This is a genomic window from Klebsiella sp. EMBS2024 (assembly GCF_036233805.1).
GTDB lineage: Bacteria > Pseudomonadota > Gammaproteobacteria > Enterobacterales > Enterobacteriaceae > Klebsiella > Klebsiella pneumoniae.
In genome coordinates, this window is record NZ_JAZARW010000001.1 from 4,277,384 (window position 1) to 4,333,169 (window position 55,786).

General features: G+C 58.2%; 48 protein-coding genes, 1 tRNA gene, 1 other RNA gene and 2 pseudogenes. 26 read left to right on the forward strand and 26 right to left on the reverse strand.

Annotated elements, in window-relative coordinates; genetic code table 11:
- The 7 genes from VZP09_RS19560 to VZP09_RS19590 all read right to left on the reverse strand — a co-directional run.
- A partial coding sequence (locus VZP09_RS19560; RefSeq protein WP_004171443.1) for a helix-turn-helix domain-containing protein occupies window positions 1-417 on the reverse strand: 417 nt, incomplete at its 3' end.
- A 161-nt stretch (window positions 418-578) separates the two neighbouring features.
- Window positions 579-712: non-coding RNA, RtT sRNA (locus VZP09_RS19565), on the reverse strand.
- A gap of 33 nt (window positions 713-745) precedes the next feature.
- A tRNA-Pro gene (locus tag VZP09_RS19570) sits at window positions 746-822 on the reverse strand.
- A gap of 119 nt (window positions 823-941) precedes the next feature.
- Window positions 942-2,336: an ankyrin repeat domain-containing protein gene (locus VZP09_RS19575; protein WP_048332064.1), complete on the reverse strand. Its 1,395-nt coding sequence runs from the start codon at window positions 2,334-2,336 to the stop codon at window positions 942-944.
- A 191-nt stretch (window positions 2,337-2,527) separates the two neighbouring features.
- The gene (eptB, locus tag VZP09_RS19580) at window positions 2,528-4,201 is read right to left on the reverse strand and encodes a kdo(2)-lipid A phosphoethanolamine 7''-transferase (protein ID WP_004152427.1); all 1,674 of its coding nucleotides are present in this window, start codon (window positions 4,199-4,201) and stop codon (window positions 2,528-2,530) included.
- Window positions 4,202-4,443: 242 nt separating this feature from the next.
- Window positions 4,444-5,649 (reverse strand): L-lactate MFS transporter, encoded by a 1,206-nt coding sequence (locus VZP09_RS19585; protein ID WP_328795358.1) that lies wholly within the window; start codon window positions 5,647-5,649, stop codon window positions 4,444-4,446.
- A gap of 241 nt (window positions 5,650-5,890) precedes the next feature.
- The gene (locus VZP09_RS19590; protein ID WP_072310930.1) at window positions 5,891-6,472 is read right to left on the reverse strand and encodes an autotransporter outer membrane beta-barrel domain-containing protein; all 582 of its coding nucleotides are present in this window, start codon (window positions 6,470-6,472) and stop codon (window positions 5,891-5,893) included.
- 205 nt (window positions 6,473-6,677) lie between these two features.
- On the opposite strand from VZP09_RS19590, the gene tag reads away from it, so the two are divergent.
- Together tag and VZP09_RS19600 are read left to right on the forward strand one after the other, a co-directional pair.
- Window positions 6,678-7,259 carry a DNA-3-methyladenine glycosylase I gene (gene tag / locus VZP09_RS19595; RefSeq protein ID WP_004145213.1) on the forward strand — a complete coding sequence of 194 codons (582 nt, stop codon included), beginning with the start codon at window positions 6,678-6,680 and terminating at the stop codon, window positions 7,257-7,259.
- Window positions 7,237-7,677 carry an N-acetyltransferase gene (locus tag VZP09_RS19600; RefSeq protein WP_004173935.1) on the forward strand — a complete coding sequence of 147 codons (441 nt, stop codon included), beginning with the start codon at window positions 7,237-7,239 and terminating at the stop codon, window positions 7,675-7,677. Before tag ends, VZP09_RS19600 begins: the two co-directional genes overlap by 23 nt.
- Here VZP09_RS19600 and VZP09_RS19605 read toward each other — a convergent pair.
- The gene (locus VZP09_RS19605; RefSeq protein ID WP_004152428.1) at window positions 7,646-9,976 is read right to left on the reverse strand and encodes a molybdopterin guanine dinucleotide-containing S/N-oxide reductase; all 2,331 of its coding nucleotides are present in this window, start codon (window positions 9,974-9,976) and stop codon (window positions 7,646-7,648) included. The genes VZP09_RS19600 and VZP09_RS19605 overlap by 32 nt on opposite strands.
- Window positions 9,977-10,143: 167 nt before the next feature.
- Between VZP09_RS19605 and VZP09_RS19610 the strand changes: the two genes are divergently transcribed.
- From VZP09_RS19610 to ghrB, 6 genes are all read left to right on the forward strand, one after another.
- Window positions 10,144-10,806 (forward strand): OmpA family lipoprotein, encoded by a 663-nt coding sequence (locus tag VZP09_RS19610; RefSeq protein ID WP_002921917.1) that lies wholly within the window; start codon window positions 10,144-10,146, stop codon window positions 10,804-10,806.
- A gap of 103 nt (window positions 10,807-10,909) precedes the next feature.
- A complete protein-coding gene (locus VZP09_RS19615; protein WP_002921918.1) occupies window positions 10,910-11,926 on the forward strand; it encodes a LacI family DNA-binding transcriptional regulator in 1,017 nt (338 codons plus the stop codon).
- 111 nt (window positions 11,927-12,037) lie between these two features.
- Window positions 12,038-12,787 (forward strand): sugar phosphate isomerase/epimerase family protein, encoded by a 750-nt coding sequence (locus VZP09_RS19620; protein WP_002921919.1) that lies wholly within the window; start codon window positions 12,038-12,040, stop codon window positions 12,785-12,787.
- Window positions 12,788-12,790: 3 nt separating this feature from the next.
- Window positions 12,791-13,726 (forward strand): sugar kinase, encoded by a 936-nt coding sequence (locus tag VZP09_RS19625; RefSeq protein WP_002921921.1) that lies wholly within the window; start codon window positions 12,791-12,793, stop codon window positions 13,724-13,726.
- Between the two features lie 104 nt (window positions 13,727-13,830).
- Window positions 13,831-15,111, forward strand: coding sequence for an MFS transporter (locus VZP09_RS19630; protein WP_002921927.1), 1,281 nt, complete (start codon window positions 13,831-13,833; stop codon window positions 15,109-15,111).
- 24 nt (window positions 15,112-15,135) lie between these two features.
- The gene (gene ghrB, locus VZP09_RS19635; protein ID WP_004145219.1) at window positions 15,136-16,107 is read left to right on the forward strand and encodes a glyoxylate/hydroxypyruvate reductase GhrB; all 972 of its coding nucleotides are present in this window, start codon (window positions 15,136-15,138) and stop codon (window positions 16,105-16,107) included.
- A gap of 108 nt (window positions 16,108-16,215) precedes the next feature.
- Here ghrB and VZP09_RS19640 read toward each other — a convergent pair whose 3' ends face one another.
- Complete coding sequence (locus tag VZP09_RS19640; RefSeq protein WP_002921929.1) at window positions 16,216-16,926, reverse strand: DUF3053 domain-containing protein; 711 nt, start codon at window positions 16,924-16,926, stop codon at window positions 16,216-16,218.
- A gap of 440 nt (window positions 16,927-17,366) precedes the next feature.
- Between VZP09_RS19640 and VZP09_RS19645 the strand changes: the two genes are divergently transcribed.
- The 3 genes from VZP09_RS19645 to cspE all read left to right on the forward strand — a co-directional run bounded on the left by VZP09_RS19645 (window position 17,367) and on the right by cspE (window position 19,723).
- Window positions 17,367-18,722: an MFS transporter gene (locus tag VZP09_RS19645; protein WP_032415797.1), complete on the forward strand. Its 1,356-nt coding sequence runs from the start codon at window positions 17,367-17,369 to the stop codon at window positions 18,720-18,722.
- Between the two features lie 245 nt (window positions 18,723-18,967).
- Entirely contained in the window at window positions 18,968-19,258 is a 291-nt protein-coding gene (locus VZP09_RS19650; protein ID WP_002921931.1) for an HTH-type transcriptional regulator, read from the forward strand.
- Between the two features lie 252 nt (window positions 19,259-19,510).
- A complete protein-coding gene (gene cspE / locus VZP09_RS19655; RefSeq protein ID WP_000014594.1) occupies window positions 19,511-19,723 on the forward strand; it encodes a transcription antiterminator/RNA stability regulator CspE in 213 nt (70 codons plus the stop codon).
- 98 nt (window positions 19,724-19,821) lie between these two features.
- On the opposite strand, the gene VZP09_RS19660 is transcribed toward cspE, so the two are convergent.
- From VZP09_RS19660 to VZP09_RS19680, 5 genes are all read right to left on the reverse strand, one after another.
- Complete coding sequence (locus VZP09_RS19660) at window positions 19,822-21,441, reverse strand: ABC-F family ATP-binding cassette domain-containing protein (protein WP_032415799.1); 1,620 nt, start codon at window positions 21,439-21,441, stop codon at window positions 19,822-19,824.
- A 301-nt stretch (window positions 21,442-21,742) separates the two neighbouring features.
- Complete coding sequence (hokA, locus tag VZP09_RS19665; protein WP_002922102.1) at window positions 21,743-21,895, reverse strand: type I toxin-antitoxin system toxin HokA; 153 nt, start codon at window positions 21,893-21,895, stop codon at window positions 21,743-21,745.
- A 326-nt stretch (window positions 21,896-22,221) separates the two neighbouring features.
- A complete protein-coding gene (gene glyS, locus VZP09_RS19670) occupies window positions 22,222-24,291 on the reverse strand; it encodes a glycine--tRNA ligase subunit beta (protein ID WP_002922127.1) in 2,070 nt (689 codons plus the stop codon).
- 9 nt (window positions 24,292-24,300) lie between these two features.
- Complete coding sequence (gene glyQ, locus VZP09_RS19675) at window positions 24,301-25,212, reverse strand: glycine--tRNA ligase subunit alpha (RefSeq protein ID WP_002922128.1); 912 nt, start codon at window positions 25,210-25,212, stop codon at window positions 24,301-24,303.
- A gap of 127 nt (window positions 25,213-25,339) precedes the next feature.
- Window positions 25,340-25,639: a YsaB family lipoprotein gene (locus tag VZP09_RS19680; protein WP_002922129.1), complete on the reverse strand. Its 300-nt coding sequence runs from the start codon at window positions 25,637-25,639 to the stop codon at window positions 25,340-25,342.
- A gap of 179 nt (window positions 25,640-25,818) precedes the next feature.
- Here VZP09_RS19680 and VZP09_RS19685 point away from each other — a divergent pair, with 179 nt between their 5' ends.
- A complete protein-coding gene (locus tag VZP09_RS19685; protein ID WP_004173929.1) occupies window positions 25,819-26,814 on the forward strand; it encodes an acyltransferase in 996 nt (331 codons plus the stop codon).
- A gap of 26 nt (window positions 26,815-26,840) precedes the next feature.
- On the opposite strand, the gene yiaA is transcribed toward VZP09_RS19685, so the two are convergent.
- The 4 genes from yiaA to xylA all read right to left on the reverse strand — a co-directional run bounded on the left by yiaA (window position 26,841) and on the right by xylA (window position 30,728).
- On the reverse strand, window positions 26,841-27,287 hold the full coding sequence (gene yiaA / locus VZP09_RS19690) for an inner membrane protein YiaA (protein WP_004188180.1): 447 nt from the start codon (window positions 27,285-27,287) through the stop codon (window positions 26,841-26,843).
- Between the two features lie 31 nt (window positions 27,288-27,318).
- A complete protein-coding gene (gene yiaB, locus VZP09_RS19695) occupies window positions 27,319-27,690 on the reverse strand; it encodes an inner membrane protein YiaB (RefSeq protein WP_002922133.1) in 372 nt (123 codons plus the stop codon).
- 168 nt (window positions 27,691-27,858) lie between these two features.
- Window positions 27,859-29,313 (reverse strand): xylulokinase, encoded by a 1,455-nt coding sequence (gene xylB / locus VZP09_RS19700; protein ID WP_004150156.1) that lies wholly within the window; start codon window positions 29,311-29,313, stop codon window positions 27,859-27,861.
- A 92-nt stretch (window positions 29,314-29,405) separates the two neighbouring features.
- A complete protein-coding gene (gene xylA, locus VZP09_RS19705; RefSeq protein WP_002922139.1) occupies window positions 29,406-30,728 on the reverse strand; it encodes a xylose isomerase in 1,323 nt (440 codons plus the stop codon).
- 494 nt (window positions 30,729-31,222) lie between these two features.
- Here xylA and xylF point away from each other — a divergent pair, with 494 nt between their 5' ends.
- From xylF to xylR, 4 genes are all read left to right on the forward strand, one after another.
- The gene (xylF, locus tag VZP09_RS19710) at window positions 31,223-32,218 is read left to right on the forward strand and encodes a D-xylose ABC transporter substrate-binding protein (protein ID WP_328795359.1); all 996 of its coding nucleotides are present in this window, start codon (window positions 31,223-31,225) and stop codon (window positions 32,216-32,218) included.
- 64 nt (window positions 32,219-32,282) lie between these two features.
- Window positions 32,283-33,824 carry a xylose ABC transporter ATP-binding protein gene (locus tag VZP09_RS19715; RefSeq protein ID WP_002922346.1) on the forward strand — a complete coding sequence of 514 codons (1,542 nt, stop codon included), beginning with the start codon at window positions 32,283-32,285 and terminating at the stop codon, window positions 33,822-33,824.
- Complete coding sequence (xylH, locus tag VZP09_RS19720; protein WP_096924834.1) at window positions 33,802-34,983, forward strand: xylose ABC transporter permease XylH; 1,182 nt, start codon at window positions 33,802-33,804, stop codon at window positions 34,981-34,983. Before VZP09_RS19715 ends, xylH begins: the two co-directional genes overlap by 23 nt.
- Window positions 34,984-35,215: 232 nt before the next feature.
- Window positions 35,216-36,394 (forward strand): D-xylose utilization transcriptional activator XylR, encoded by a 1,179-nt coding sequence (xylR, locus tag VZP09_RS19725; RefSeq protein ID WP_002922351.1) that lies wholly within the window; start codon window positions 35,216-35,218, stop codon window positions 36,392-36,394.
- Window positions 36,395-36,431: 37 nt separating this feature from the next.
- On the opposite strand, the gene VZP09_RS19730 is transcribed toward xylR, so the two are convergent.
- Window positions 36,432-37,250, reverse strand: coding sequence for a protein bax (locus VZP09_RS19730; RefSeq protein WP_004188166.1), 819 nt, complete (start codon window positions 37,248-37,250; stop codon window positions 36,432-36,434).
- 314 nt (window positions 37,251-37,564) lie between these two features.
- On the opposite strand from VZP09_RS19730, the gene VZP09_RS19735 reads away from it, so the two are divergent.
- Both VZP09_RS19735 and avtA read left to right on the forward strand, forming a co-directional pair.
- Complete coding sequence (locus tag VZP09_RS19735; RefSeq protein ID WP_004145234.1) at window positions 37,565-39,598, forward strand: alpha-amylase; 2,034 nt, start codon at window positions 37,565-37,567, stop codon at window positions 39,596-39,598.
- Between the two features lie 170 nt (window positions 39,599-39,768).
- Window positions 39,769-41,025 (forward strand): valine--pyruvate transaminase, encoded by a 1,257-nt coding sequence (avtA, locus tag VZP09_RS19740; RefSeq protein ID WP_048969393.1) that lies wholly within the window; start codon window positions 39,769-39,771, stop codon window positions 41,023-41,025.
- Between the two features lie 42 nt (window positions 41,026-41,067).
- On the opposite strand, the gene VZP09_RS19745 is transcribed toward avtA, so the two are convergent.
- The 6 genes and pseudogenes from VZP09_RS19745 to VZP09_RS19770 all read right to left on the reverse strand — a co-directional run.
- On the reverse strand, window positions 41,068-41,553 hold the full coding sequence (locus tag VZP09_RS19745) for a 4Fe-4S dicluster domain-containing protein (RefSeq protein ID WP_002922360.1): 486 nt from the start codon (window positions 41,551-41,553) through the stop codon (window positions 41,068-41,070).
- Between the two features lie 109 nt (window positions 41,554-41,662).
- Window positions 41,663-41,755, reverse strand: a pseudogene (locus tag VZP09_RS19750) (IclR family transcriptional regulator); the annotation flags it as partial.
- Between the two features lie 42 nt (window positions 41,756-41,797).
- Window positions 41,798-43,639 carry a selenocysteine-specific translation elongation factor gene (gene selB / locus VZP09_RS19755; protein ID WP_110230021.1) on the reverse strand — a complete coding sequence of 614 codons (1,842 nt, stop codon included), beginning with the start codon at window positions 43,637-43,639 and terminating at the stop codon, window positions 41,798-41,800.
- Window positions 43,636-45,024, reverse strand: coding sequence for an L-seryl-tRNA(Sec) selenium transferase (gene selA / locus VZP09_RS19760; RefSeq protein WP_328795360.1), 1,389 nt, complete (start codon window positions 45,022-45,024; stop codon window positions 43,636-43,638). The genes selB and selA overlap by 4 nt, the downstream gene beginning before the upstream one ends.
- 105 nt (window positions 45,025-45,129) lie before the next feature.
- On the reverse strand, window positions 45,130-45,738 hold the full coding sequence (locus VZP09_RS19765) for a glutathione S-transferase (protein WP_004145238.1): 609 nt from the start codon (window positions 45,736-45,738) through the stop codon (window positions 45,130-45,132).
- Between the two features lie 106 nt (window positions 45,739-45,844).
- A pseudogene (locus tag VZP09_RS19770) lies at window positions 45,845-45,976 on the reverse strand (hypothetical protein); the annotation flags it as partial.
- Window positions 45,977-46,705: 729 nt separating this feature from the next.
- Between VZP09_RS19770 and mtlA the strand changes: the two are divergent.
- The 3 genes from mtlA to mtlR all read left to right on the forward strand — a co-directional run bounded on the left by mtlA (window position 46,706) and on the right by mtlR (window position 50,458).
- Entirely contained in the window at window positions 46,706-48,613 is a 1,908-nt protein-coding gene (gene mtlA / locus VZP09_RS19775; RefSeq protein ID WP_002922397.1) for a PTS mannitol transporter subunit IICBA, read from the forward strand.
- A gap of 100 nt (window positions 48,614-48,713) precedes the next feature.
- On the forward strand, window positions 48,714-49,862 hold the full coding sequence (gene mtlD / locus VZP09_RS19780) for a mannitol-1-phosphate 5-dehydrogenase (RefSeq protein WP_004145239.1): 1,149 nt from the start codon (window positions 48,714-48,716) through the stop codon (window positions 49,860-49,862).
- Window positions 49,862-50,458, forward strand: a complete 597-nt coding sequence (gene mtlR / locus VZP09_RS19785) for a mannitol operon repressor MtlR (protein ID WP_002922401.1) — start codon at window positions 49,862-49,864, stop codon at window positions 50,456-50,458. Before mtlD ends, mtlR begins: the two co-directional genes overlap by 1 nt.
- On the opposite strand, the gene VZP09_RS19790 is transcribed toward mtlR, so the two are convergent.
- Window positions 50,447-50,671 (reverse strand): hypothetical protein, encoded by a 225-nt coding sequence (locus tag VZP09_RS19790; RefSeq protein WP_002922402.1) that lies wholly within the window; start codon window positions 50,669-50,671, stop codon window positions 50,447-50,449. The two genes, mtlR and VZP09_RS19790, sit on opposite strands and share 12 nt — an antisense overlap.
- A 272-nt stretch (window positions 50,672-50,943) precedes the next feature.
- On the opposite strand from VZP09_RS19790, the gene VZP09_RS19795 reads away from it, so the two are divergent.
- From VZP09_RS19795 to trmL, 5 genes are all read left to right on the forward strand, one after another.
- Window positions 50,944-51,306: a YibL family ribosome-associated protein gene (locus VZP09_RS19795; protein WP_002922410.1), complete on the forward strand. Its 363-nt coding sequence runs from the start codon at window positions 50,944-50,946 to the stop codon at window positions 51,304-51,306.
- A gap of 285 nt (window positions 51,307-51,591) precedes the next feature.
- On the forward strand, window positions 51,592-53,247 hold the full coding sequence (gene lldP / locus VZP09_RS19800) for an L-lactate permease (protein ID WP_328795361.1): 1,656 nt from the start codon (window positions 51,592-51,594) through the stop codon (window positions 53,245-53,247).
- Window positions 53,244-54,017 carry a transcriptional regulator LldR gene (gene lldR / locus VZP09_RS19805; protein ID WP_002922415.1) on the forward strand — a complete coding sequence of 258 codons (774 nt, stop codon included), beginning with the start codon at window positions 53,244-53,246 and terminating at the stop codon, window positions 54,015-54,017. The genes lldP and lldR overlap by 4 nt, the downstream gene beginning before the upstream one ends.
- Window positions 54,017-55,201, forward strand: coding sequence for an FMN-dependent L-lactate dehydrogenase LldD (gene lldD, locus VZP09_RS19810; protein ID WP_002922420.1), 1,185 nt, complete (start codon window positions 54,017-54,019; stop codon window positions 55,199-55,201). The genes lldR and lldD overlap by 1 nt, the downstream gene beginning before the upstream one ends.
- A gap of 92 nt (window positions 55,202-55,293) precedes the next feature.
- The gene (gene trmL / locus VZP09_RS19815; RefSeq protein ID WP_002922423.1) at window positions 55,294-55,767 is read left to right on the forward strand and encodes a tRNA (uridine(34)/cytosine(34)/5-carboxymethylaminomethyluridine(34)-2'-O)-methyltransferase TrmL; all 474 of its coding nucleotides are present in this window, start codon (window positions 55,294-55,296) and stop codon (window positions 55,765-55,767) included.
- Window positions 55,768-55,786: the final 19 nt, after the last annotated feature.

Here is a 55,786-nt window from a genome sequence, read left to right on the forward strand (position 1 = left end):
GGAGAGTTTTTCCAGCTCTTTATCTGTCAGTGGTGGGATATTTTTTGGCTTTGTCATTTGTCCGGGCCGTCCGCATTGCATGTTTAAAAGACCTTCCGCTCCGGCATCGTTGTACACGTCGAGCCAGCGCCGGACAAGTATTTCTGCGGAGAGATTAAACCGGGCAGCCGCTTCACGCATCGTCAGGCGGTCACTGATAACCGCCCGGACGACCACGAGTTTAAATTCATCGGAATAATGATTATTTTTTGCAGTCAGGCCTTCTGCACCGTGGAACTGCCATGCCCTGACCCAGCGACGGACAGATGTTCTTTCAATACCAAAAAGGTCGGCTGTACTCTGTTCTCCGTCTTTACCGGACAAATAATGATTAACCACAGCCAGTTTTGTTTCAGGGGAATACTTTGGTTTAGCCATAAAACTGCACCTTACTCAGTTGGGTGTCCAACTTTTGGGGTGCAGTCCATNCGCTTGCGCGGGCCTACGAAACGCGAGTCGAACCTCCTGCCCCCGGAGGTTCTCATCCTCACTGGCCNCAGATGCAAAAAAGCCTGCTCATTGAGCAGGCTTTTCGAATTTGGTCGGTGATAGAGGATGACTCACCACTTCGTGGCTCGCCCTGCGGGCCGTTGCTGACGCAACGTTCTCTCGCTTCGCTCGAGTCGAACCTCCTGCCCCCGGAGGTTCTCATCCTCNCNGGCCNCAGATGCAAAAAAGCCTGCTCATTGAGCAGGCTTTTCGAATTTGGTCGGTGATAGAGGATTCGAACCTCCGACCCCTTCGTCCCGAACGAAGTGCGCTACCAGGCTGCGCCAATCACCGAATGCGGGGCGCATCTTACTGCTGGGATGCCTACCCGTCAATGCCTTATTTTCAAAAAATCGCTCAACCGGCGAGAAACTCAGCAGCCTGAGCAGCGAATCGCCGGTTGCTCAACGTTTTTAGCGGCAGTTAACCTCAAACGTTTTGCGATACTCGGATACCTTACATGTCACCGGCTCGCCGAGATAGGTCGCGCCCGCCGGGGTGAATGTAAACTCTCCCAGTAGCATCGTCAGCTCCCCCAGCTCCGGGCAGGATTGCTGATGACGCATAATATCCGGGCGGGTATCGTTATTCACCGCCCGGGCGATGTCGCTGTATGCCAGCTTGTCGGCAAAGGCATTAGCACAAAACTGCAGTTCGCTTTGCGCCATATGCGCGGCCTGCCCCTTCAGCTCGGCATGCTGTGCCAGCAGCAGCTGGCGAACCTCGCCGGCCCGGCTGTAGCCAATCGCCGTATAGCCGGCCTTATTGCTGAGGTTGACGCTGGCGCCAGCCGCAAGCAGCGCCTCGACATTGGCTTTATTATTCATTTTGACCGCTAGCATCAGCGGGCTGAGATCGTTGGCGGAAAGCTGGTCCACCTTTGCGCCGCGCTGCGCCAGCGCCGCGATCACCGCAGGCGCCCCCTGACCCGCCGCCACCTGCAGCGCCGTGAGTCCTTCACGGTTCGGCTTATCCACTTCCACCCCGGAGGCCGACAGCGCCAGCACCAGATCGGGATCATCCCCCGCCGCCGCCAGCATCAGCGGTGTGGTGCCGGATTTATCCGCCAGGCTGGTGTCCGCCCCGGCGTTGGCCAACGTCGTGATGGTTTCCGCCGATCGCGCGTGATCGACAGCGAGGAAAAAGGCCGATTCCCCGGACGCGTTGACAGCCTTCACGTCCGCGCCGTGCTTGAGGAGCAGCGCCACTATCTCGTCGACGTTCTTCTTAAACGCGCCGGGCGCCAGTTGTAACGCCATGTCTTCGGTCATCAGCGCGCGATTGCCCGTCGCCAGCGATTTCGCCGCCGTTGCGCCAACTATCTTGTCCAGCGTACTCTCCTCTTCGACAGGCGCATCGGGCTTTTTCATCGCCAGAATATGCTGATAGTCGTTTCTGATGTCCCCGCCGTCGGAGATGGCGGACATCAATGCCGTACTCTTGTCGATGGAGGTCTGATTCACCGACGCTCCCGCCTGGAGAAGATCGCCGATAATCGCGGTATCGCTGCCACGCGCCGCCGCCAGCATCAGCGCCGTGACGCCCTGGCGCGTCTGGAGGTTCGGCTTCGCCCGACGCTTAAGCAGCAATTCCACCACATCGCGACGATTTTCCGCAGCAGCGACCATCAGGCCGCTTACGCCGGTTTTATCCTGACCATCCACATCAATGCCGTTATCCAGCATGGCTGCGATCGTCGCTGGCGCATCGTATTTACAGGCCAGCAGGAACTGGCTGGTCTCTTCCTCAGACTGGCAGCCCGCGAGCATCATCAGGCACAGTAGGACCAACCCCTTTATCACCTTCATCCTTTCTCTCCATGAAAAGTTCATGCACAGGGGAAGCGAGGAAACAGGGGTAATCAAAGAAGAAGAGGTCACCTGCCAGACACGTCCACTGTGCGAAAAAAATCCCTCGCGCGGCGTCAGCCGGCGAGGGATTAGCTTATCCTGGGCTCAGGAAAGGAAAACAGACCCGAGAATCTGAAAACTATCGGGCCTTACTTTTTCCACCGGCACCAGTTGTTGTTCTCATTGATCCCGCCATCCGGCGAGGTATAGCCGAGGCAGCCCATAATGGTGTCGTACAGCTCGACGTGACGGCGCGGCACCTTCATCGCAGCCTGCTGCTGCAGATGGGCAAACGCGGCGGCGTGATCGGGATTTTCCAGGTACTTATCCGACATCCACACCATCATCGGCACGCGGAACTGCTCCGGCGGCGCCATCTTGCGCGGCGTACCGTGCAGGTGTTCACGCTCGTTAATCGACTCCCCGTGGTCGGCGGCATAGAACACAATCGCTTTCTTATCCCGCAGCTGGTCGAGGACGCTGACGATAAAGTGATCGACATAGGTCACGCTATTGTCGTAGGAATTGATCAGTTCCGCTTTCGAGCACTTGTTGTCGACGCCGACGCACTCCGGTTTCCACTGGGCGAAGCTGCGCGGGTAGCGTTGGGTGTAGTTAAAGTGGGAGCCTTTGGTGTGGAGAATGATCAGATGCTTACCGGAGGCGTTGCCCTGCGCCATACCGCGCTTCATCTCATCCACCAGCAGCATATCGTCAACGCTCTTACCGCGGTTGCGCGGCTCGGCGCCAATCTGCTCGCGGTAGGCGATATTGTTGGCCATCGTGTTGCTGTAGAACCACATCTCGCTCTGCATGGCGTACAGATTGCCGCTGAAGCCCAGCTGATGCAGCACGGCAAAGACATTCTGCTCTTTGAGCGTCCGCTGGGGGTTATCTTCCGCCCCGCCCTCGCGCACAAACATGCAGCGTAACGACAGTTTGGTAGCGGTATCGCACGAGTAACCGCGGAAGGCGACGAGATTCTTCTCTTTCTCCAGCTCTGGCGTGGTATTGCGGCTATAGCCGAGGATGCCCATATGGTCCCAGCGGGTCGTTTCGCCAATGATAAACACCACGTAGGTATCATCCAGACCTTCCGGCGCGACGTAGGTGAACTTCTTCGCCGGGTTAATCAGCGATTTGTTGTCTGAGGATTCATCCACCTGCGCCCAGGCGTACAGACCCAGCGCCGACAACCAGTTCGACGGCAGGTAAGAGTTGGCGATCACCCCGCCATAGCTCGGCATATCCACTTCCGAATGGCGCTCCACATCATGCTGGCGCAGCTCTAGCAGGCGGATGGGTCCCCAGACAATCAGTCCGGCCAGCACCACGATCAGCACGTTTTTAACCCGCTGGCCCGGGGTGCGCAGCTGGCGCAGCAGCGTATGGCGGCAGCGGTTGCTCCAGATGAACAGCAACGGCGGCGCGCTCACCGCCACCAGCCAGAGGATCAGGTGCCAGCCGATGACCTCTTTCGACAGGTCGATATCGGTGGTCATCACCGAAGCGATGATCCCGTAGCCAATCACCACATTGAGGAACGTCATGTAGTAACTCGCCGCGGCGGAAAACAGGACAATCAGCGTCGCCAGAATGCGCCAGATACGGCGGCCGAACAGCGACAGAAGACGTAACAGGAAGAAGGTGACAAATACCGTGGCAACCAGTTCAACAACACCGGAAAGCCCTTTCCAGAAAGTGAACTCTTGAGCATAACCATCGAAACGCCGGAAAAAAACGGCGACGTTCATAAACCAGCCGATGTACAGCGCCAGCCAAAAACTAAGCTTCTGCTGCGTCATCGTTCTAATATATTTCATGCAAGCAAACCTGGAAAAAGAAGAATAAAACACCGCCTGACGCTGTGGCACGAGTCAGTAGGCTAATAGGGTGCGTTAGGGTTGGTTATCAGAAACCTCTACAAACCGCGATAAGTAGACCACAGGGAACGAGAAAAGTATCAGGAGGGAATGTGATCCAGCCAAACATTTACAAAACATTTGGCTGGATTGGCACTATTTGCTTAGGGAAATAACCAGGGGCACGTTTCACGCTGCAGGTTTCAGGCGTGCGCCTCGTTATATACCGTGCTTTTCGGCTGACGAATGGTGGTGGATAACGCCAGCGAGAGGATCAGCAGGGCGAAGATCACGCAGAAGGTCACGTAGAAACCGCCGAACAGCGAAGCGATGAGAGAGCCGCAGATGCTGCCGATACCGAAGCCCAGATAAATCACGCCATAGTTTTTCGCCAGATTGTTCAGACCAAAGAACTCACTCACCAGCGACGGGAAGACGGTAATGGTGCCGCCGAAGTTAAAGGCGACGCAGGCGATGGCGGCGAAGAAGGTCAAGGCATTCAGCGGGGCGAACAGCAGCGCGGCCATCCCCACCAGCGACACGACCTGACCGATGGTAATCACGCGAATGCGGGAGATTTTATCAGACAGGATACCTAACACCAGGCGACCGCTGAGGTTCGCAATCGAGATAACCGTTACCGCGTTGGCCGCCGTGGCGACATCCAGGTGGACCATTCCCTGGGCAATATCCTTCGCTACGCCAATTACGTACAGACCGCTCATGCAGGCCGTCAGGAACATCACCGCCAGCATCCAGTACTGCGGTTTACGCATCGATTCGGCGAGGGTGAAGTCGTTTTCCACGACGCCGTTGGCCGCGGTGGCTGCCGGGTGATTTGGCGCATCTTTCATCAGGGTCGCGCCAAAGACGATCATCACCAGCACGATAGCGCCCCAGATAACGAAGGTTTTTTCCAGGCCAACGGTGGCCAGCAGGTGGGAATCAATGAATTTGAACCCCAGGCTGCCGAGACCATAGGAGCCAATGGAGAAGGCGGAGATCAGCCCTTTACGTTCCGGGAACCATTTCACGCAGTTCGACAGGGTCAGCAGGTAACCGGCGCCGTCCGCCAGCCCCACCAGCACACCCGCGCTCAGCCACAGCATCATCAGGCTGCTGGAGTGCGCGGTCAGGAAGAAGCCCAGGCCGAGCAGGATCCCGGAGGCCATGGTGACGCGCTTCACGCCAAAGCGCTCCTGCAGNTTGCCGGCGACCGACGAAGAGAGCGCCAGCCCGAGGCTCAGCAGACCAAAGGAAAAAGCCACCTGACTGACCGGCTCGCCCAGTTTGTCAGACAGCGAACTGTTAAACAGGCTCCAGGTATAAACCGAACCGAGAGCGAATTGGGTGATGATGGTGCCGATCAGTGTCAGCCAGCGGGTCGATTGACGGTTTGCAGCGTTCATAGCAGTTGTCCTGATAAATTAACTGCCGCCACAATAGCGAAGGCCCCTCATCCAGTGGGGGAAAAAGGCATGAACTGCCATCAGCGGGGAATGAAATGCATTAATGTTGGAATGAATGGCATTGCATAACATTCATTCCGTAAATTACAGGCAAAAAGTTAGCGTGCGCTATCTCACAGAAATGCGCCATTGCTGAGATTTAACAATAACCACATCGTTTCAAATGCGTAACAATTCCCGATTAAAAATTGGCGCTGACCCCCATCAAATAGAGCGTATTTTCCCCTGACGGCAGGTTATCCGCCTGCGACAGCGTTGCCCATGCCGCCACGTGGGATCCCAACCGCATATCAGCGCCCAGGGTGACATCGCTCCAGCCTCCCCCCCTGGCACGGGTCATCGGCGCCCAGACATCGCTGGCGAGCGACTGGTTATAGCTCACCTGCGCCCAGGGATGCACGCCCCACAGCGCCTGATAATCCATGCGCCAGCCGAGCGTGTTAACGTAGCCCGCCTCGCCTGCGTTTCTCACCGTCGGCGCGGTGACGTCGCTGCGCAGGCTGGCCACCGGCCCGGAGGTTACGCCGTTTGCCAGCGGATAATTCCAGCCAACGCTCAGGCCGCGGCCGCTGTCCGGCGGCGCCAGCCCCTGGTTTAACGCCAGCCCGCCGGGCGTCTCAGAGGACTTCATCCGCTCGGCGAGAATATCTTCATAACGTGGTTGGTGATCGCTATCCCATGTATAGCGTTCCGACGTATTACTTTTTGTATCGATAGCGATATATTCCTGTTGCCAGGCATTCGCTCCAGAGACACATGACACCCAGACGGATACGCTCGCCGGGATCAAGAACCCCCGGAGGCCATTGCATTTCTTTATTATCATTAATGCGACTCCAGAAAAGAGCCGAATCGGCAATATTGCTGTGTTTTTAGTGGGGATACGATTTCCCTGTATTAACTATTATCTTTATCTTTCAGCCGTCAAGGCGGGCGTCCACTTTTTTAGCGCAGAGGGAGAAACAGCTATGCAGCGTTGCGGATGGGTGAGTCAGGATCCGTTATACATCGAGTATCACGATACCGAATGGGGTGTGGCGCAAAAAGAGGGTCGCCAGCTGTTTGAAATGATCTGCCTTGAGGGCCAGCAGGCCGGTTTATCGTGGATCACGGTGTTAAAAAAACGGCAGAACTACCGCCAGGCTTTTCACCAGTTCGATCCGGTGCGCGTGGCGGCGATGGGTGATGACGATATCGAGCGACTCCTGCAGGATACCGGCATCATTCGCCATCGGGGAAAAATCCAGGCCATTATCGGCAACGCCCGCGCCTATCTGGCGATGGAAGAAAATGGCGAGTCGTTCACTGATTTTGTCTGGTCCTTCGTCGACAATGCGCCACAGGTGACCCGCGCTGCGACGCTGGCGGAAATTCCCGCCACGACGCCGGCCTCCGATGCGCTGTCGAAAGCATTGAAAAAACGCGGCTTTAAGTTTGTCGGCTCGACAATCTGTTATTCCTTTATGCAGGCCTGTGGGCTGGTCAACGACCATGTCACCGGCTGCTTCTGTCACCCTGGAGGTCAGGATGATCCGCAAGTGGGACACTGAAGATACCGCGCCGCTGCTGGCGCTGTGGCTGGACAGCACGATTCATGCCCATCCTTTTATCAGCGAAAGCTACTGGCGCGACAGCGTCGCGGTAGTACGGGATGTCTATCTTCCCGCCGCCAGCACCTGGGTCTGGGAGCAGGATGGCGAGTTAAAAGGCTTTGTGAGCGTGCTGGACTCCCGTTTCGTCGGCGCGCTGTTTGTCGCGCCGGGCGCCACCCGCCAGGGTATTGGCCGGGCGCTGCTGGATGAAGTCAAACAGCACTACGCCTGGCTGAGCCTTGAGGTTTATCAGAAGAACGAATCGGCGGTCAGTTTCTACCATGCGCAGGGCTTCCGGATTGAAGACTGCGCATGGCAGGACGATACTCAGCACCCGACGTGGATTATGCGTTGGCCGGCGGATCAAATGCCGTAAGCGGCAGCGCCGGGCCGGTATATTTCTCCAGCCACGCCAGGGCGGTGTTCCCGGCACAGCCGTTGCCCAGCCGGGATGTCGGAATATCTTTGGTTAAGACGTTCACCGCCCCGTTTTTGCAGATGCCGACCTGCGGATCCAGGTCGGGCCACGCTCCTTCATGCAGGCAAATCACCCCCGGGCGGATCCCCTCCGTCACCACGGCGCCGGCCAGCACCTGACCGCGGGCGTTCCATACCCGCACCAAATCGCCATCGACAATCCCGCGCGCCTGCGCATCCTGCGGATGAATAGTCACCGGTTCGCGCCCGGCGACGGCATAGCGCTCGCGCAGCGCGGTGTGGTTCAGTTGACTGTGCAGACGGTGGGCCGGATGGGCCGACAGCAGCTGCAGCTGCCCCGCCTCTGCGTTGCCATGCCACTCGTCGGGCTCCAGCCACATCGGATGCGGCGGACAGTCGGCGTAACCAAAAGCGGCGATGGTCGGCGAGTGGATCTCTATTTTACCGCTCGCCGTTTTCAGCGGGTTGGCCTGGGGATCGGCGCGGAAGGCGGCGAAACGCGCAAAACGGGCATTCTCCGGCTCCTCCGGCATCTCAATCAGCTGGTTAGCCTGCCAGAATTCGGCAAATGGCGGCAGCGTCACCTGCTGCTGGGCGCCGCGCCGGGCGGCCATCTGATAGAAAGTCTCCAGCCACTGCAAATCACTCTTCCCTTCGGTGAAGCGTTCGCGGCCACCCGCCTCCCAGCGTTCGCTGAGGTCGGCAAAGACCGCGAAATCGTCGCGCGCTTCATCTCGCGGGGCAACCACCTGCTTCATCGGCACCAGATGCTGGTTACTGTAGTCCCCGGTCATGGTCAGATCGTTGCGCTCAAACGAGGTGGTCGCCGGCAGGACGATATCGGCATGGCGCGCGGCGGCGGTCCAGAAGCATTCGGAAATGACGATAAGCTCCGGTTTCTGCCACGCCTGAATCAGTCGGTTGGTGTCCTGATGATGAGTAAAGTTGGCGCCGCCGGCCCACCAGATAAAGCGAATATCGGGAAAGCGCCGCGCCATGCCGTTGTGCTGATACTCCGCCCCCGGATTCTCCAGCGCCTCGACAATTCGTGCGACCGGGATCTTCTCCACCGCGTCCACGCCTCCGGCCACGCTCCCCTGCATCGAGCCCAGCACCGCCGCGCGGCGGGTCGGGTTGCCGCCGTTGGCAAAATGATAGGAAAGACCAAACCCGCCACCGGGGGTGCCGATCTGTCCCAGCATGGCGGCCAGAGTGACCAGCATCCAGTGTTTCTGCTCGCCATACTGCTGACGCTGCATGCCCCAGCCGGCCATCAGCATAGTGGTATTTTCGTGGAAAAGTTGCGCCAGTTCGCGGATTTTATCTGCTTTAACGCCGCAGATCGCTGCTGCCCACTCAGCGGTTTTCGCTACGCCGTCGCTTTCGCCGGTCAGATAGCGGGCAAAAATATCGTAGCCGCTGGTGCAGCGGGTAAGAAACGCATCATCCTGCCAGTCATTTTCCACCAGCGTATGGGCGATCCCCAGCATCAGCGCGACGTCGGTGCCCATATGCGGCGCGATCCACTCCATCGAATCGCCAAAGAAATCGACGGTTTCCGATCGCATCGGATCGATGCAGATCAGCCGCTTACCGCTCTGGCGCAGCCGATCAAACCACGGGATCCCTTGCTCGTCGGAGGCATTCCAGGCAATTTTCAGCGTGTTCAGCGGGTTGGCGCTCCACAGCACCACCACTTCGCTGTGCTCGAGCACCAGCGGCCAACTGGTCTGCTGCTGATACACCTCATTGCCGCCAACGACGTAAGGCATGATCGCCTGCGCCGCGCCGGTGGAGTAATCGCCAAGATGGCCGGTATAGCCGCCCGCCAGGCTCATATAGCGCTGCAGCAGCGTCGCCGCCTTATGCAATACGCCGTTAGAGCGCCAGCCGTAGGAGCCGGCAAAAATGGAGGCCGGACCGTAGCTGTCGCGGATCCGCCGATGCTGGGCATCGATCAGATCCAGCGCCTGCTCCCAGCTCACCCGCACGAATTCATCCTGACCGCGGACCCCCTGGGGCTTGTCCGGTGAAGCAAGGAAGCCTTTACGCACCATTGGATAGCGCACGCGGGTTTTGCTGTGCACCTGATCGCGCACTGCCGTTTGCAGCGAGTTGGCAAACGGTGTCGCCAGCGCGCCGCGGGAAGAGAGGACGTTTTCCCCGTCCGTTTCCACCAGCATCGGTCCCCAGTGGGCGGCGGTTAAGATGGTTTTGGTTGCAGATGAGGTTGGCAAGGGCGGCTCCTGGTCAGCGAATGCAGGTGTCATGACGGCGTGATGGGCAACCGTTCAATGTTATTTACAAAAAGAGATGGTATCCGGGGAATTTTCTCCGTAATCGCGCGTCATAATCAACCGTCACGTTCGCTGTGACAAAGAATAAAAAGGATTAAGGACATTAAATGAAAAAACGCGTACTTATGATTGCGGCGCTGGTCAGCGGCACTCTGGCCATTTCTGGCTGCACCACCAACCCCTATACCGGTGAACGTGAAGCAGGCAAATCCGGTATTGGCGCAGGTATTGGCTCCTTAGTGGGCGCTGGCGTCGGCGCGCTCTCCTCTTCCAAACATGACCGCGGCAAAGGCGCGCTGATTGGCGCAGCGGCCGGCGCGGCGCTCGGCGGCGGCATTGGTTACTACATGGACGTGCAGGAAGCGAAGCTGCGCGACAAAATGCAGGGAACCGGGGTCAGCGTGACGCGAAATGGCGACAATATCGTGCTGAACATGCCGAATAACGTCACCTTCGACAGCAATAGCGCCAACCTGAAGCCGGCCGGCGCCAACACCCTGACCGGCGTGGCCATGGTGCTGAAAGAGTATGAGAAAACCGCTGTTAACGTGGTCGGTTACACCGACAGCACCGGCAGCAAGGATCTGAATATGCGTCTGTCGCAACAGCGTGCGGACAGCGTCGCCAGCGCGCTCATCACCCAGGGCGTGGCGGCCAATCGCATTCGCACCACCGGCATGGGCCCGGCGAACCCGATCGCCAGCAACAGCACGGCGGAAGGCAAAGCGCAGAACCGTCGCGTGGAAATTACCCTCAGCCCGCTGCAGTAAGCGCAACCTCATGTCGCCCGGCAGCCGCTCTGCCGGGCAAAATGCTTGATATCGCTATTTTTCGCGCTAAGGTGTTGGCAGATTTTCAGCAAAGGAAGCCACCATGGCGAAAGCGGCGCGTGCAACTATCAGCGATGTGGCGAAAGCCGCAAAGACCGGCAAAACCAGCATTTCACGTTATCTTAACGGCGAGAAGCATCTGCTTTCCGACGACCTGTTATCACGTATTGAAAAAGCCATTGCCGAACTCGACTACCGCCCCAGCCTGATGGCCCGCGGCCTCAAGCACGGCCGAACCCGCCTCATCGGCCTGATCATCGCCGATATCACCAATCCCTACTCGGTCAACGTCATGAGCGGCATTGAAGCAGCCTGCCGGGAAAAGGGCTTCACCCTGCTGGTGTGTAATACCAATAACGAGCTCGATCAGGAGCTGCACTACCTGGACCTGCTGCGCAGCTACCAGGTGGAGGGTATTGTCGTCAACGCGGTCGGCATGCGGGAGGATGGTCTGAACCGCCTGCAGCAGTCGGCCCTGCCGATGGTGCTGATCGACCGTAAAATCCCCGATTTCGCCTGCGATGTGGTCGGGCTTGATAACGCCCAGGCCGCCACCACCGCCACCGAACATCTGGTGGAAAAAGGATTCGAGGCCATCCTGTTTCTCAGCGAACCGCTGGGCTCGGTGAATACCCGTCGCGAGCGCCTGAGCGCCTTTCGCGCCACGCTTGCCCGCCACCACGGCGTGGTGGCCGAAAACGCCGAGGTGCAGCTTAACGACGGCGCGATGCTGGACAACGTCCTGCGTCAGTTCCATGCCCGCCACCGCGGGATGCGCAAAGCGGTCATCTCCGCCAACGGCGCGCTGACGCTGCAGGTAGCCCGCGCCCTAAAGCGCGTCGGCCTGATCTGGGGGAGCGATATCGGCCTGCTGGGCTTCGACGAACTGGAGTGGGCGGAGCTGGCCGGCGTCGGTATTACCACCCTCAAACAGCCGACGTGGCAGATCGGCTACGCGGCGGTCGAACAGGTTATTCGGCGCATTGCCGGCACTAACGACCCCATCCGCGAACGGGTATTTTCCGGCGAGCTTATCGTCCGCGGATCAACCTCCCGTTAACGATCCTTCGTGATGCCGATCATAAATTAAACATCTCGCCCTTTCTTATGGAACCGATACCATCTAGCGTATTAAGAAGATTAAGCAACAAACGCCGGGAGTAAGAGCGCGATGGCCAGAAAAATTATTGTCGTTACCGCTGCGTATGGTAATGACCATGTTAAATCCTTAGGCGGGCAGGCCGCTGTCCTGCCGTTTATCGCCAACGCCGGCGCGGACGGCGTCGAAATCCGCCGCGAGCTGTGCAGCGCGGAAGAGCTCAACGCTCTGCCCTCGCTGGCGGCCACCATTGAGCGCCACGGCCTGCTGGCCTGCTACTCCGCGCCGCAGGCGCTGTTCACCGACAACGGCGAGCTTAACCCGGATCTCCCGACGCTGCTCGCGGAAGCGCAAACTCTGAACGCTCTGTGGCTGAAGCTCTCCCTTGGCCATTTCCTCCACAATCAGCAGTTGGATGAGCTGCGCGATATCCTCAGCGACAGCGGCATGGCGTTGGTGGTAGAGAATGACCAGACCGACTGCGGCCAGCTGGCGCCGATGCAGCGCTTCAAAGCCGCCTGCCGGGTCCATCAGCTGCCGATCACCTTAACGTTTGATATGGGCAACTGGCTGTGGGTTGGCGATTCGCCGGAAGAGGCGGCACGTCATCTTGCGCCGGCGGTCAGCTATATTCATGTTAAAGCGGCGGAGCCTCATCATGAGAAATTCCGCGCTGTACCGCCGGATCAGGCCGCCGAACGCTGGCTGGCCCTGCTCGATAATCTTCCCGCCGACGCGCCGCGTGGAATCGAGTTTCCGCTGACTGGCCATGACCTGACGGCCGTGACCCGCCGCTACGTCAACCTGTTACGCGAGGATTAAGTCGTGGAAAATTTAGATGTCATCACCATCGGCGAAGCTATGGCCATGTTTGTCGCCACCGAAACCGGGGATCTGGCCGAGGTGGAGCATTTCATGAAACGTGTCGCCGGCGCCGAGCTGAACGTCGCCACCGGCCTGGCGCGCCTGGGTCTGAAAGTCGGCTGGGTGAGCCGCGTCGGCAACGACAGCTTTGGCCGCTTCGTACTGCAATCGCTGGCGAAAGAGGGGATCGATAGCCACGCTGTGGCCATCGACAACCGCTTCGCTACCGGTTTCCAGATGAAATCGAAAGTCGAAAATGGAACCGATCCCATTGTGGAGTATTTCCGCAAAGGATCCGCAGCCAGCCATCTTTCGCCGGACGATTTTCGCGCCGACTACTTCACCAGCGCCCGCCATCTGCACCTGAGCGGCGTCGCGGCGGCCCTTTCTGAGAGCTCTTACGCGTTGCTGGAGCATGCGGCGAAGGTAATGAAAGCCGAAGGAAAAACCCTCTCTTTCGACCCCAATCTGCGCCCGGTACTGTGGAAAAGCGAAGCCGAGATGGTGGAGAAACTCAACCGTCTCGCCTTCCAGGCTGACTGGGTTTTGCCAGGCTTGAAAGAGGGCGTGATTCTTACCGGCCAGCAGACCCCGGAAGGGATTGCCGATTTCTATCTCTCCCGCGGCGTCAAGGCGGTAGTCATTAAAACCGGCTGCGACGGCGCCTGGTTCAAGAGCGCCAGCGGCGAACAGGGAACGGTCGATGCCATTAAAGTCGATAACGTCGTCGATACCGTCGGCGCCGGCGACGGCTTTGCCGTCGGGGTGATTAGCGCCCTGCTGGAAGGCAAAACCCTGCTTCAGGCGGTGAACCGCGGCAATAAAATCGGTTCGCTGGCGATTCAGGTCCAGGGCGACAGCGAGGGGCTGCCCACTCGCGACGCGCTGGGCGAGTAACTTTTCTACGCAACGATAACAGCCGTCCTGTACCCTACCTGCAGCGCGGCACAGCAGCGTCCGTTTCGACGGACGTATGTCTCCTCATTGACAGAGGCAAGCCTATGAATAGCTCAACAAATGCAACGAAACGCTGGTGGTACATCATGCCTATCGTGTTTATCACGTATAGCCTGGCGTACCTCGACCGCGCCAACTTCAGCTTCGCTTCCGCGGCAGGCATTACCGAAGACTTGGGCATCACCAAGGGGATCTCCTCCCTGCTGGGGGCGCTGTTCTTCCTCGGCTACTTCTTCTTCCAGATCCCCGGCGCTATCTATGCGGAGCGCCGCAGCGTTCGCAAACTGATCTTTATCTGCCTGATCCTGTGGGGCGGTTGCGCCTCCCTGACCGGTATTGTGCATAATATCCCGGCGCTGGCGGCGATCCGCTTTATCCTCGGCGTCGTCGAAGCCGCGGTGATGCCGGCGATGCTTATCTATATCAGCAACTGGTTCACCAAATCAGAGCGCTCTCGCGCCAACACCTTCCTGATCCTCGGTAACCCGGTGACGGTCCTGTGGATGTCGGTAGTCTCCGGCTACCTGATTCAGGCCTTCGGCTGGCGGGAAATGTTCATCATCGAAGGGGTGCCGGCGGTGATCTGGGCCTTCTGCTGGTGGGTGCTGGTGAAAGATAAGCCGTCGCAGGTGTCCTGGCTGGCGGAGAGTGAAAAAGCGGCGCTGCAGGAACAACTGGATCGTGAACAGCAAGGCATCAAAGCGGTGCGTAACTATGGCGAAGCCTTCCGCTCCCGCAACGTGATCCTGCTCTGCGCGCAGTATTTTGCCTGGAGTATCGGCGTATACGGCTTTGTACTGTGGCTGCCGTCGATTATCCGCAGCGGCGGTGAAAATATGGGGATGGTGGAAGTGGGCTGGCTCTCTTCTGTCCCGTACCTGGCGGCCACCATCGCCATGATCGTCGTCTCCTGGGCCTCGGATAAACTGCAAAACCGTAAGCTGTTCGTCTGGCCGCTGCTGCTGATTGGCGGACTGGCCTTCATCGGCTCCTGGGCGGTCGGCGCCAACCACTTCTGGGTCTCCTACACCCTGCTGGTGGTGGCCGGGGCGGCAATGTATGCGCCTTACGGCCCCTTCTTCGCCATTATTCCGGAAATGCTGCCGCGCAACGTCGCCGGGGGCGCCATGGCGCTGATCAACAGCATGGGCGCCCTGGGCTCCTTCTGCGGCTCGTGGTTTGTCGGCTACCTGAACGGCGCCACCGGCAGCCCCGCAGCGTCCTATATTTTTATGGGGGTAGCGCTTTTCGCCTCAGTATGGCTGACTTTGATTGTTAAGCCTGCTAATAATCAAAACCTTCCACTTGGCGCTCATCACGCCTGAACGACTCATACTACGGAGATTCGCATGAAGCCGTCTGTCATTCTCTATAAAACGCTTCCCGACGACCTGCTACAGCGTCTGGAGGAGCACTTTTCCGTCACTCAGGTGAAAAACCTGCGGCCGGAGACCGTTTCGCAGCACGCTGAGGCCTTCGCCCAGGCTGAAGGCCTGCTGGGCTCCAGCGAAAAGGTTGACGCCGCGCTGCTGGAGAAGATGCCGAAGCTGCGTGCGACCTCCACCGTTTCCGTTGGCTATGACAACTTCGACGTCGAGGCGCTGAACGCCCGCCGGGTGCTGCTGATGCATACCCCGACCGTGCTGACCGAGACCGTCGCCGATACGGTCATGGCGCTGGTGCTGAGTACCGCGCGCCGGGTGGTGGAAGTGGCGGAGCGCGTCAAAGCGGGTGAATGGACGAAGAGCATTGGTCCGGACTGGTTCGGCACGGATGTTCACCATAAAACCTTAGGCATCGTCGGCATGGGCCGCATCGGTATGGCGCTGGCGCAGCGCGCCCACTTCGGGTTCGGCATGCCGATCCTGTATAACGCGCGTCGCCAGCATCCGCAGGCGGAAGAACGCTTCAATGCCCGCTATTGCGATCTCGATACCCTGCTGCAGGAGGCTGACTTTGTCTGCCTGATCCTGCCCCTGAGCGAAGAGACTCACCATCTGTTCGGTCAGGCGCAGTTTGCCAAAATGAAATCTTCCGCCATCTTCATTAACGCCGGGCGTGGCCCGGTAGTGGACGAGCAGGCGCTGATCGCCGCCCTGCAGAACGGTGAGATCCACGCTGCCGGTCTCGATGTGTTCGAACACGAACCGCTGGCCAAGGACTCACCGCTGCTGAGCCTGCCGAACGTCGTCGCGCTGCCGCATATCGGCTCCGCCACCCATGAGACGCGCTACAATATGGCGGCCTGTGCGGTGGACAACCTGATCGACGCCCTGAACGGCAACGTAGAGAAAAACTGCGTCAATCCGCAGGTAAAATAAGCCATAAAAAAACCCGGGTAACGGCGGCAACCGCCCTCCCCGGGTTCTTTTTGCATCCTGTCCATCATCCTGCCCGTTCGCCGCAGCCAACGTCAGCCAGATGAAGCATTAACGGGTGGCGTTCACCGCCGCCGTCCATGCCTGATTAAACGCCTGATGCTGCGCCGCCAGCGGCCCAATCAGCGCATTGTACTGGCTGGCCTGCTGGGAGGTTGGGAACTGAATGCCGTTGGCGACAAAGCTCACCTGCGTCCCTTGCTGAGCGACAAAATCCCCAACCTGAACCAGCTGCTGGGTAAAGATCTGCGCGGCCGGGATCAGCGGCTGCAGCGCGTCGGCTGGCGCCGTCACCACCTTGGCGTAAACCTGATCGAAGACCGGCTTGAGATCGTCAGCCTGCTTCAGCGCGCCATGCGCGGCATCGGCCTGCATTTTCGCATTCTGCAGCTGCTGGCTGAGCACGCCCAGCGCGCCGTTCGCCTGACGCAGCGGCTCACGCTGGGTCATATAATCCTGCGGGACGCGGATCGCATTGACGCTGTCCACCACCGGGCGCAGACCAGCGTCCATCGCCTGGCTCACCTGCTGCGAGTAACCGTAGATCACCGCGTAGTCAGAGACAAAAGGCCCAAACTGTTTTTTCTGATCGGCGGTCAGCGTCGGCAGACGTTCACCGCTACGCATCGCCGTATTCTGCAGGAAGTCGATAAACGCTTTGCGCTGATCGCCCTCTTTATCAAAACACCCACTCAGGCTAACCACCATCAATAAGGCCGCCATAGCCGCAAACCAGCGAGAGCAGGACTTTCCTGTCGCCATTTTTTTACTCCTTTCAGCCAAAAAAAGCGCACAACGGCACACACGTGCCAGACGCTGACAAGGATAGTCCAGCTCGGCCTCGCAGGATACCCTTTCCTGCTAATCTTACGCGGGAAAAACACCATTTTGCACGCCATCGTCGCGCTGTAGAACGTCTGTTATGCGCATCACAAATATGGTCTTAAGATCAGGTGGGCCAGAACTTCATAAGTCATTGATATTAATATAAATAAAAAGCTACAACCCGGCACTGCGCCTTAAAGCGGACGATAATCGCACGCTTTGGCACGCGTCTGGATTGCCTGCCTCGCACTTCAATGATTTGATGAATGAGCGATTAACGGCGACATGTTCGATTATCGCACAAATCAAACTCAACGACGCGAAGGCGACGATAATAATAAACCTCTGTCCCTCGCTCAGTCTGCCAGGAAAGCCGTATGACTAAGACAACCATCGACATTCAGGCCTTTATCAACGAGCACCCCTTCACCCGCTACCAGTGGATGATCCTTGCGCTCTGCTTTATCACCGTCGCGATGGACGGGTTCGATACCGCAATTATCGGGTTCATCGCCTCCGACCTGGTGCAAGAGTGGGGCGTGGAAAAATCGGCCCTCGGCCCGGTGATGAGCGCCGCGCTGGTGGGCCTGGCGGTCGGCGCCTTAACCGCAGGGCCGCTGGCTGACCGCATCGGCCGCAAAAAAGTGCTGATCATGTCGATCGTGGTGTTCGGCGGATTCAGCCTGCTCACCGCCTTCGCCACCAGCCTTAATCAGCTGACGCTGCTGCGCTTCCTGACCGGTCTGGGCCTTGGCGCGGCGATGCCGAATGCCGCGACGCTAATGAGTGAATATGCGCCGGAGCGCCGTCGGGCGCTGCTGGTGAACCTGATGTTTGTCGGCTTTCCGATGGGATCTTCGCTGGGCGGCTTTTTATCCGCCTGGATGATCCCGCACTATGGCTGGCAGAGCGTGCTGGTGCTGGGCGGCGTGATGCCCCTCCTGCTGGCGGTGGCATTAATATTCCTGCTGCCAGAGTCCGTCCGCTATCTGGTAGTGAAGCAGCACCCGGCGCAGCGCATTGCTGCTATTCTGCGCCATATCGCGCCGCTGCCGAAGACAGTGGAATTTGTACTACGCGAAGCAGGCCAGGTGAAAGAGAAATCCGCGATCGGCGTCATTTTCTCTCCTCGCTACGCGGTGGGTACCGTGATGCTGTGCCTGACCTACTTTATGGGTCTGCTGATTTTCTATCTGCTGACCAGCTGGCTGCCGCTGCTCATCCGTGAAACCGGCGCCTCGATGAGTCAGGCCTCAATTATCACCGCCCTGTTCCCGCTCGGCGGCGGGATTGGCGTGCTGATCCTCGGCGCCCTGATGGACAAGATCAACCCCAATAAAGTGGTGGCCGTCGGCTGGCTGCTGACCGGCGTTTTTGTCTGCCTGGTGGGGTTCTCCACCAGCAGCCTGGCGCTAATGGGAGTGATGGTCTTTATCGCCGGCAGCATTATGAACGGCGCCCAGTCGTCGATGCCGGCGCTGGCGGCTGGCTTCTATCCGACGCAGGGGCGCGCCACCGGCGTCGCCTGGATGCTGGGTATCGGCCGCTTCGGCGGCATCCTCGGCGCGTTCAGCGGCGCCTTCCTGATGCAGGCTCAGCTCTCCTTTGAGACCATTTTCACCCTGCTGGCCATCCCGGCGTTCCTGTCAGCCATTGCGCTGCTGATCAAGTACCGGGTCAGTAAATCCGTGCCGGCGACGACAGATAAGGCGAGAAGCCTGCAGAAAGCCTAACCCTATAAGCCGGCGCCCCGCGCCGGCTTTGCCGCTTTTTTCTTATCCGTTTACAAAAATTTTCGAAGCCACCTCATCGCGTTAATAATCATTCTTTTAGGCTACGCTGCCGTTTGGCTGTCGGGGCAGATTCGATAGCCTGTTGGCAAATAATCACCGACGTTACCATCCCTTGCGCCATTTTCTGACTATTCTTAATGAGCTATAGAAAAATCTTTTCCGCTGTGTGATAAAAGGAGTTCTCAATGGAATATAAAGATCCCGTGTTTGAACTGCTGAGCAGCCTGGAACACATCGTTTTTAAGGATGATAATCAGAAACTTACCTCAAACCGTAAGTCCACTGTGTTTAGTGAATTTGAACAGCTGCGTAAAGGCACTGGACTTAAGATTGACGACTTTGCCAACGTCATGGGCGTGAGCGTCGCCATGGTAAGAGAGTGGGAGTCGAGACGGGTCAGACCGTCTCCCACCGAGCTGAAATTGATGCGCCTGATTCAGGCCAATCCACAGCTTTCACGACAATTACTCGATTAATCTCGCGCGCAGCGGCAAAGGCCAGTAAGGGAGCTTTTGCCGCTGCACCGTAAAAAAAAGTTTGCTATCAGGTGCTGAACGTGCGTTAATGCTCGCAGGTTTGATGTACAGACCACAGAGCAGTCGAATAGAGCAGTCCTTCTAAGGTTATCCAAAGATACCCCCGTAGTGAACTTTCCCTTTATCGCTTTAAATCTGTAGTCCAGACCCCTACGCCGCAAGGCTCACTTATTTTTTTAAAGGTAATTCACTATGTCCGGTAAAATGACTGGTATCGTAAAATGGTTCAACGCTGACAAAGGCTTCGGCTTCATCACTCCTGACGATGGCTCTAAAGACGTGTTCGTACACTTCTCTGCTATCCAGAACGATGGCTACAAATCCCTGGACGAAGGTCAGAAAGTATCCTTCACCATCGAAAGCGGCGCTAAAGGCCCGGCAGCTGGCAACGTAACTTCTCTGTAAGTTCAAGCCGCTAAGAATCGAGAATCCCTGCCTGATGGCGGGGATTTTTTTTATCTGTCGCCAGTAGCCGCCAGCATAAGATGGCGGCTACCGGGCATTCAAAGCAGGGAAAAGTGCCAGCTCGTCTCCCGCCACGCCAGACTATGGGTCAGCTTCAGACCTTGTAAAAACGCCTCATCATGCGACACCACCAGCATCGCGCCGGGAAACGCCGCCAGCGCGCTTTCAATAGCCTGCGTCGATGCTAAATCGAGATGGTTGGTTGGCTCATCCAACAAAAGCAGCTGGGCAGGCTCGCGTCGCCAGAGCACGCACGCCAGCGCCGCTTTCAGGCGCTCGCCGCCGCTGAGCGCCGACAGCGGCAGAGTGACCTTATCCGCGCCCAGCTGGAGCTGCGCCAGGCGGGTGCGCAGGAGGCCCTCATCCAGTGGGGTATCTTCCAGGCTCAGGTGCGCCATTACCGACAGGGATAAATCCAGCTGCGTCAGATGTTGATCGAGGTAAGCGGCGCTCACCGAAAGCCGGACATCGCCTGACGCGGCCTGCTCCAGCCCCAACAGCGTTTTCAGCAAAGTGGTTTTGCCACAGCCGTTTGGCCCCTTTAGCGCGATGCGCATCGGGCCATCGATACGCCAGTTCAGCGGCGCAGCCGGCGCATGGTCGAGCTGTAATGACTCCACCACCAGTACCTGCTTGCCGGCGGCCACTTCGCTACCCGGCAGGGTAAACATCACTGGGGTCTCTTCCTCAACCCGCTCCCGCGCCTGCTGCACGGCGGCATTCAGACTGCTGTTCTGTTCACGATGCTGACGGCGCAGCGCTCCCGGGCGCTCTTTTGCCGCGCCTTTGTACTTCACACGTTCAAACGAGGCGATATTTAGCGTATCAACGGTCCGCAGCGTCTGAGCCGAGCGCCGCTGCGCGGCGTCATGCTCCTTTTGCATTCGCGCGCGGGTGCGCCGTCGCTCGGTCACAGCATGCTCCAGCGCCGCGCGCGCAGCCTGCTGCTCCGCCATACGCTGGCGCTGATATTCATCATAGTTGCCGCCGTAGCTGCGCAGCGCCGTCGGCGTCAGCTCAATAATCCTCGGCATCCGCGTCAGTAACTCGCGGTCGTGGCTGGCGATCAGAGCCCCACCCTGCCAGCTTTCCAGTTGGTGATAGAGCCACTCCCGCCCCTGGCGGTCCAGATGGTTGGTGGGCTCATCCAGCAGCAGATAATCGGCGCCGGAGACAAAGGCGCCGCACAGCAGAGCCTTCATCCGCTCGCCGCCGCTGAGTGAAAAAACGGGACGATCGGCAGAGAACGGCGGGAGATCGGCTTCACGGAAAGCTAAACTCAGGCGATCGGGGAGATCCCAGTGGCCATCCAATAGATCGAAATCGGCAGCCAGCACTTGACCCTGTTCAAGGCGAGACAAGGCATCAAATATCGGCGCATAGCCCAGCAGCGCCGCGAGGGTCATCTCTGGCGTGACGTTCGGCTGCTGCGCCACCCAGGCAATGGAAGCCGCGCGTTCAATATGACCGTCGGCGGGGGAATCCAGACCGGCCAGCAGACGCAGCAGACGCGTCTTGCCGACGCCGTTCCGGCCGACCAGGCCGCAAAGGGACGGTTCCAGCGAGACGCTGAGCGGACCAAACAGGGTCTGTCCCGTCGCAAACTGACAGGTGACCTGATGTAAAACAAAAGCGGGGATGTGGGCGCAATGAGCCATAAGCACTCCTGAATGAAATCAATACTCCCCTACCCGCAAGGTCTGCGAGGTAAGGCGTGAAATTCATCAGTCGTGTTTGTTCATTTGTGGGGCGCGCTCCGGTGAGACGAGGGATTCGTCGGGACATAGGATAGCCACACTCCGGTATGCGTTGCAAGCCTGTTTTATTCAACGATCTTGTAAAAATAAAAAGGCCTCCTGATATCAGGAGGCAAATGATTTATTTGGTGAACAATGAAAGGGTGCATTGAGAATGCCTGACACCGCAAGCATGGTGGGGATAGATCCCCACCAGATGCTCTTACTGTTTAATATCACAGGCTAAGAATGCCACCAGCTCAATATTTCCCTGCCTGCGCTGTAATTCACATAGCGAATCACGAACCATCCAGGTCAATAATAAAATAGTGAAGCAAATCACTACTAAGCCAAACAACAGATACTTTTGCGGCATTCCTCGCCTCCAGTGTTGATTTTCAACAAGTAAGAGGCTACTCTTATGGTGTTCATGCATAGGGGAGCCTCACTTTGATTACTATCAGGTGGGGCTTTTCTCTGTCTGTCTCCCGCTGAATACCTGAGACACATAGTCTCAAGCACCCGCCGCCATTCTAGCGTAAATACCTCTCGGAATTATGTTTATATATTCCTAAAACATTTCTTATCGATGAATGTAAATAATGAAGATATCAATGACAGAATTATTAATGGTTCATCTATTTATATTTCACGTATAAAAAAACCTGCCCTGAGGCAGGTNTTTTATTATTACCGATACGCTTACTGCAGCAGAGAAATATCCGCCACTTGCAGGAACAGTTCACGCAGTTTGGACAGCAGCGTCAGACGGTTGATGCGAACATCTTTGTCTTCAGCGTTAACCATCACGTTCTCGAAGAACTCATCCACCGGCTCGCGCAGCGCGGCCAGCTCAATCAGCGCATCCTGATAACGGCCTGCGGCGAAATACGGCTGCAGCTTGTCGCGCAGCACCACCAGATTACCCGCCAGCTTAATTTCCGCCGCTTCTTTCAGCACCGAAGCGTGAACGATGTCGTTCAGCGTCTCATCGGATTTCGCGAGGATGTTGGAGACACGTTTGTTTGCCGCCGCCAACGCGGAGGACTCTTCCAGAGTACGGAAGTGCGATACCGCCTTCATACGCGCATCGAAATCCGCCGGGCGGGTTGGACGACGCGCCAGTACCGCCTGGATCGTGTCGACGCCGTAGCCTTCGTCCTGATACCAGGCACGGAAGCGGCCCAGCATAAAGTCGATCACATCATCAACCACGTTGGCGTTGGTCAGCTTCTCACCGTACAGACGAACCGCTTCTTCGGTCAGCGTCTGCAGATCGAGATCCAGGTTCTTCTCAACGATGATACGCAGCACGCCCAGCGCGGCGCGACGCAGCGCAAACGGGTCTTTATCGCCTTTCGGATGCTGACCGATACCAAAGATACCCGCCAGGGTGTCCATCTTATCGGCAATCGCTACCGCGCAGGCCACCGGATTAGATGGCAGCGCGTCGCCAGCAAATCGCGGCTGATACTGCTCGTTCAGCGCCACGGCCACGTCTTCCGCTTCGCCGTCATGGCGCGCGTAGTGCATCCCCATCACGCCCTGGGTGTCGGTGAACTCGAAGACCATGTTGGTCATCAGGTCGCACTTGGACAGCAGGCCCGCGCGGGTTGCGTGGTTCACGTCAGCGCCAATCTGTTCAGCAATCCAGCCCGCCAGCGCCTGGATGCGATCGGTCTTGTCGCGCAGGGTGCCCAGCTGCTGCTGGAACAGCACGGTTTCCAGACGCGGCAGGTTATCTTCCAGACGTTTTTTACGGTCGGTATTGAAGAAGAACTCGGCATCGGCCAGACGCGGACGGACCACCTTCTCGTTACCGGAGATGATCTGCTGCGGATCTTTGGACTCGATGTTGGCCACGAAGATAAAGTTCGGCAGCAGTTTGCCGGCGTTGTCGTAGACCGGGAAGTACTTCTGGTCGCCCTTCATGGTGTAAACCAGCGCTTCAGACGGCACCGCGAGGAATTTTTCTTCGAACTTCGCCGTCAGCACCACCGGCCATTCCACCAGCGAGGTGACCTCTTCCAGCAGGCTTTCGCTCAGATCGGCTTGACCGCCAATCTTACGCGCCGCCTCTTGCGCATCAGCTTTGATTTTGGCTTTACGCTGTTCGTAATCGGCGATGACTTTACCGCGCTCCAGCAGGATCTGCGGGTACTGGTCGGCATGGTCGATGGTGAACTCCGGCTCGCCCATAAAGCGATGGCCGCGAATCACGCGATCGGACGGAATACCGAGGATAGTGGCCGGGATCACTTTGTCACCCAGCAGCAAAGTCACCGTGTGTACCGGACGCACGAAGTGGACGTCAGACGCGCCCCAGCGCATCAGTTTCGGGATCGGTAGCTTCGCCAGCGAGCTGGCAATCATGTTCGGCAGCAGCGCTTCGGTGCTTTCGCCCTTCACATGGGCGCGATACAGCAACCACTCGCCTTTGTCCGTGGTCAGACGTTCGGCCTGATCGACGGTGATACCGCAGCCGCGCGCCCAGCCTTCGGCCGCTTTGCTTGGCTTGCCTTCGGCATCGAACGCCTGGGCAATAGCCGGGCCGCGTTTTTCCACTTCGCGATCGGCTTGCGCCGCCGCCAGGTTGGCCACCTTCAGCGCCAGACGACGCGGGGCGGCAAACCATTCCACTTTACCGTGCGCAAGGCCAGCGTTATCCAGCTCCGCGGTCACATTCGCAGCAAAAGATTCCGCCAGGCTGCGCAGCGCTTTTGGTGGCAGCTCTTCAGTGCCGATTTCCACCAGAAAAGTATTCTCAGACATGGCCGCCTCTTATTTATTCTTGTTGCACATCGGGAAGCCGAGCGCTTCACGGGAAGCGTAGTACGCTTCCGCCACTGCTTTAGTCAGGGTGCGAATGCGCAGGATATAGCGCTGACGCTCGGTGACGGAGATGGCTTTACGCGCATCCAGCAGGTTGAAGCTGTGAGCCGCTTTCAGAATACGCTCGTAGGCCGGCAGCGGCAGCGGGGTCTCCAGCGCCAGCAGCTGCTGGGCCTCTTTCTCATACTGTTCGAAGCAGGTGAACAGGAAGTCGACGTCGGCATATTCGAAGTTATAGGTGGACTGCTCCACTTCGTTCTGGTGGAACACGTCGCCGTAGGTGGTTTTCCCCAGCGGGCCATCGCTCCAGACCAGGTCATAGACGCTGTCCACACCCTGGATGTACATCGCCAGACGCTCCAGACCGTAGGTGATCTCGCCGGTCACCGGCTTACACTCGAGGCCGCCGACCTGCTGGAAGTAGGTGAACTGCGTCACTTCCATGCCGTTGAGCCACACTTCCCAGCCCAGACCCCAGGCGCCCAGCGTCGGGTTTTCCCAGTTGTCTTCGACAAAACGAATGTCGTGAATGGTCGGGTCCATACCCAGCTCTTTCAGCGATCCGAGGTACAGCTCCTGAATGTTGTCCGGCGAGGGTTTAATCACCACCTGGAACTGATAGTAGTGCTGTAAACGGTTCGGGTTTTCGCCATAGCGGCCATCGGTTGGACGACGGGAAGGCTGCACGTAGGCGGTCGCCATTGGCTCCGGCCCTAACGCGCGCAGGCAGGTCATCGGGTGAGAGGTGCCGGCGCCGACTTCCATGTCCAGTGGTTGAACAATGGTGCAGCCCTGACGAGCCCAGTAATCCTGTAAGGTCAGGATCAGGCCCTGGAAGGTCCTGGTATCAAACTTTTGCATATGATTTCGTGCTGGATACGTGTGGATTTAAAGGAAGGAGTCAGTATACCCGCTGGCTGCGAGATATACAGTACGAAACGGCGTTGTTTCAGGAAAACGGACGAAATTTACGCCAGGCGGGGTCGATTCAGCGCATCGAAAGATGCATAAACTGGCCGTCCGGGTCAAAGGAACAGATGAAACGCTCATTCTTGCCGGTACGGCCAGAAAGCTCATAGCTCGCCTGGAATTGTTCAAAGTGGTTCACGTCAACGAGCTGCGTTTGCGTGTTATAGCGGATAGCCGCCTGATCCTTGCAAAGCTGCGCCATATTGAGCGTGGTTTGCGGCGTAATACGAGCGCGCTGCGCTTTTTGCGTCGGCGGGGAGACGGTCTCGCTGCAGCCCGCGAGGAGCAGCACCAGCATGACGGAAACAACACCTTTCACCACGTTCTCCTCCACCGCCTTGTTAGCAAGTTGTTATCTTAAAGATTCAGTATTACAGGTATTTTGCGAATATCATGAAACTGCGACAAGTCTGTGACCGAAAACTCAGACTAATCTATTGCGACACCGGGAAACCGGGCAGGTCATATCTTATTTCGCCAGCAGACATTGAGGGACTGATGCAAGAAAAGATACACTGGATCACCAACCTGCGCGGCATCGCCTGCATGATGGTGGTTATGATCCACAGCACCAGCTGGTATATCACTCACCCCCATGCGATTACCCTGCTGCAATGGGATATCGCCAATCTGCTCAATTCCGCCTCCCGCGTCAGCGTGCCGCTGTTTTTTATGATCTCGGGCTACCTCTTTTTTGGGGAACGCAGCGCCCAGCCGCGCCATTTCTGGCGGATTGGCCTGTGCATTGCGTTCTATAGCGCGCTATCTCTGCTGTATATCACGCTGTTTACCCATATCAACGTCGAGCTGTCGTTAAAGAATTTGCTGCAGAAGCCCGTCTTCTACCACCTGTGGTTTTTCTTTGCTATCACCGTCATCTACCTGCTCTCGCCGCTGCTTCAGGTTAAGTCCACCAGTAGCACAATGCTGCTGGCGCTGATGGCGATCCTCGGCATTCTGGCCAACCCCAATATGGTCAGCGTTAAAGCCGCCGGGATTGAGTGGCTGCCAGTCAACCTCTATATCAACGGCGACACCTTCTACTACGTGCTCTACGGCGTGCTGGGCAGAGCCATTGGCACCCTGGACACCGATAAAAAATGGCTAACACCGCTCTGCGCCGCGCTGTTCATCGCCGCCGTGTGGGTCATTTCCCGCGGCACGCTGCATGAGCTGCGCTGGCGCGGAGACTTCGGCGACACCTGGTATCTCTACTGCGGACCGGCGGTGTTTGTTTGCGCGGTCACCCTGCTGACGCTGGCCAAAAACTGGCTTAACGCGCGTCCCCTGCCCGGTATCGCCTGCATTGCGCGACATTCGCTGGGGATCTACGGCTTTCATGCCCTGATAGTGCATGCGCTGCGCGCCAGCCATCTGGAGCTATCCCGCTGGCCGCTGCTGGATATTGTGTGGATATTTAGCGCCGCCCTGCTCGGCAGCCTGCTGCTGTCAGGCCTGGTGCAGCGGATTGATAGCCGCCGGCTGGTCAGCTAACGGTCCGCCGCCCGGAGGGGCCCGACTTACGTCTCAGGCCCCTCTTCCGTCACGCTGAGAGGTTCCCGTAAGCGCGTCGGGTCCCAGACATCACGCACGTTTTTCTGTACCGCAACAGCGCCAAACAGGCTCAAAAAATACGCCAGCCCATAGAACCCTTTCTCGCTGAGCAGCAGAGTGGCATTCCACAGTCCGATAACCAGCAGACCTACAGCGATAACGAAGACCACCAGACAGGTGGTGTAGTACAGCGCGGTGGTCGGAATGGCTTCATACTTATCGCGCACCGTCTTTTGATAAGATGCCGCGGCAAACAGCCCCAGTACCAGGACGGCAAAATAATAGCCTTTCTCATTCAACTGCATATCGGCATTCCACAGCCCCACCAGATAGGTGACGATGCCGCCGATCAGGGCAATCCAGGAGATCAAATGAAACGCAGGAGAATACGTCGCGTGCTTGTTTTCCATCACTTTTTACCTTTTACGCGCCTCGGGGCGGCGCTTATTCCGTTTTTTGCATCGCGCGGGCGATGCGGGTCCGTTCGGGGGTTGCCGATGCGCCATATAAGCAGACAAACCATGCCGCGATATAGACGGCTTTTTCATGCCAGTCTGCCGGTACATACCAGGCGCCGACCAGCAGCAGGCCGACCGATAGCAGCAGCACCAGCCGGCATAAGGCAATAAAACCGTCGTCCTGTTCCTGCCACTGACTGGCGCGCTGATGGGCGAGAACAGCAAACATCCCCATCACCAGCACGCCGAGAAAATACCCTTTGCCGCTGAACAGCGGGCAGGTCCGCCAGATACCGAGCAGATAAACCAGCGATCCTGTCGCCATCATCCCCCTGGCAATATTGCGTTTTGTGATCATCTCACCTCCCTGGTCGACAGGGGCTGATTATGACCGACTCCCTCGGCGATGCCTCAGATTACGTACGACAAAGCGGAGATTTCGGAATAAATAAATACGCATTTATGGATGGATGTAGCCGGGACATTCAGGAAGGGAATCCGCCCGGCGCTGCCGGACGGACTGAGGCTAAGACATCAGCGGTTTCAGTTGCTGATAAATCTGGCGGAAGGTTTCCCGCTGCGGCGCATAGTGGGCCACACGGCGATCGTCCGGGCGATGGGCTTGTTCAAGCGGCAGCGGCTTCAGCAGCCCGGGGCGGTCTGCCTCGTCGTGAACCGCCAGCTGCGCCAGCCTGGCCGCCCCCAGCGCCGGGCCGACATCGCCCCCGGTACGGTAATCGAGCTGCAGGCCGCTGATATCCGCCAGCATTTGCCGCCAGTAAGCGCTGCGCGCCCCGCCGCCGATAAGCGTGATGCTCTGCGGCTTGATGCCGCAGGCGTGCACCACGTCCATACCATCCGCCAGCGCATAGCCCACCCCTTCCAGCACCGCCCGCGCCAGCTCTGCCGGCCCATGCTGATGCGTCAGGCCAAAAAAGACGCCCTTGGCCTGCGGGTTGTTGTGCGGCGTGCGTTCGCCCGACAGATAGGGCAGGAACCACACCGGACCGGCGCTTTCATCCGCCGTCTGCGCCGCCGCGATCAGCGCCGGCACGCTGGCGAGACCGGTTAATTTTGCCGCCCAGTCCAGACAGGAGGCCGCGCTGAGCATCACCGACATCAAATGCCAGCGGCCCGGCAGGGCATGGCAGAAGCTGTGCACCGCGCTTTCGGGTTTGCTAAGGAACCCTTCACTGACGGCGAAGTAGACGCCTGAGGTGCCCAGCGACAGCATCGCCTGACCGGCATCGGCCATGCCGACCCCGACCGCGCCCGCGGCGTTGTCGCCCCCGCCGCCCACCACCAGCGCCGGCGGCATATTCCACGCCTGCGCCACCTCAGGTCGCAGTTGCCCGGTGACGTCGCTGCCTTCGAACAGCGCTGGCATCGCATCCCGACTGAGATCGCAGGCGGCGAGCATCTCGTCGCTCCAGTCGCGCCGGGCGACGTCCAGCCACATCGTGCCGGCGGCGTCAGACATATCGCTGGCGAGCTCGCCGGTCATGCGCAGGCGCAGATAATCCTTGGGCAGCAGCACTTTATCGACCTGGCTGAACACTGCCGCCTCGTGGCGCTGTACCCATAAGAGCTTCGGCGCCGTAAAGCCCGGCATCATCAGGTTGCCGGTGATCTGCCTGGAAGCGCTGACTTTGTCTTCCAGCAGCTGGCACTCTTCGGCGCAGCGGCCGTCATTCCATAAAATGGCCGGACGCAGCACCTGTAACGATTTATCCAGTAGGGTGGCGCCGTGCATCTGCCCGGCAATGCCCAGCGCCTTCACGTCGCGCAGGCTATGCTGCGCGCCCAGGGCTTTCATCGCCGTGTCCGTCGCCAGCCACCACTGTTCGGGATCTTGCTCCGACCACAGCGGATGCGGACGCGAGACGGTGAGTTTTTCGGTATGCGATGCCACTACCTCACCCTGCTCATTGAGCAGGATGGCTTTGACGCCCGACGTCCCCAGATCGATGCCGATATACATACTCCCTCTCCTTAAACGCGCGCCACGGCTGAGCGTGGCGCGAACAGAGCATCCTGGTTGCGGCGCCGGTCACCCCGGGCGCCGCCGCATGATTACTTGTCAAACAGATAATGGTTGACCAGGTTTTCCAGTTGTTCCTGCTGGCCGCTGCGATGCTGCGGCGCCAGCTGATGCTGAGCGGCATACTGGGCAATATCGCTCAGGGTCATCTGCCCGTTAAGGATCTGCTGCCCCAGCTCACCGTTCCAGCCGGCGTAGCGTCTGGCCACGCGCTTATCCAGTTCGCCGTCCTCGATCATCCGCGCCGCGACCTTCAGCGATAGCGCCATGGTATCCATCGCGCCAATATGACCATAGAACAGATCGTATTTGTCGGTGCTCTGCCGGCGCACTTTCGCATCAAAGTTGAGCCCGCCGGTGGTGAAGCCGCCCGCTTTGAGGATTTCATACATCACCAGCGCGTTCTCTTCGACGCTGTTCGGGAACTGGTCGGTATCCCAGCCCAGCTGCGGATCGCCGCGGTTGGCGTCAACGGAGCCGAACAGCCCCAGCGCAATGGCCGTCGCAATTTCATGATGGAACGAATGGCCGGCGAGCGTGGCATGGTTAGCTTCAATATTCAGTTTAATCTCTTTTTCCAGACCAAACTGTTTGAGGAAGCCGTAAACGGTAGAGGCATCATAGTCATACTGATGCTTGGTCGGCTCCTGCGGTTTGGGCTCAATCAGCAGCGTGCCTTTAAAGCCGATTTTATGCTTATGCTCCACCACCAGCTGCATAAAGCGGCCAATCTGCTCACGCTCCTGGCGCAGGTCGGTATTCAGCAGAGTTTCATAGCCCTCGCGACCGCCCCACAGCACATAGTTTTCACCGCCCAGTTGATGGGTGGCATTCATGGCGGTGACCACCTGGGTGGCCGCCCAGCTAAATACTTCCGGATCCGGGTTGGTGGCCGCGCCGGCGCCGTAGCGCGGGTTGGTAAAGCAGTTTGCGGTCCCCCACAGAAGCTTCACGCCGCTCTGCTGCTGTTTCTCAGCCAGCACCTCGACCATCCGGGCGAAGTTATTGCTGTACTCCTTGAGCGAAGCGCCTTCCGGCGAGACGTCAACGTCGTGGAAGCAGTAGTAAGGCACGTTGAGTTTATGGAAGAATTCGAACGCCACATCGGCTTTGCGTTTGGCCATCTCCAGGGCGTCGCCAGGCTGCTGCCAGGGACGATCAAAGGAGCCCACGCCAAACATATCGGCGCCATTCCAGCAGAAGGTGTGCCAGTAACAGGCCGCAAAACGCAGATGATCTTCCATCCGTTTGCCCAGCACCAGTTCATCCGGGTTGTAATGACGGAAAGCCAGCGGGTTAGTGGATTTCGGGCCTTCGTAACGAACGCGATCGAGTTGATCGAAATAGGTCTGCATAGAGAACTCCATATTCAGAGATGCGGCGAATAACCAATCAGATACCCTAAATAATTCGAGTTGCAGGAAGGCGGCAGGAGCGCAAGTCCCCGGTAACCAGGGGCGGAGCAACGAATGTCACCAACCCACCTACAACTTGAAGTATGACGGGTTTAAGCCAATATAGAATTTCGCTTTCATTTTCCTCAATTACGTTATTTCACACCGCCATTGAGAGAATCCACAAACGTGCGCCAGCTCGCAAAAATAATATCCAGTCGCCGTTGCGCCGCTTTGTCAGAGACAGTCCAGTGCAATAATAAGAGCGTGCATGAATAAAATACGATCGCCGTCATAATTTGCACATTAAACGAAATTTCATAACGGCAAAATAAGAACCGGTAATTGCCAGCCCTGCTTTCCGCGTTAAGAATCTGTAACGTATCCGCAACCTCATGTATCAAACATTATTTTCCGTTCGTCTTACCTACCCTTACAAAAAAGGTATCGTTATTATGAAGATAAAGAACCTTTGCCTTACGCTTTGCGCCAGCTCCCTCCTGCTCGCCAGCATGGCGGGGATGGCGAAAGAAGTGAAGATTGGCATGGCCATCGACGATCTGCGTCTGGAGCGCTGGCAGAAAGACCGTGATATTTTCGTCAATAAAGCGGAATCCTTAGGCGCCAAAGTTTTTGTCCAGTCCGCTAATGGCAATGAAGAAACGCAGATGTCGCAAATTGAAAACATGATCAACCGCGGCGTCGATGTGTTAGTCATTATTCCTTATAACGGCCAGGTACTCAGTAACGTTATTAAAGAAGCCAAGCAGGAAGGTATTAAAGTCCTGGCCTATGACCGTATGATTAATAATGCCGACATTGATTTCTATATATCTTTCGATAATGAAAAAGTTGGTGAAATGCAGGCGCAAAGTCTGGTCGACAAAGTGCCGCAGGGTAATTATTTCCTGATGGGCGGTTCGCCGGTGGATAATAACGCTAAACTGTTCCGCGCCGGACAGATGAAGGTTCTCAAGCCGTATGTCGATGATGGCAAAATTAAGATTGTCGGCGATCAGTGGGTTGACGGCTGGCTGCNGGAGAACGCGCTGAAAATAATGGAAAACGCGCTAACGGCGAATAATAACAAGATCGATGCCGTGGTCGCCTCCAATGACGCCACCGCCGGCGGCGCCATCCAGGCCTTAACCGCCCAGGGGCTGGCCGGCAAAGTGGCGATCTCCGGTCAGGATGCTGACCTGGCGGGCGTGAAGCGCATTATTTCCGGTACCCAGACGATGACCGTCTATAAACCGATTACCACCCTGGCCACCAACGCCGCTGAAATCGCCGTTGAGCTGGGTAACGATAAGCAGCCGAAGGCCGATACCACGCTGAATAACGGCTTAAAAGACGTCCCTTCGCGCCTGTTAACGCCAATTGAGGTAAATAAAGAGAATATCGACGCCACGGTGATTAAAGACGGTTTCCATAAAAAGAGTGAACTGTAATGGCTGACGCCCCGCTGCGGGGCGTCATTTTCATCCCGCCGGATATCACTGTTGCGGAGTCTTTATGACCTGGCTACTCGAAATGAAGAACATCACCAAAACCTTCGGCGCTGTTAAAGCCGTGGATAACGTCAGCCTGCGCCTGAACGCAGGCGAGGTGGTCTCGTTATGCGGTGAAAATGGGTCGGGGAAATCGACGCTGATGAAGGTGCTGTGCGGTATCTATCCGCACGGAAGCTATGAGGGCGAGATTATTTTTGCCGGCGAAACGCTGCAGGCAAACCATATTCGCGATACCGAACGCAAAGGCATCGCCATTATTCATCAGGAGCTGGCGCTGGTGAAACATCTCACCGTGCTGGAGAATATTTTCCTCGGCGCCGAGATCTCCCGCCATGGTCTGCTGGATTATGAAACCATGACGCTGCGCTGTCAGAAACTGTTGGCGCAGGTCAATCTGCCCATTTCGCCCGATACCCGCGTCGGCGACCTCGGCCTTGGTCAGCAGCAGTTGGTGGAGATCGCCAAGGCGCTGAATAAACAGGTTCGCCTGCTGATCCTCGACGAACCGACCGCCTCCTTGACCGAACAAGAAACCGCGACGCTGTTGGCGATCGTTCGCGATCTGCAAAACCACGATATCGCCTGCATCTATATCTCGCATAAGCTCAATGAGGTCAAAGCGATCTCCGATACGATCTGCGTGATCCGCGACGGCCAGCACATCGGCACCCGCGATGCCAGCGGCATGAGCGAAGACGATATCATCACCATGATGGTCGGCCGCGAGCTCACCGCGCTCTATCCCAGCGAGCCGCACGCCCACGGCGAGGAGATCCTGCGGGTTGAACATTTAACCGCCTGGCACCCGGTAAACCGCCATATTAAACGGGTCAATGACGTCTCATTTTCCCTGCGTCGCGGAGAAATCCTCGGCATCGCCGGGCTGGTCGGCGCCGGACGTACCGAGGCGGTACAGTGCCTGTTCGGCGTCTGGCCGGGGCGCTGGCAAGGGGAGATCTTTATTGATGGCCAGCCGGTGAGCATCTCTAACTGCCAGCAGGCCATTGCCCACGGCATCGCCATGGTGCCGGAAGACCGCAAAAAAGACGGCATCGTGCCGGTGATGGCGGTGGGCAAAAACATTACCCTCGCGGCGCTCAACCAGTTCACCGGCGCAATGAGTAGCCTGGACGACGCCGCCGAGCAGCACTGCATTCAGCAGTCCATTCAGCGTTTGAAAATTAAAACCTCCTCGCCGGAGCTGGCGATTGGCCGTCTGAGCGGCGGCAACCAGCAAAAGGCGATTCTGGCGCGCTGTCTGCTGCTCAATCCGCGCATTCTGATCCTCGACGAACCCACCCGTGGCATCGATATCGGGGCGAAGTATGAAATTTATAAACTGATTAACCAGCTGGTGCAGCAGGGCATCGCGGTCATTGTCATTTCATCCGAACTGCCCGAGGTGCTCGGTCTCAGCGATCGGGTGCTGGTCATGCACGAAGGCAGACTAAAAGCCAATTTGGTTAATCAACATCTGACCCAGGAACAGGTGATGGAAGCCGCGCTGAGGAGCGAACGCCATGTCGAAGAACACGTCGTCTGAAATCAAACTCACCCCAACCGCCCCCGCGACCCTGCCGGCGCTAAAAGGGCTGAATCTCCAGGTCTTCGTGATGATCGCCGCCATCGTCGTCATTATGCTGTTTTTCACCTGGGTTACCGATGGCGCCTACCTGAGCGCACGCAATATCTCCAACCTGCTGCGGCAGACGGCCATCACCGGCATCCTCGCCGTCGGCATGGTGTTTGTGATTATTTCGGCAGAAATCGACCTCTCCGTTGGCTCGATGATGGGGCTGCTGGGCGGCGCTGCGGCGATCTTTGACGTCTGGCTCGGCTGGCCGCTGCCGCTCACCATTCTGGTGACGCTGGTGATGGGCCTGCTGCTCGGGGCGTGGAACGGATGGTGGGTAGCCTATCGCAAAGTGCCCTCGTTTATCGTCACCCTTGCCGGGATGCTGGCGTTTCGCGGCATTCTGATCGGCATCACCAACGGGACCACCGTCTCGCCCACCAGTCCGGCGATGTCGCAGATCGGCCAAAGCTACCTGCCAGACGGCATCGGCTTCGGCATCGGCGTTGTCGGCATGGCGGTGTTTATCGTCTGGCAGTGGCGCGGGCGGATGCGCCGGCAGGCGTTAGGTCTGGCGACCTCGTCCTCCACCGCCGCCGTCGGCCGCCAGGCCATTACCGCGGTGATTGTGCTGGGCGCAATCTGGCTGCTCAATGACTATCGCGGCGTACCAACCCCGGTGCTGATCCTCGCCGCCCTGCTGCTGGCGGGCCTGTTTATGGCCACCCGCACCGCCTTTGGTCGCCGCATCTACGCCATCGGCGGCAACCTGGAGGCGGCCCGTCTGTCCGGGATTAACGTCGAGCGTACCAAGCTGGCGGTGTTTGCCATTAACGGCCTGATGGTCGCCATTGCCGGGCTAATCCTCAGCTCACGGCTCGGCGCGGGGTCGCCTTCGGCGGGCAATATCGCCGAACTGGACGCCATCGCCGCCTGCGTCATCGGCGGCACCAGCCTGGCGGGCGGCATCGGCAGCGTCGCCGGGGCGGTAATGGGGGCGTTTATTATGTCGGCCCTGGATAACGGTATGAGCATGATGGACGTCGCCACCTTCTGGCAATATATCGTTAAAGGCGCCATTTTGCTGCTGGCGGTGTGGATGGACTCTGCCACCAAGCGGCGCGCATAAGGAGAGACTCTCTGAAGAATGTCTGAATTCTTTGCGCTACCGCCAAACTTCGCCATAAGGCGCTTGAAATATCTCGGGCATTAGCCGGTAGTGTATACCCAACATCATTCGGGTTGCAGACNGCGCCCCCGGCCGCGTACCGGCGTACGTGGCCGGGATGAGTGGTAAGTCAGGCCATCGGCAACATCTTGAATGAAGGGGTATGACCGGGGTTAGAGCAGGAACATTATCTATGTTTGAAAAGCGTCACCGTATTACGCTGTTATTTAACGCCAACAAAGCTTATGACCGCCAGGTAGTTGAAGGTGTCGGCGAGTATCTGCAGGCCTCCCAGTTGGAGTGGGATATCTTTATTGAAGAGGACTTTCGGGCACGCATCGAAAACATCAAAGAGTGGTTGGGCGATGGCGTTATCGCCGACTATGACGATCCCGAAATCGAAAAGCTGCTGGCCGATGTCCACGTGCCCATCGTCGGCGTCGGCGGATCTTATCATCAGCCAGAGCAGTACCCGCCGGTCCACTATATCGCCACCGACAACGCCGCGCTGGTGGAAAGCGCTTTTCTCCATTTGAAGGAAAAAGGGGTGCACCGCTTCGCGTTTTACGGACTCCCCGCCTCCAGCGGTAAACGCTGGGCGGTAGAGCGCGAGTATGCCTTCTGCCAGCTGGTCGCGAAGGAGAAGTATCGCGGCGTGGTCTACCAGGGGCTGGAGACAGCGCCGGAGAACTGGCAGCACGCGCAAAACCGGCTCGCCGACTGGCTGCAAACCCTGCCGCCGCAAACCGGCATCATCGCCGTCACCGACGCCCGCGCCCGCCACGTCCTGCAGGCCTGCGAGCTGCTGCATATCCCGGTGCCAGAGAAACTGTGCGTTATCGGCATCGATAACGAGGAGCTAACCCGCTATCTCTCTCGCGTCGCCCTCTCCTCTGTCGCCCAGGGCACCCGCCAGATGGGTTATCAGGCGGCAAAATTACTCCACCGGCTGTTGAATAACGAGGCCCTCCCGCTGCAGCGCCAGCTGATCCCGCCGATGCGCGTCGTTGAGCGACGCTCCACCGACTACCGGTCGTTAAACGATCCCTCCGTGATACAGGCGATGCATTACATTCGCAACAATGCCTGCAAAGGCATCAAGGTGGAACAGGTGCTCGACGCCGTGGGCATCTCTCGCTCTAATCTGGAAAAACGCTTCAAAGAGGAGGTCGGGGAGACCATCCACACGGTGATCCACAGCGAAAAACTGGAAAAGGCGCGCAGCCTGCTGGTGTCCACTAGTCTGTCGATCAATGAGATTTCGCAGATGTGCGGCTATCCGTCGCTGCAATATTTCTATTCGGTGTTTAAGAAGGAGTACGACGTGACGCCGAAGGAGTACCGCGATCGGCACAGCGAGGTGATGCTGTAGGGTAAAAAATGCCCGGCGACAAGGCCGGGCATCCGGATTACAGATGGGCGGCGATGAGCCGCTGATTGTCCTGATACATCGCGAAGAGATAGTTGTTGTAGCTCGACCCTTTGGTCGAATACCCCTTCAGCTTATGAATCATGGTGCTGGCGGTTACTTCCTGATCCGCCTTGCGCAGCTGCAGGCGCGACTTGCGGAAAGAAGAATAGGCCGGGTGGGTGTTCAGGTTTGTTACGTAAGCCTGCACCGACTGCTCTACCGACTCAAACTGCGAGTAACCTTTCATCGCGCCGCGGCAGCGACCGGCGCCGCACTTCATGCCGAACAGGTTGTTATTCTCGCGCGCCAGCCTGGAGGTACCCCAGCCACTTTCCGCCGCCGCCATGGTCGCCACCATGCTGTTCGGAATAATGTCGACACGCTCAAGCAGCGCGTTCCAGGGCACATGACGCGTATTGCCTGACCACTTCACCTTATAACGGGAAGCGATATCCTTCAGGCGCGCCTTCTCAGTCGGTGACCAGCGAGCATCGTACTGCTTGGAAATAAGCCAGTTACGATCCGCAGTAATCGCCTGATTCTGCTTGGTAATATAAGGCATGACCGTCCGGAGAAACGCTTTTTTCCTTGGTGTTCCGGAAGGGTATTTTCGCAAGTCAGGAAGTGAACTGCTCTTTACACTATTGCGAGAATACTCTTGTTTACTGCTTACCTTAGTACTACTTATCTTCTTTACCGTTGGGGCTTTATGACTCTTTGTCGCTGTGTGCGTTGTCGCCAACACACTACCTGAAAAGATGCAGGTTAGTAACATAAGTATGGCGGCCCCATATCGTCGTATGGGATTCGATATCATCAGGTCTCCTGGTCGGATATATGCATTCCAACACCTTGTTTTTCACAAAAAAACGATAGCTGAATCGCTAATAGTATCAAAAATACGCACTGAGGGCATCAACAGAAATAGTCCAATTCCGAATTGCTGTCATCTGAAATCGGTTTCTGCGGCGCATCGCCAGCGCGAAAATGCTAGCTTCGTCTCATTTTTAGCCTATTTTTTGAGCGGTGTCACTCACCCCTTTTCATCCTCCTGGTAAAACGCGCGTCAGGAGGAGTTCACCCGCGCGGCGACAAGGCACACTAGATAAAAACCGCTCACAGGATCTCGCAATGAAACTCGCTGCGCTTGCCACGTTATTCGTGCCTGGGATGGCCTTTGCCGCCTGGACTACCACCGACTTTCCTGCTTTTACCGAAGAAGGGACCGGCCGATTCATCAGCCAGAAAGTGGTTGAGAAGGGTACACGTCCCCTGCAGCTAAATTTTGACCAGCAGTGCTGGCAGCCTTCCGGCGGCATTAAGCTCAACCAGATGCTGTCCATGGAGCCCTGTCGCGGCACACCGCCGCAATGGCGCATCTTCCGCCAGGGTCTGTATACCCTGGAGGTGGATACCCGTTCCGGCACGCCAACGATGATGATTTCGCTGGAGGAAAAAGAGACCAGCGCCGCGGCGCCGCAGATCCGCCAGTGTCCGAAGTGGGACGGAAAACCTCTGACCATCGACGTCAGCAAAACCTTCGCCGAGGGCAGCAAGGTCCGCGATTTCTACAGCGGTAATGTCGCGACCGTCAGCGGCGGCAAAATCACCCTGCAGCCCGCCTTCGGCAGCAATGGCCTGCTGCTACTCGAGCGTGCCGAGACGGCCGCCCCGGCGCCGTTTGACTGGCACAATGCCACCGTCTACTTCGTCCTGACCGATCGCTTCGTAAACGGTAACCCGGCCAACGACAACAGCTATGGTCGCCATAAAGACGGCATGCAGGAGATCGGCACCTTCCACGGCGGCGACCTGCAGGGATTAACCAGCAAGCTGGATTATCTGCAGCAGATGGGAGTTAACGCCCTGTGGATCAGCTCCCCGCTCGAGCAGATCCACGGCTGGGTCGGCGGCGGCACGAAGGGCGATTTCCCTCACTACGCTTATCACGGCTATTACACCCAGGACTGGTCGAAACTGGACGCCAACATGGGGACCGAAGCGGATCTCCGCCGACTGGTGGATGAAGCGCATAAGCGCGGAATACGTATTCTGTTCGACGTGGTGATGAACCATGCCGGTTACGCCACCCTGGCCGACATGCAGGAGTTCCAGTTCGGCTCCCTGTATCTGCAAGGCGATGAGCTGAAAAAAACTCTCGGCGAGCGCTGGACGGACTGGAAGCCGGGCGCGGGACAGACCTGGCACAGCTTTAACGACTATATCAACTTCAGCGACAAAGCCGGGTGGGAGAAATGGTGGGGTAAGAAGTGGATCCGCACCGATATCGGCGATTACGACAATCCGGGCTATGACGATCTCACCATGTCGCTGGCCTTCCTGCCGGACCTGAAAACCGAATCGAAGGAGGTCTCAGGCCTGCCGAACTTCTATAACCATAAACCAGACACCGCAGCGAAAGCGATCCCGGGCTATACGCCGCGCGACTATCTGACACACTGGCTGAGCCAGTGGGTACGTGACTACGGCATCGATGGCTTCCGCGTCGATACCGCCAAACATGTGGAGATGGACGCCTGGCAGCAGTTAAAAACCCAGGCCACCGCCGCGCTGGCGGAGTGGAAGAAAGCCAATCCGGATAAAGCGCTGGATGCGGCGCCGTTCTGGATGACCGGCGAAGCCTGGGGACATGGAGTGATGCAGAGCGATTATTATCGCCACGGTTTTGATGCGATGATCAATTTCGACTACCAGGACCAGGCGGCGAAAGCGGCGACCTGTATGGCCAATATTGACCTCACCTGGCAGCAAATGGCGGACAAGCTGCAGAGCTTTAACGTCCTGAGCTACCTCTCCTCGCACGATACGCGGCTGTTCCGCGAAGGCGGCACCACCGCGGCGGAGCTACTGCTGCTGGCCCCTGGCGCCGTGCAGATTTTCTATGGCGACGAATCATCGCGCCCGTTCGGCCCCACCGGCTCGGACCCGCTGCAGGGTACCCGCTCGGAGATGAACTGGCAGGATGTCAACGGCAAGGCGGCCCGCAGCGTTACCCACTGGCAGAAGATCGGCCAGTTCCGCGCTCGCCATCCGGCAATCGGCATGGGCAAACAGACAACGCTGTCGATGCCACGTGGTTACGGGTTCGTGCGTGAGAGCGGTGAAGACAAAGTGATGGTCATCTGGGCCGGGCAGCAGCAGTAATCCACATGTGGCTCTCCGCCCTGCGGGGAGCCACCATTCAGAACAAAATGCTAACAAAATAGCAATATACAGGATAAAGATAAAAACCCGCCTCCTCCCGCCGATTTGCACCACGCCAGCGCTGGCGTTATGGTTAGCCACTTTCCAGAACCACCGATAGACTATTCGCGATGACATTTTCCCTTTTCGGCGACAAATTCACCCGTCATTCAGGCATCACCCGCTTGATGGAAGACCTTAATGACGGTCTGCGCACGCCGGGCGCTATTATGCTGGGCGGCGGCAACCCCGCTCAGATCCCGGAAATGAATGACTACTTCCAGCAGCTGCTGGCCAACATGCTGGATAATGGCAAAGCCCTTGATGCGCTTTGTAATTATGATGGTCCACAGGGCAAAAGCGAGCTGCTGGCTCTGCTGGCGAATATGCTGCGCGACGAGCTGGGCTGGGAGATCGAACCACAGAATATTGCGCTAACAAACGGCAGTCAGAGCGCATTTTTCTACTTATTTAATCTGTTTGCAGGCCGTCGGGCAGATGGCACCACCCGTAAGGTACTGTTCCCACTGACGCCGGAATATATCGGCTACGCCGATGCCGGTCTGGAAGAGGATCTGTTCGTTGCCACCCGGCCGAACATCGAACTGCTGCCGGAAGGCCAGTTTAAGTACCATGTTGATTTTGAGCATCTGCAGGTGACGGAAGAGACCGGGATGATCTGCGTCTCGCGCCCCACCAACCCGACCGGCAACGTCATCACTGATGAAGAGCTGATCAAACTGGATGCGCTGGCGAATCAGCACGGGGTCCCGCTGGTGATTGATAACGCCTACGGTGTACCGTTCCCGGGCATTATCTTTAGCGACGCCCGACCGCTGTGGAATCCGAACATCGTGCTGTGTATGAGCCTGTCCAAACTGGGCCTGCCGGGCAGCCGCTGCGGGATTATCATCGCCAACGAAAAAATCATCACCGCCATCAGCAACATGAATGGCATTATCAGCCTCGCCCCTGGCGGCATCGGGCCGGCAATGATGTGCGAAATGATTAAACGACAGGATCTGCTGCGCCTGTCAGAGACGGTGATCAAGCCCTTCTATTACCAGCGGGTGCAGGAAACCATCGCCATTATTCGCCGCTATCTGCCGGAGGAGCGCTGCCTTATTCACAAACCGGAGGGGGCAATCTTCCTCTGGCTGTGGTTTAAGGATCTGCCGATCTCCACCGAGTTGCTGTATCAGCGGCTGAAAAAGCGCGGCGTGCTGATGGTGCCGGGGGATTACTTCTTCCCTGGTCTGGATAAACCGTGGCCGCACACCCACCAGTGTATGCGCATGAACTATGTACCGGACCCGCAAAAAATCGAAGCCGGAGTGAAAATCCTCGCCGAAGAGGTTGAATTTGCCTGGCGCGAACAGGAAGCATAATCTCGGACGCCGCGGGCGGGTAACGTTCGTCAGCGACCCCATTCACGCCAGCGCCAGCCGCTGGCGTTTTTGCGCGCATAGCGCTTCCAGCTCCGCGGGAACCATCACCCGCAGCGCCTGCGTCGGGCAGGCGGCCACGCAGGCCGGTCCTTCGGCGCGGTGATGGCATAGATCGCATTTCAACGCCTGCGCCTGCTGGTTCATTACCGTAACGGTCATCGCGCCGTACGGGCAGGCCACCATGCAGCTTTTGCAGCCGATGCAGCGCCGCTGGTCGACCCACCAGACGTCATTGTCGCGCTGAATCGCCCCCTGTGGGCAAACGCTGGCGCAGGGCGCATCCTCGCACTGCCGACAGGCCATCGCCGTCGATATGTCACCGCTTTTCACCACCCGGATACGCGGCGCGAAATGGTTCGTCGACAGGGCGGCGACATCCTGCGCCTGCTGGTGCGCCACCGCGCAGGCCACTTCGCAGGTACGACAGCCGATGCACCGCTGGGCATTGGCAATAAGAAACTGGTTCATCCTCTGCTCCCTGGGGATAAAACCGCAGGGTGCCAGAATATCCCCTGCCCGCGCTTTGATCTTGAATGGAATCAGCGCTGTTTTTTGTCAGATGGCCGGCAGGATGTGGTCATTTGCCTGACGCTTCACGCACCGTGAAACCCAGCTCACGCGAAATTGCTTCGGCGGTCTCACGTAGTGGTTTTAACAAGTTCTTTTCGCCAGCTCCCCGGCACAAAGTCCGCCGGGGAGCCGACGTTAATGATTACCGGAACAACGCCTTATCGCGCAGGATATGATCGTTGCCGCGACGGCGGGTGAAGCCAATCCGATCGAAATACTCCAGGATCTGGATCGCCAGCTTCCGCCCTACGTTTAAGGTATCGCGGAAATCCGCCGCGCAGGTTGAACCGCGCAGCCGATCCAGCTCGCGCACCCGCTGGGCGAACTGCACAATGCGATCGTTGCGGTAGTAACGATCCTTGACGATCGCGGTAATCATCCCCTGCTGCGCCGCCTGGCGCAGCACCGCGCGCATCAGGGACTCTTCAACATGGACTTCGCGCGCAAGATCGCGCACCCACCACGGATCGTCGCCGAACAGAGTCTCCACCTTCTGCCAGACCGCCTGCTGCTCGTCGGTAAACCCGGCTTTATGCTCCGGCAAATGCAGCCAGCCGTGATGGCTGTGGACTAAGCCGCTCTCGCGCATCTGCTCAATCAGCAGCAGCACCAGCGCTTCATCTTCCATCGGCAGCGCGATGCGGCGCAGGCGCTCCCGGCCAGGGCCCGGCTCGTCTCGATGCTGCTCATGGTAGCGCGCAAGGGCATCCAGCAATTTTCGCTGCCAGCGGGCGGCAAGCGGCGCGCTAAGCAGGCGCTGTCCGGCCTGCAGATAGTCCGGTCGCTGGATCAGGGCCGCCATTCCGGCTTCGCTGAGCTGCCGCGCCCAGGCGAAGTGCTCAAGCCGGACGGCATCCCGCTGCAGATGCAGCTCCAGCGCCTGCGCATCGTCAGCGCCGACCGCTGCCAGGGCGTGCAGCCACTGCAGATATTCCGGTTTACGTTTGCCGCGACGCGGAGGATCCAGCGTCACCACCCGTGCGCCCGCCAGCGTCAAGCGAGCAGAGATATCGCGGAGCACCAGCCGGTCGTTATCCGCCAGCCACAGCGGAGTATCCAGCACCAGCTCCGCCAGGTTGCCCTCAAGAAGCGACACCCGGCCGGTAATGTGGCTGGCAGCATGGTGAATATGCAGCGGCTGCCACTGGCTGAGCGGCGTATGGCACTGCAACTCGACAATCACCCGTTCTGCTGGCTCCGGCGGTGGTGAGGAGAGCAGCCAGTCGCCGCGGTGCACTGCCTCTTTTTGCGCATCGCCGACAATGTTCAGCGCAATGCGCTGTCCGGCGTGCGCCTGCTCAACCGCTTGATTCTGGGCATGCAGGCCGCGGACGCGCATCGGCGTGTTGACGCCGGTAAGCCATAGGGTATCCCCGACCCGTACTTCGCCGGAGAGCGCCGTCCCGGTGACCACCAGCCCCGCGCCTTTGACGGTAAAAGCGCGATCCAGCGCCAGGCGAAACCGCTGCTGCTGCGGGCGGGGGCGCTCCGCAAGCTGCAGCAGATGGCTGCGCAGTTCCGCAATACCGATGTTTTCCGCCGCCGCGGTGGGAAAGAAAGCGACGGCGTCAAAGCCCAGCTCGCGCAGAGTCTGCTCGACCTCCGCCCGGACCTCCTCCACCCTGGCGGCCGCCACGCGGTCCGTTTTGGTGAGCGCCACGGTCAGCGTCGGCTTTCCGGTCAACTGCAGGATCGCCAGGTGTTCGCGGGTTTGCGCCATCACCCCGTCATCGCAGGCCACCACCAGCAGCGCATGGTCAATACCCCCTACCCCCGCCAGCATGTTGGACAAAAACTTTTCGTGCCCGGGAACGTCAATAAATCCCAGCACCCGCCCGTCCGGCTGCGGCCAGTAGGCATAGCCGAGATCGATCGTCATTCCCCGCGCTTTCTCTTCCGGCAGACGATCGGCATTTACGCCGGTTATCGCCTGCAGCAGCGTCGTTTTGCCGTGGTCAACATGTCCAGCGGTGGCAATAATCATCGTAACAACATCTCCATAAAGCGGGTTTCATCTTCCAGACAGCGCAGGTCCAGCCAGAGCCGACCGTCATAAATGCGGCCAATCACCGGACACGGCAGCGCGCGCCAGCGGGCCGCCAGCGCCTCCAGCCGGCTACCACGGCCGTCATGCGGGGTAAAGGTCAACGCCGCGCTGGGCAGGCGGTCGACGGGTAACGAGCCGCTGCCAATCTGCGACTGGCAAGCTGCCACGCTGACGGCAAAATCAGCATAGTGTGCCGCCAGGTCAGGCTGCAGGCGTTCAGCCAGCCGGCGGATCTCCTCCGCCGGACGGGTGAGCAGGCGCAGCGTCGGCAATTTCTCCCTCAGCGCCTCCGGGTGCTGATAGAGGCGCAGCGTAGCCTCCAGCGCCGCGAGGGTCATTTTATCGGCGCGCAGGGCCCGCTTCAGCGGGTGGCTTTGCAGCTGGGCAATCAGCGCGCGTTTGCCGACGATAATCCCGGCCTGCGGGCCACCGAGCAGCTTGTCGCCGGAGAAACTGACCAGGCTCACCCCGGCGGCGATCATCTCCTGCGGCATCGGCTCCTTTGGCAGGCCATACTGACTGAGATCCACCAGCGACCCGCTGCCCAGGTCGGCTACCACCGGAACATCCAGTTCGCGGCCAATGGCCGCCAGCTCCGCTTCGTCGACGGCTTTGGTAAAGCCCTCAATACTGTAGTTGCTGGTGTGGACCTTCATCAGCAGCGCGGTATTGTCATTCACCGCCTGGCGATAATCTTTGACATGGGTGCGGTTGGTGGTACCCACTTCGTGCAGCTGGCAACCCGCCTGGCGCATCACGTCGGGGATGCGAAATGCCCCGCCGATCTCCACCAGTTCGCCGCGAGAGACCACCACTTCGCGACCGCTGGCGGTGGCCGCCAGCATCAGCAGAACGGCCGCCGCGTTGTTGTTCACGATACAGGCATCTTCCGCGCCGGTGATCTGGCACAGCAGATCGGCAATGGCGCGATCGCGATGGCCGCGCCCGGCGTCGTCGAGATCATATTCGAGCGTCACCGGCGCGCGCATCGCGCTGGCGACCGCCTCCACAGCCGACTCCGCCTGAATGGCGCGCCCCAGATTGGTATGCAATACCGTACCGGTGAGATTAAACACCGGACGCAGGGCGCTCCGCTGGCCGGCGGTGAGCCGCTGCGCGCAGGCGCTCGGCCAGTCATGGCTCCAGTCCGGCAGTGTCTGATACTGGCGGATTTGCTCCCGCGCCTCATCCAGCATCTGGCGCAGCTGCGCCACCACCTGCGAATGGCCGTGCTGCGCCAGCAGGGGAGAAAAAGCGGGGTCGCGTAGTAAGTGGTCAATGGCCGGAAGCCGGGTATAAAGCGCACGAATTTCGGTAGTCATGAATGGGCCTGGCGGTAAGTTATTTTCCCCCCTCCCGACGGGAGAGGGAGTCAACAATCAGCGGCGATTGTAACGCCTCCTTGCGCAAACTGTTACCTGCCTGGGTCAAGTCCGCGGCGGTTCAGTGCGCGCAAAGCTGGCGCGCTGGAACAACGCATCCACCAGCTTCACCAGCTGCGGCCGGGTGGCGCACCAGCCGGGCGCGACCCGGCGAAAGTTCAGATAAGCAATGGCGCAGGCCGTGGAAATGGTCGCCAGATTAACCTCGTCGCCGCGCAGCGTTCCGTCTGCCGCGCAGGCTTCCAGCCTGTCGAGACCGCGAGCCACTTTCTCCCGCTGGCGGAGCAGTTCTTGCTCTGACTGTTGCGCGCCCGGGCGAGCCTTTTCACGCACCAGCGCCTGGGCGGCCTCCATCACGCCATCCGCCAGCGCCTCTAGCTGGCGCATCCTGAGAGCGGCTCTGGGGTCGGCGGGGATCATCGGCGGCGCCACGCCCAGCAGCTCCAGATACTGGGCGATGACCGGGGAGTCAAACCAGCACTCACCGTCGTCCGTAACCAGCGCCGGTACCTTGCCCAGCGGGTTATAGCGCGCCACACCGTTGCTTTCGCTGTAGGGGGATTCGTTGACAAACTCAAAAGGGATGCGCTTTTCCAGCAGGATCACCGATATTTTGCGCACAAAGGGACTGGTGTAGCTGCCGATCAGTTTCATAGCCTGCTCCTTATCGCCAACAAATTATCGCCAACAAAGATATGAGTATGGCTCAGGGCAGGACAAAAGGCAGGTGAGCGTCCGGTTCAACCTGCCGCGGATCGCATTAATGATCGAGATAGAGGTAGTGCATCCAGCTGGTCATCCGCAGCAGCACTTTACGCATCACCGAGACGTGGGTGAAATGGTCGGAGTAGACCGCCACCTGCGCGTAGATACCATCGGGTAATGCTGATAGCCCTTGTTCAAGCGATCGCGTTCCGTCGACACGCGGGTGGTATTGGCTTNGCCTCAGAGAGCTGCGGCTTGGGGACGTTAATACAGTACAGCGTCGTTACCAGGTTGGCCTACAGGCGGTCGACTCGCGCCTGATAGGGCGCCGGGTCAATCGTAAATAGCGCCTCGCCTTTCTCGACGCGCTGAGTGGCTCTATCGGTTCGGCTTTACGGGAATTATTTATCTGATTTTATTCACAATATACTGATATTCGCCCCGCTATTTTGAGCATAATTCACGCCTTTCATTTATGCCATCCGGCGTAAAAAAGTTATTCGGCAATTAAGGTTGCTTAGTTACAGGGTCATCCCGGCGTGGAAGCAAAACCGGGCCGAGATCACAGCGGCGTAAACCCCTCGCGAAATTCTTTGTGATCAAAATCACAAACAAACAACAAAAACACGAAACAAAAATGTGACAAATATCACACAAAAAGGCAGATCAGCGGCTAAAAAGGCGCTGTGTTGTTTTTTTACACAGTAATTTTGTGATCATCATCACTACAAAACCCTCTTAGCCCCCTATATTCATGTGATCCAAATCACATAAAAGGGCGCTGGCTGGACAGCTAAACGATTCAGTGCCAGATTTCGCACTATCAATCAGGGCCCGGCTACCTCTGCCGCCACATTAACAACAAACCTCGGGCTTTAAGCCTGCGCGCTACGCAAAACAGAAGAAGGGGTGTTTTATGTCATCCGATATCAAGATCAAAGTGCAAAGCTTTGGTCGTTTCCTCAGCAATATGGTGATGCCGAATATCGGCGCGTTTATCGCGTGGGGTATCATCACCGCGCTTTTCATTCCGACAGGGTGGTTGCCAAACGAAACGCTGGCGAAGCTGGTCGGTCCGATGATCACCTACCTGCTGCCGCTGCTGATCGGTTACACCGGCGGTAAATTAGTCGGCGGCGAACGTGGCGGCGTGGTCGGGGCGATCACCACCATGGGCGTTATCGTCGGCGCGGATATGCCGATGTTCCTCGGCTCCATGATTGCCGGCCCGCTGGGCGGCTACTGCATCAAGAAATTCGATAACTGGGTAGACGGTAAGATCAAATCCGGTTTTGAAATGCTGGTGAATAACTTCTCCGCCGGCATCATCGGGATGATCCTCGCCATTCTGGCCTTCCTCGGCATCGGCCCGGCGGTCGAAGTTCTGTCGAAAATTCTGGCGGCTGGCGTTAACTTTATGGTGGCGCACGACATGCTGCCGCTGGCGTCTATCTTCGTCGAACCGGCAAAAATCCTGTTCCTTAACAACGCCATCAACCACGGTATCTTCTCGCCGCTGGGTATTCAGCAGTCCCACGAGCTGGGTAAATCCATCTTCTTCCTGATTGAAGCTAACCCGGGTCCAGGGATGGGCGTTCTGCTGGCGTACATGTTCTTTGGCCGCGGCAGCGCAAAACAGTCTGCAGGCGGGGCGGCTATCATCCACTTCCTGGGTGGTATCCATGAAATCTACTTCCCGTACGTGCTGATGAACCCGCGCCTGATCCTGGCCGTTATCCTCGGCGGGATGACCGGTGTCTTCACCCTGACTATCCTCAATGGCGGTCTGGTTTCCCCGGCTTCCCCGGGTTCCATTCTGGCGGTACTGGCGATGACGCCGAAAGGCGCCTACTTCGCTAACATCGCCGCGATTATCGCAGCGATGGCGGTCTCCTTCGTGGTCTCTGCGGTTCTGCTCAAGACCAGCAAAGTCAAAGAAGAAGACGATATCGAAGCCGCAACGCGTCGTATGCATGACATGAAAGCGGAATCCAAAGGCGCCAGCCCGCTGGCGGCCGGCAATGTCACCAACGACCTGAGCCATGTGCGTAAAATCATCGTCGCCTGCGACGCCGGGATGGGTTCCAGCGCCATGGGCGCCGGGGTACTGCGCAAGAAAGTGCAGGATGCCGGGCTGAGCAACATCTCGGTCACCAACAGCGCAATCAATAACCTGCCGCCGGATGTTGACCTGGTCATCACCCACCGCGACCTTACCGAGCGCGCCATGCGCCAGGTACCGCAGGCGCAGCATATTTCGCTGACCAACTTCCTCGACAGCGGTCTGTACACCAGCCTGACCGAGCGCCTGGTCGCGGCCCAGCGCCACATCGACAACGAAGTCAAAGTCACCGATAGCCTGAAAGACAGCTTTGACGATACTAACAACAACCTGTTCCAGCTGGGCGCGGATAACATCTTCCTCGGTCGCAAAGCAGCCACCAAAGAAGAAGCCATTCGCTTCGCCGGTGAGCAGCTGGTGAAAGGCGGCTACGTCGAGCCGGAATATGTGCAGGCGATGCTGGACCGCGAAAAACTGACCTCGACCTATCTCGGCGAGTCCATCGCGGTACCGCACGGCACCATCGAAGCGAAGGACCGCGTGCTGAAAACCGGCGTCGTCTTCTGCCAGTACCCGGAAGGCGTGCGCTTCGGTGAAGAAGAAGATGAAGTCGCGCGTCTGGTCATCGGCATCGCCGCTCGTAATAACGAGCACATTCAGGTTATCACCAGTCTGACTAACGCCCTGGATGACGAAACCGTGATTGAGCGCCTGGCGAAAACCACCAGCGTCGACGAAGTTCTGGCGCTGTTAAATAAATAATCAACGCTATCCAACCCTCTCCTTTGGGAGAGGGTTGGGGTGAGGGGAAAGGCCTCACCCCAGCCCTCTCAGGTGAAAACATTAATTGAAGGTTAATACTATGAAAGCATTACATTTTGGCGCAGGTAATATCGGACGTGGCTTTATCGGTAAATTGCTGGCCGACGCGGGCATCGAACTGACGTTTGCCGATGTCAATCAGACCGTACTTGATGCCCTGAATGCCCGTCATAGCTATCAGGTTCACGTCGTCGGTGAGAATGAGCAGGTGGACACCGTCTCCGGCGTCAATGCCGTCAGCAGCATCGGCGATGAGGTTGTGGACCTGATCGCTGAGGTGGATCTGGTCACCACCGCCGTCGGTCCCGTCGTGCTCGAGCGCATCGCGCCAGCGATCGCCAAAGGGCTGGCGCAGCGCAAAGCGCAGGGCACCGAACGCCCGCTGAACATCATCGCCTGCGAAAATATGGTGCGCGGCACCACGCAGTTAAAAGGCCACGTGTTTAACGCGCTGGCGGAAGAAGATAAAGCGTGGGTGGAAGCGCATATCGGCTTTGTCGACTCTGCCGTTGACCGTATTGTGCCGCCATCGGCTTCCGCCACTCATGACCCGCTGGAAGTCACCGTGGAAACCTTTAGCGAATGGATTGTCGATAAGACTCAGTTCAAGGGCGCGCTGCCGACTATCCCGGGGATGGAATTAACTGATAACCTGATGGCATTTGTCGAACGCAAGCTCTTCACCTTGAACACCGGGCATGCTATAACCGCCTACCTCGGAAAACTGGCGGGCCATCAGACGATTCGCGACGCGATCCTCGACGAGAAAATTCGTGCCGTCGTGCAGGGCGCGATGGAAGAGAGCGGCGCGGTGCTGATCAAACGTTACGCCTTTGACCCGCAGAAGCACGCGGCTTATATCCAGAAAATACTTGGTCGTTTCGAGAACCCGTACCTGAAAGACGATGTTGAGCGCGTTGGCCGTCAGCCGCTGCGCAAACTGAGCGCTGGCGACCGTTTAATTAAGCCGCTGCTGGGTACACTGGAATACGGGCTGCCGCACCGCAACCTGGTGAAAGGGATTGCGGCGGCGATGCATTTCCGTAGCGAAGACGATCCGCAGGCGCAGGAGCTGGCGGCACTGATCGCCGACAAGGGGCCGCAGGCCGCGCTGGCGCAGATTTCCGGCCTGGATGCCGCAAGTGATGTCGTCGCGGAGGCCGTTAACGACTACAACGCGGAAAAATGATGCACAACCTGGCGCGGCCGACGTCGCGCCCATTACGACTCCTGTCAGATATGCAGGCAATGATGGAAGAAACACAAGCATTTGAAAACCGTGTGCTTGAGCGTCTGAATGCTGGCAAAACCGTACGAAGCTTCCTGATCGCCACCGTCGAGCTGTTAACGGAAGCGGTCAATATTCTGGTGCTTCAGGTGTTCCGTAAAGACGACTACGCGGTGAAATACGCCGTCGAGCCCTTGCTGGAGGGCAGCGGGCCGCTCGGCGATCTCTCTGTACGCCTGAAGCTGATTTATGGCCTTGGGGTGATAAGTCGTGCCGAATATGAAGACGCTGAGCTGCTGATGGCCCTGCGCGAAGAGCTTAACCACGACGGCAATGAGTACAGCTTTACCGACGACGAAATTATCGGTCCGTTCGGCGAACTGCACTGCGTCGCCGCCCTGCCGCCAACGCCGCAATTTGATGACAGCGATGCCGAACTGCTGGCAATGCAGAAACTGCGTTACCAGCAGATGGTGCGCTCAACGATGGTGCTGTCCCTGACTGAGCTGATTTCACGAATCAGCTTAAAAAAAGCCTTTCAGAAATCAACGCTCTGATTCCGGTTCCGTCTGGTCGCAGGTCGGCCGGTAAAGCTGACGATAATATTCCAGACGCTGCAGGAACAACGCTTCCTTATCCTGAGGAATGTCTCGCGGTACATGCTGCAGACGCGGAGACTTTTTCAAATACTCCATAAACGCCTGACTGGAAGCCATAAAATCAACCGCTTTGTCGATTAAACGTGGTACGCCGTCGCCGATCTTTGCCATCACGTCCTCCTTTTGGGAATAATCTGATTAAGCATTAGCCAATTCACCAGCGTGGGTTAAGGAAAACGTGCTTATCTGCCGACAGGCTTCACAGAAATGAAATTAGAACGGGTATTAGGCGGAATATTAATAAAATTCAAATTATTAGCGATAAATGATATTGCATTCCGCCGGCGACAAATGGCGAATTTTTGATAAATAGCTATCAACAATAGCGGTCACGGCACATACTATAGGCGAATGAAGCCCCTTTATTAACAGATCAAATCACCATGAAAGAAGTCGAAAAGAATGAAATCAAGCGTCTGAGCGATCGTCTCGACGCCATCCGCCACCAGCAGGCCGAGCTGTCGCTGGTGGAAGCCGCCGATAAATATGCTGAACTGGAAAAAGAAAAAGCCACTCTGGAAACGGAGATTGAACGTCTGCGTTCCGTCCAGAGCCAGAAGCTGAGCAAAGAGGCGCAGAAACTGATGAGCCTGCCGTTCCGCCGCGCGATTACCAAAAAAGAGCAGGCCGATATGGGCAAGCTGAAGAAAAGCGTTCGCGGCCTGGTGGTTGTCCATCCGATGACCGCCCTGGGCCGGGAAATGGGTCTGAAAGAGATGACCGGTTTCGCCCGCAGCGAATTTTGATCCCCAGCCCTCTCCGTACGGAGAGGGCTATTCTGTCTTCACTCCCCCACATTTTTACCTTCAGCCGGGTCGATTGGTCCAACCAATAATTTCATCCACCCCCTGGCAGTTCACAAATCCGTCAAAACCCATCACAAACACGTTGCTTAAGAGTAACATCTGATTAACCATTCATTGTCATCAACCCTGATACCCTTAATTGGCCGGGCCAATTTTACTTTCGGTGGGATCGGCAATGAGCGCAGACTCAGCCCTCCTCTCCTGGCGGCCCGATGGAGACCCTGCATGAATCTCTGGCAACAAAACTACGATCCCGCCGGTAATATCTGGCTATCCAGTCTTATCGCATCGCTACCGATTCTGTTTTTCTTTTTTGCGCTGATTAAGCTCAAACTGAAAGGCTACATCGCTGCCACCTGGACCGTCGCAATCGCGCTGGTCGTTGCCTTACTGTTCTATAAAATGCCGGTGGACCGCGCCTTAGCCTCGGTGGTCTACGGCTTCTTCTACGGCCTGTGGCCTATAGCGTGGATTATTATCGCCGCGGTCTTCGTCTATAAAATCTCGGTGAAGACCGGACAGTTCGACATCATCCGCTCATCGATTCTGTCGATTACGCCGGACCAGCGCCTGCAGATGCTGATCGTCGGCTTCTCGTTCGGCGCCTTTCTCGAAGGGGCGGCGGGTTTCGGCGCACCGGTCGCGATTACCGCCGCGCTGCTGGTTGGTCTCGGGTTTAACCCGCTGTATGCGGCTGGCCTGTGCCTGATCGTCAACACCGCGCCGGTGGCCTTCGGCGCGATGGGCATCCCGATTCTGGTCGCCGGCCAGGTGACCGGTATCGATAGCTTCGCCATCGGCCAGATGGTGGGCCGCCAGCTGCCGTTCCTGACCATTATCGTGCTGTTCTGGATCATGGCGATTATGGACGGCTGGCGCGGCATTAAAGAGACCTGGCCGGCGGTGATAGTCGCAGGCGGTTCGTTCGCTATTGCCCAGTACCTCAGCTCGAACTTCCTTGGCCCGGAGCTGCCGGATATCATCTCGTCGCTGGTCTCCCTGGTCTGTCTGACCCTGTTCCTCAAACGCTGGCAGCCGGTACGCATCTTCCGCTTCGGCGATCTCGGCGCCTCGCAGGTGGATATGACGCTGGCCCGCACACGCTACACGGCGGGACAAGTGACCCGCGCCTGGTCGCCGTTCCTGTTCCTGACCGCCACCGTGACCCTGTGGAGCGTGCCGCCATTCAAAGCGCTGTTCGCTCCTGGCGGCGCGATGTATGACTTCGTTATCAATATTTCGGTACCATTCCTCGACAAAATGGTTGCCCGTATGCCGCCGGTGGTTAGCGCCGCAACGCCCTACGCCGCGGTATATAAATTCGACTGGCTGTCGGCAACCGGCACCGCCATTCTGTTCGCCGCCCTGCTGTCCATCGTCTGGCTGCGCATGAAGCCGAAAGATGCGCTGACCACCTTCGCCGGGACGCTGAAGGATCTGGCGCTGCCGATCTACTCTATCGGCATGGTGCTGGCGTTCGCCTTTATCTCTAACTATTCCGGGCTGTCGTCGACGCTGGCCCTGGCGCTGGCCCATACCGGCCACGCGTTTACCTTCTTCTCGCCGTTCCTTGGCTGGCTGGGGGTATTCCTGACCGGTTCGGACACCTCGTCTAACGCCCTGTTCGCCGCGCTGCAGGCAACGGCGGCGCAGCAGATTGGCGTCTCCGATATTCTGCTGGTCGCGGCCAATACCACCGGCGGCGTTACCGGCAAGATGATTTCCCCGCAGTCGATCGCCATCGCCTGCGCCGCGGTAGGCCTGGTGGGCAAAGAGTCGGATCTGTTCCGCTTTACCGTCAAACATAGCCTGATCTTCACCTGCATGGTGGGGCTGATCACCACGCTGCAGGCCTACGTTTTAACCTGGATGATCCCGTGATAGTGATGCCTAAACGCCTGGCCGACGACGTGGCGCGTCGCGTCCGGGCGCTGATTGAAGAACAACAGCTGGAGGCGGGCATGCGACTGCCCGCCGAGCGCCAGCTCGCCGCCCAGCTCGGCGTCTCACGCAATTCCCTGCGCGAAGCGCTGGCGATGCTGGTCAATGAAGGGGTGCTGTTGAGCCGTCGCGGCGGCGGCACCTTCGTCCGTTTTCAGCATGAGCCGTGGTCAGAGCAAAACATCGTCCAGCCGCTGAAGACGCTGCTGGCCGATGACCCGGACTACAGCTTCGATATCCTCGAGGCCCGCCACGCCATCGAAGCCAGCACCGCGTGGCACGCGGCGATGCGCGCCACCGACGCCGATAAAGAAAAAATTCGTCTGTGCTTTGAAGCGACCCAGAGTGAAGACCCGGATATCGCCTCGCAGGCGGATGTCCGCTTTCACCTGGCGATCGCCGAAGCCTCGCATAACGTGGTGCTCCTGCAAACCATGCGCGGCTTTTTCGACCTGCTGCACTCCTCCGTTAAGCAGAGCCGCCAGCGCATGTATCAGGTGCCGCCGGTGTTTGCCCGCCTGACCGAACAGCACCAGGCCGTCATGGAGGCGATTGTCGCCGGCGACGCCGAGGCGGCGCGCCAGGCGATGATGGGCCACTTAGGCTTTGTCCACGCCACCATCAAACGTTTTGATGAAGACCAGGCCCGCCAGGCGCGAATTACCCGCCTGCCCGGTGACCACAATGAAAATTCCAGGGAGAACTCGTGATGATTATTTCCGCCGCCAGCGACTATCGCGCCGCCGCACAGCGTATCCTGCCGCCGTTTCTGTTCCACTATATTGACGGCGGCGCCTACGCCGAACATACCCTGCGCCGCAACGTCGAGGACCTTTCCGATGTAGCCTTGCGCCAGCGTATTTTGCGCAATATGTCGGACCTGAGTCTGGAAACGACATTATTCAACGAGAAGCTGGCGATGCCGACGGCGTTGGCGCCGGTCGGGCTGTGCGGGATGTACGCCCGCCGCGGCGAAGTGCAGGCCGCCGGCGCGGCGGACGACAAAGGCATTCCGTTCACCCTCTCTACCGTTTCCGTCTGCCCGATCGAAGAGGTCGCCCCGACCATCAAGCGCCCGATGTGGTTCCAGCTGTATGTCCTGCGCGACCGCGGCTTTATGCGCAATGCGCTGGAGCGCGCCAAAGCCGCCGGCTGCTCGACGCTGGTCTTTACCGTCGATATGCCGACTCCCGGCGCCCGCTACCGCGACGCCCATTCAGGCATGAGCGGCCCGAACGCCGCCCTGCGCCGCTACTGGCAGGCCGTCACCCATCCGCAGTGGGCGTGGGACGTCGGCCTTAACGGTCGCCCGCACGATCTGGGCAATATCTCCGCCTATCTCGGCAAACCGACCGGGCTTGAGGATTACATTGGCTGGCTGGCGAATAACTTCGATCCGTCGATTTCATGGAAAGACCTGGAGTGGATCCGCGATTTCTGGGACGGTCCGATGGTGATCAAAGGGATCCTCGATCCGGAGGACGCCCGCGACGCGGTGCGCTTCGGCGCTGACGGCATTGTCGTCTCCAACCACGGCGGCCGCCAGCTCGATGGCGTGCTCTCCTCGGCCCGCGCCCTGCCGGCAATTGCCGACGCGGTGAAAGGCGACATCACTATTCTCGCCGACAGCGGCATCCGTAACGGGCTCGACGTGGTGCGGATGATCGCTCTGGGCGCCGACAGCGTGCTACTGGGCCGCGCTTACCTGTACGCCCTGGCGACCCACGGTAAGCAGGGCGTGGCGAATCTGCTGAACCTCATCGAGAAAGAGATGAAAGTGGCGATGACCCTCACCGGGGCGAAAAGCATCCGTGAAATCAGCCGTGATTCGCTGGTGCAGAACGCCGAAGCGCTGCAGACCTTCGATGCGCTGAAGCAGAATAACGCCGCGTAATTCTCCACGTTTTCCCTTACGCCGCCCCTCTCCCTCAGGGTGAGGGTTCGCCAAATATCTGCTATTCTGCCCCCCGCAATTAAGGGGGCAGTATGCTGAACATCGTGTTATTCGAACCAGAGATCCCGCCGAACACCGGGAATATTATCCGCCTGTGCGCCAACACGGGCTTCAGTCTGCATATCATTGAGCCGATGGGCTTCACCTGGGACGATAAACGCCTGAGACGCGCCGGACTGGACTATCACGAGTTCACTGCCGTGCAGCGCCATGCGGATTACGCGGCGTTTGTCGCCAGCGCGCAGCCGCAGCGTCTGTTCGCCCTGACCACCAAAGGCACGCCTGCGCACAGCGCAGTGAGCTATCAGGACGGCGATTTCTTGATGTTTGGCCCGGAAACCCGCGGTCTGCCGGCCAGCATCCTCGATGCCCTGCCGCCGGAGCAGAAAATCCGTATTCCGATGATGCCGGACAGCCGCAGTATGAACCTGTCAAACGCGGTGTCGGTGGTGGTGTATGAAGCCTGGCGCCAGCTGGGGTATCCTGGCGCGGTCTTGCGCAGCTAACCTGAGTGGGTCCCGGATT

Bases quoted from the DNA above. Each gene is read 5' to 3' on its own strand.
- VZP09_RS19650 (WP_002921931.1), top strand. From the start codon at position 18,968: ATGGAATATAAAGATCCCGTGTTTGAACTGCTGAGCAGCCTGGAACAC.
- selB (WP_110230021.1), bottom strand. From the start codon at position 43,639: ATGATTATTGCCACCGCTGGACATGTTGACCACGGCAAAACGACGCTG.
- eptB (WP_004152427.1), bottom strand. From the start codon at position 4,201: ATGAAATATATTAGAACGATGACGCAGCAGAAGCTTAGTTTTTGGCTG.
- xylR (WP_002922351.1), top strand. From the start codon at position 35,216: ATGTTTGAAAAGCGTCACCGTATTACGCTGTTATTTAACGCCAACAAA.
- VZP09_RS19795 (WP_002922410.1), top strand. From the start codon at position 50,944: ATGAAAGAAGTCGAAAAGAATGAAATCAAGCGTCTGAGCGATCGTCTC.
- glyQ (WP_002922128.1), bottom strand. From the start codon at position 25,212: ATGCAAAAGTTTGATACCAGGACCTTCCAGGGCCTGATCCTGACCTTA.
- yiaB (WP_002922133.1), bottom strand. From the start codon at position 27,690: ATGATCACAAAACGCAATATTGCCAGGGGGATGATGGCGACAGGATCG.
- mtlA (WP_002922397.1), top strand. From the start codon at position 46,706: ATGTCATCCGATATCAAGATCAAAGTGCAAAGCTTTGGTCGTTTCCTC.
- mtlD (WP_004145239.1), top strand. From the start codon at position 48,714: ATGAAAGCATTACATTTTGGCGCAGGTAATATCGGACGTGGCTTTATC.
- VZP09_RS19735 (WP_004145234.1), top strand. From the start codon at position 37,565: ATGAAACTCGCTGCGCTTGCCACGTTATTCGTGCCTGGGATGGCCTTT.
- VZP09_RS19640 (WP_002921929.1), bottom strand. From the start codon at position 16,926: ATGGCGACAGGAAAGTCCTGCTCTCGCTGGTTTGCGGCTATGGCGGCC.
- VZP09_RS19610 (WP_002921917.1), top strand. From the start codon at position 10,144: ATGAAAAAACGCGTACTTATGATTGCGGCGCTGGTCAGCGGCACTCTG.
- hokA (WP_002922102.1), bottom strand. From the start codon at position 21,895: ATGCCGCAAAAGTATCTGTTGTTTGGCTTAGTAGTGATTTGCTTCACT.
- VZP09_RS19715 (WP_002922346.1), top strand. From the start codon at position 32,283: ATGACCTGGCTACTCGAAATGAAGAACATCACCAAAACCTTCGGCGCT.
- VZP09_RS19600 (WP_004173935.1), top strand. From the start codon at position 7,237: ATGATCCGCAAGTGGGACACTGAAGATACCGCGCCGCTGCTGGCGCTG.
- selA (WP_328795360.1), bottom strand. From the start codon at position 45,024: ATGACTACCGAAATTCGTGCGCTTTATACCCGGCTTCCGGCCATTGAC.
- VZP09_RS19730 (WP_004188166.1), bottom strand. From the start codon at position 37,250: ATGATATCGAATCCCATACGACGATATGGGGCCGCCATACTTATGTTA.
- glyS (WP_002922127.1), bottom strand. From the start codon at position 24,291: ATGTCTGAGAATACTTTTCTGGTGGAAATCGGCACTGAAGAGCTGCCA.
- xylA (WP_002922139.1), bottom strand. From the start codon at position 30,728: ATGCAGACCTATTTCGATCAACTCGATCGCGTTCGTTACGAAGGCCCG.
- lldP (WP_328795361.1), top strand. From the start codon at position 51,592: ATGAATCTCTGGCAACAAAACTACGATCCCGCCGGTAATATCTGGCTA.
- VZP09_RS19790 (WP_002922402.1), bottom strand. From the start codon at position 50,671: ATGGCAAAGATCGGCGACGGCGTACCACGTTTAATCGACAAAGCGGTT.
- VZP09_RS19685 (WP_004173929.1), top strand. From the start codon at position 25,819: ATGCAAGAAAAGATACACTGGATCACCAACCTGCGCGGCATCGCCTGC.
- tag (WP_004145213.1), top strand. From the start codon at position 6,678: ATGCAGCGTTGCGGATGGGTGAGTCAGGATCCGTTATACATCGAGTAT.
- VZP09_RS19645 (WP_032415797.1), top strand. From the start codon at position 17,367: ATGACTAAGACAACCATCGACATTCAGGCCTTTATCAACGAGCACCCC.
- VZP09_RS19660 (WP_032415799.1), bottom strand. From the start codon at position 21,441: ATGGCTCATTGCGCCCACATCCCCGCTTTTGTTTTACATCAGGTCACC.
- VZP09_RS19575 (WP_048332064.1), bottom strand. From the start codon at position 2,336: ATGAAGGTGATAAAGGGGTTGGTCCTACTGTGCCTGATGATGCTCGCG.
- ghrB (WP_004145219.1), top strand. From the start codon at position 15,136: ATGAAGCCGTCTGTCATTCTCTATAAAACGCTTCCCGACGACCTGCTA.
- VZP09_RS19630 (WP_002921927.1), top strand. From the start codon at position 13,831: ATGAATAGCTCAACAAATGCAACGAAACGCTGGTGGTACATCATGCCT.
- trmL (WP_002922423.1), top strand. From the start codon at position 55,294: ATGCTGAACATCGTGTTATTCGAACCAGAGATCCCGCCGAACACCGGG.
- VZP09_RS19620 (WP_002921919.1), top strand. From the start codon at position 12,038: ATGGCCAGAAAAATTATTGTCGTTACCGCTGCGTATGGTAATGACCAT.
- xylB (WP_004150156.1), bottom strand. From the start codon at position 29,313: ATGTATATCGGCATCGATCTGGGGACGTCGGGCGTCAAAGCCATCCTG.
- mtlR (WP_002922401.1), top strand. From the start codon at position 49,862: ATGCACAACCTGGCGCGGCCGACGTCGCGCCCATTACGACTCCTGTCA.
- lldD (WP_002922420.1), top strand. From the start codon at position 54,017: ATGATTATTTCCGCCGCCAGCGACTATCGCGCCGCCGCACAGCGTATC.
- VZP09_RS19745 (WP_002922360.1), bottom strand. From the start codon at position 41,553: ATGAACCAGTTTCTTATTGCCAATGCCCAGCGGTGCATCGGCTGTCGT.
- avtA (WP_048969393.1), top strand. From the start codon at position 39,769: ATGACATTTTCCCTTTTCGGCGACAAATTCACCCGTCATTCAGGCATC.
- VZP09_RS19615 (WP_002921918.1), top strand. From the start codon at position 10,910: ATGGCGAAAGCGGCGCGTGCAACTATCAGCGATGTGGCGAAAGCCGCA.
- VZP09_RS19765 (WP_004145238.1), bottom strand. From the start codon at position 45,738: ATGAAACTGATCGGCAGCTACACCAGTCCCTTTGTGCGCAAAATATCG.
- cspE (WP_000014594.1), top strand. From the start codon at position 19,511: ATGTCCGGTAAAATGACTGGTATCGTAAAATGGTTCAACGCTGACAAA.
- xylH (WP_096924834.1), top strand. From the start codon at position 33,802: ATGTCGAAGAACACGTCGTCTGAAATCAAACTCACCCCAACCGCCCCC.